Genomic DNA, 57,671 nt, shown 5'->3' on the forward strand with positions numbered 1-57,671 from the left:
CAAGTCTGGCTTGATGTGGCATTCTCTAAAGTCTTTATACTCACCTTTGAGTTTGTGGTCTTTGTATTTGGATTCTAAGGTCTCACCACTAGCAAGTTTATCAATAATACTTTCTATTAGATGTATATCCTTTTTGAATTTTTTAATAGCTCTTTTATATTCCTTTGAATAAATTATTTTGCATTTATGCATCCTCTAGTATCTCCTTGTGCATTTCTTTTGCACTATCATAAGCCTTGATTTTTCCAGCTTTGTAATCTCTAATCATCTCTTCAGATTCTTTTTTCCACTCTCTAGCTTTATTATCTTTAGATATTTTACATTTGCTATTTCCAATCTTTGCAATACCTTTGATCACTTTTGCCAAATCTTCACTCGCATTTTCAATGATAATGGTCATTCTTTATCCTTTTTGAGTTTTTGTTTATTATAGCATCTTAACATTCATTTTTATTTTATAAGGCTATGGAGAAATGTGGGGGCAGTATTTCTATAAGCACTCACTATTAGATAAAAACGATGAATGTAAGGATTGCTATAAAAGTCATTTCTTTTTTAAAATTAACATGATTTTAGGATAGCATCAAGAAATTCTATAGTCTAAATAGAGCAGTTCGCCGAAGACTTAACAAAAAAACTTATAGAATTGATACCAAAATATAAGGGCTAACAAAAGTCAAAACTCCTGTTTACGTATAAAAATTTCTACCTCATATATTACAACCCACAAAAAATGGTTATAAAAATAGTATGGTTTGATATTTTATAAATTATGCAACCACTTTAAAACAAAAACCAATACAAAGCTGCATTTAAGGATGGTCCATCTTGAGATCAAAAATACATAACCAAAAGATTAGGGGGAGAATATTTTTTATAATGGGTTTGATTTTTAAACTCAAAATGGTTTTTTATTGATTTATTTCCATTTTATTTGTCAAAAATTCCATTTTTGTAAAGTTTATAAAATTCCTTTGCACTTCTACCACTTCGATTGCCTTTTATTCCCGCGTAATTCAGAGACAATTGCATTACAGCTTTAAACTCATCTTCGTTTTCACACAAGCTTTTTACAATACTTAAGTATTCATCTGATCCAAGAGTATATATCCCCATTGATAGTCCAAAACGATCGCTCAATGAAATGATTTCATCATAGACATCTTTTTGATGAATTTCTTGCACTTCCTGTGCTTCAGCAATGAGATGGCGTCTGTTAGAAGTAGCGTACATTAGAACATTTTTTGGAATTTTTTCCAAAGAACCTTCCAAAACACTTTTTAGTGATTTATAACTACTATCTCCTGCTTCAAAAGACAAATCATCACAATAAATAATAAACAAAAACTCACTCTCTCTAAGAATATCCATCAATAATGGCAACACCCAAATATCAACTTTTTCTACTTCTATTACTCTAAGATTTGAAGCACTATGAATAAAAGAAGATAAAACACCTTTAACAATAGAACTTTTTCCACACCCTCTTGCTCCCCATATTAGAACATTTGAAGCTATTTTTCCCTCGCAAAATGCTAGAGTATTTTTTTCTAAATTGGAAATTTCCTTATCTAGTCCCAATAAATCCTTTGTATCAAGCCTATCGAAATCCTTAATAGGATGAAAATATCCACCATTGTAATTACGAAAAACACATGCCTTTACTTCATTCCAATTACATTCAAGATTTATTTTTTGCACTGTATTCATTTTTATTTCCTTGAGGCTAAATATTCTTCATAGCTGCCCTTAAAATCAATAATCTTTGCTCCATCATCAGAAGGAATCAGTTCGATAATTCTATTTGCATATGCATCAATAAGTTCTCTATCGTGACTTACGCAAATAACACATCCACTGAATTTATAAAGAGCTTCTCCTAATGCGATAATAGACTCCAAATCCAGATGATTAGTGGGTTCATCTAATATCAAAAAATTCCCTCCCTCAAGCATTATTTTAGATAACACCATCCGATGTTTCTCACCCCCACTGAGTGCATCAATGCTTTTTTCTTGCTCCTCTCCGCTAAATAACATTCTCCCTAAACTCGTACGTATTTCAGAAGAGTCCATTTTTTTATCAAAACCTCTAAGCCACTCATAAAGAGTTTCTTTGCCTTTGATCTCTTCGCTAACATTTTGCGGAAAATACCCTCGTTCGGTTGTAGCACCCCATTTAACCATTCCGCTATCTGGCTTTAATTCCTCCATCAAAATCTTGCAAAGAGTGCTTTTCCCCACTCCATTTCCGCCGATGATAGCGATTTTATCTCCTGGCAAAATTTTTAAACTTACATTTTGTAAAACTTTATGATCTCCGTAACTTTTAGATATTCCTTCACATTCTAACGCTTCATTTCCTATAGCTCTTTTAGGTTTGAAAACAATACTAGGATCGCGTCTGCTTGAAACTGCTAAACTTTCAATATTGAGCTTTTCGAGTTGTTTTTGCCTAGAGGTGGCTTGTTTTGCTTTACTTGCATTCGCAGAAAATCTAGCAATAAAGGATTCTAACTCTTCTTTTTCTTTTAGCTTTTTGTTGCGTTCAGCTTCTTGTTGTTTGCTAATGAGCGTTGAGGCAATATACCAATCATCGTAATTTCCGCTGAATTCGCGCACAGTATGAAAATCCATATCTAAGATGTTTGTACAAACAGCATTGAGAAAATGTCTATCATGGCTGATAACAACCATCGTTCCTTCGTGTCGTTTAAGATTTTCTTCTAGCCATGCAATAGAATGGAGATCGAGATTATTTGTAGGTTCATCTAACAACAAAATATCGGGCTTAGGGAAAAGCACCTGCGCTAACAAAATCTTGAATTTATCCCCACCTGTAAGCGTTTTCATCGCTTCATTATGAGTGCTAGAGGGAAATCCTAAATCTTCTAATATTTTTTCTATCACCACTTCACATTCATACATTGGATCTTCTTCTGCACAGATTATCTCAAGCTCCCCAAGTCGTTCATTGACCCTATCATCGCTAAGATCCCCATTTGCATAAAGATTCTCTTTTTCTTTGCTAGCTTCATAAAGCCTCTTGTTTCCTATAAGAACAGCATCTTTTAAACTCAGCTCCTCATAAGCGTACTGATCTTGCCCCAGCACTCCTAAACGCAACCCTTGCTCAATAATAACCTCTCCGCTACTAGCTTCATTTTGAGAACTTAAGATCTTCAAAAATGTACTTTTACCTGCTCCATTTGCCCCAATAAGACCATAACGTTTGTTTTTATCAAGTTTTATATTCACATTTTCAAAAAGCTTTTTTGTGGCATAACGCATGGTGAGATTAATTGTCTGTAGCATTTATATATCCTTTGTAATCCGTTGAAATCTAAACCAAATTCTACCAAAAACTCAACAGCTCTTTTTAACAAAAAAGAAAAAATTTAAATCAGAGTATTTTCAATCCTAAAATATTAATTTTGTGTTCCGAAAAAATATATATAACCTATACTTAGACCAATAAGATAAGAAGAAGTTTTTACAGGAATATATTGTGTGGATGAATCGATGCTTAAAACAGGAATTTGTAGAGTTTCTTTAAGTGCAAATAGAGGAATCTTGAGATTAACAAAAGATCCTAGGTGATATAGCAATGTGTGTATAATCCTGCGGCGATGCTTTATCTGCCAAAATTCCTGTATCCAAAAATACATCCATATTGCACCCCCAAAAATGTCCTCATATCTGTGCCTATTATGGATTTTTGAGTCCTATTATCTGTCTCTTGAGATGTTAGATCACGAATGTTGTATGGATAAATATTTGGATATCATGCTTGTTTTTTGGTCATATAGGTTTGACCAAAGAAAAAGTAAAATGCTCTCCATCAAACTTCGCAGTATTGACAGACCAAACACTTGTGGTAGAAAAGACAATCATACATAATATGATCATAATTTTCCTCATTCTAGCTCCTGATTGAGTTTATTATCGCCAATTCTACATATTTTCTATTTTAATTTCTATAAGTTTAATCTATAAAACATTATTTTAATTTTATAGATAACTGTATATTGTAAAAATATTTCCTTTATTACATTTGATAAAATAAATCATCATCATATATAAAATTCACTATATCAGCAAAAACTAAGCAAATAAGATTTAGGATTTTGCCCACAACAAAAACTAAACAACCATAAGGGGAAAGCTATGCAATCCTTAATAAACACTATCTTCTACAGAAAAAGACGCTATCTTGTTTATTTTATCATCACGGTTATCGCAATATCTCTACCATTTATCAGGATCAATGGCAATCATATATTTCTATTATCATTTGACCATATGGAACTACATCTTTTAGGTACTGCATTTAATGTCCAGCAACTCTATCTGATGCCTTTTTTGCTGATTATTTTGTTTGTGGGTATATTTTTTATGACCACTTTAGGAGGACGTGTATGGTGCGGATGGAGCTGTCCTCAAACTATATTTCGTGTGATCTATAGAGATTTCATAGAAACCACCTTATTAGGCTTACGCAAAAAAATCTCCAACAAACAAGAAAAACCGAAATACACCATCATTTCTAATGATGTTAAAAAAATCATTGGTATTTTGATTTTTAGTGTTATTGCTCTGATGGCTTCGGCAGTATTCTTATTTTATTTTGTACCTCCTGAAGAGTTTTTTCCTGCATTACTTGATCCGCTTAATCATATGGTTTTGATGACATTTTGGCTGTGTATTGCTGGGTTTTTGGTGTTTGATATTACATTTATTGCTGAAAACTTCTGCGTATATATCTGTCCTTATGCTAGAGTACAATCTGTGCTATATGATGATGATACGATTATGGCCATATATGATTCATCTAGGGGCGGAGCCATCTACACTCCAGAAGGAGAAAAAATCCTTCAAGCACCCAAAAAACGAGATCCAAATGCAGAATGCACCAATTGCGAGAAATGCGTTCGTGTCTGCCCTACCCATATAGATATTAGAAAAGGAATGCAATTAGAATGTATTAACTGTCTTGAATGTGTAGATGCATGTACTGAAGTGATGGGCAAACTAGGCAGACCATCTCTTGTGCAGTGGAGTTCTCCAAATTCTATAGACACAAAGACAAAGATCAAATACTTTAGAGCCAAAACGATTGCTTATATTGTAGTTCTCGCGATCGTGTTTGGAATTATGGTAGCTATGTGGGGCAAAAAAGAGCAAATGTTGCTAAACATCACAAGATCTAGCGAACTTTATGAAATCCGAAGCTCTGGAGTTGTAGATAATGAATATGTATTTTTATTCCAAAACACAGACAACAAAGACCACAATTACAGCTTCAAAATATTAGATAACAATGATCTTATTATCAAGCAACCCACTAGTGATATTCGCATTAAAGCAGGAGGCAAAAGTAAGCAAATTGTAATCATAAGAGCAAAAGCAGCTCTAGGGGATAATACCTCAAAAGATGCTATAACACCTATCACTATACAGGCATACGCGACAGATGATCCAAAAATCAATGTCGAACGCAAAAGCTTTTTTGTCTATCCTGAAAAAAATGTTCTGAAAAAATATCAAAAATGATTTGATAACTTCCAAGTAAAAACAATGAGTAAGAATTTTTATGAGTAAATTTTTCTCATTGTTTAAAAAAACTACTTTATTTAGAGAAAATTTTTAAGAAAAATATTACTAAATTTGTAGTATAATTGTTGCATAGACAACAAAAAATTGGGTTCAAACCCTGATTGCTTAAGGACTCTGGAATGAAACGAATACCTTTGAGATTTGGAACAACCTTAAAACATCTCAATAAGTCTTGTTTGATTTCTCCATATGATATTGATTTGAAAGTCTTGTCATCAAAAATCCATTTACAGGGTTTAAAATGCGATTTCAATTCCTAAATTTTAGACTTTTCAAAATCTTTACTATAAGTTTATTACCCTATTCATTGGTCTTTTCTGCTCAAAATGTGACAGGAGCATTTACAAATTTAAAATCAGGTACTTGGAACACAGATGCGGTTGTGAATGGCTGGGCAGGATGGAGCACCTATGGTTATTATCCAACTTTTGAGTTTGGTTCTCATACGCTAACCTTTCAGGGCTTCAACTCCCCATCAAATGGTGCCGGTGGAGCATATTTAGGAACACAGGTAGTAACTATCAACGCCGGAAAAGTCTATTTTAGCAATTCCACATTACAAATAGGAAATAACCCCAACACTAATTCTGCATCTGTAATATTTAATGCTCCTGTAAATATGAGTGCAGGAAGTAATATCAATGTAAAAGGAAAATCCTATCTATATATAAAAAACGGCATAACTGGAAGTGGAAATCTCAATGTTGATGGAAGTTTGCATGTTGAAAATTCTAACAAGCCCTTTGAAGTCAATAGTCTTTATTTAGGAAATAGTGCAAAAATTCAAAGCTCTACATTCTCTGCAAAAAATATCAACTTATGGGATAATGTTACCTTAGATCTTTTGGACACCAAAGGCAATATAAATGTAAACACATTCACAACGACAAAATCTGGATGGGCACAAAACCGTACAGCAACTATAGATACTCACGCAAATGTAACTGTGGGTACTATTAATGTTTCAAATTTTACTTCCGGCAGAACTGCGTTTATCAACACTCACGGATATGGTGACATCACACTCACAGGAGATCTTAAAGTCAATGGAAGCGTAGCAGGAATAGGTCTAGCTGGTTCTGTAGCAACCTTTAAACTCAATGGAAAAAATGTCACCTTAAAAAAAGATGTTTATCTTGGATACTATAGCTCTCTGGTTGTTTTAGGTGTAGGGAATTTTAATGCTCAAGGTATCAATGTAGGAAATGGTTCAACTACAGGAAACACAACATTAGATTTTTCAGGAATCAAAGGTCGCACCACTATCAAACAGCTTGATCTAAGCACTGCGAGTGTATATGGGAGCAACTTTGACATCACAACCCTTATTGCACACAAGGGTGCTTCGCATTCAAGGTTTTATAGCAACATCGGTACTTCCACCATAGGAACACTCAACCTTGCCACAGGTGGCTCAAATGTGGATAATACAAAACTAATCTTTGGAGGGGGAGGTACTTCACTTACCATAGATAAAGCTGTTTTAAACTCTTGGGCGGAGTTAGATGCCTCTAGTATCACAAATGTAACGGTGAAAAATCTAATTTCATCTTACGCTACCATCAGAGCCAAAAACCTCACGCTAGGTAATGCTTCTTTTAGTAATAATAAAACCTATCTCTATGCAGATACTATCACGCAAAAAAATGGGAAATTCACCCTTAATGACGGGGCATTATTGTATATCAAGAGTGGAAAAACATTTACCGCCGATACCTTGGATATGTACAATGCTTCTAGCCTCTATGCTTCCAACACAAATGGTGGCGGAATGAGCGGAGCTACCACTATTAATAATATCATCTTCAATAACTCTGCTATTTACGCAAATAGCCTTTTTACCAACAATATCACCGTCAAAAACAGTGCAAATGTATATCTCTCAAAAGGTAATTATACAAATACGGGCGATCTAAACATAGATGATGGAACATATCTCCAAATTCACGGTGGAAACTTCATAAATAACGGAGAGATAAATGTCAGTTTAGGAAATGATTCAAGCAAAAATGCAAAAAATCTCATCAATGTTCTTGATGGTTCTTTTACCTTCAATATGACAATGATCAAACAAACCTCAAAAGATGATAAAGGCAATACCATACAAGTAGATGTCCCTAAGGCCAAACTCAATGTAAATGTATCTATAACTGGACTTGAAGCAGGACAAACTTATAATCTACTCAAAACAAGGGATGGAATTTGGTTCTCTGATAATAGTGGCAAGATATACAAAAATGGCAATGCTGGTTATGATGACTATGTCAAGCTCCTCAAAAACAGGATGTCTTTCAATACCCCTGATGGTTCTTCACTTGCACTAAATTATTGGATCAGTGATGATAGGAAAAGCATCGGATTTAAATACGATACTGGAAAACACTACGTAGATGCAGTCCCCTATATCAATCCAGGCACTTGGGTGTTTGGAATCGGAAAAGGAGCAGCAGCTTTTGGAAATATTGGCGGAGTTCCTGCAGCAAGTGGACTCGCCAAAAACTACACCCTGACGCTACAAAAACGAACTTGGAAAAATACCGTTACCGGTAAAGAAGAAAATACGATCTATTATATGAAAGATCTAGACTATCATAACTATGGAAATGCAGGTGCTGTATTTACCGTAGATGCGAGAGGAAGTGATTTTGCACTTGGCAAAAACCAAGATATAGGTGGCTCTGAAGGTAGTGTAACTATCGGAACAAATACAATGAAATCACACATGGTGGTAAAGGCTGACAATATCTATTTGGGAGGTCAGATCACCTTAGGAGATAGTGCCCTCATCTCCGGGCATCTAGATTTACAATCAGCAGGGGAAATACTAGGAGATAACAAAGCTTCTTATATAAAAGTTAGGAATCATTCAAGCCTAAAAGCCTCTGGAACTGGCTTTAAATATGCCGGTTCCATACTTTTATGGGCAAATCAAACTATTACTGATGAGGTAGGATTAGATTTAACTGGCATTACAGGAAGTATTGAAATAGGCTCTATGGAAGCTTATGCAGCTCGTCCAAACGATCAGGATAGAAATGCGGGTATCAAGATGAAAAACTTCAAACTAGGTAGTCTGAAAGTCTATAATGGAAATGGTGGATCGATCAATAATTACTTCTCTGATTTTATGACCAATATTGGAACATCTAGTATAGGAACTCTTGAATTAACAAAAGGCACTTCTGGACTAGATCAGTCTGGACTTAAATTTGATGGCGGAGGAGATAGCCTCACTATAGGAACAGCAAAACTTGGAAGTTGGTCATTTTTAGATGCAAGTAAAGTTACCAATGTAACCATCACAAAGCTCCTTGATCTTCCCTATGCTCCTAGTATTACCTATGATGGGGGGGTTCATGGGGCACATTTCAATAACCTCACACTAGGTGAAGGGTCACAGATGAACTATGGAGGAAACAGTGATCTAACCATTGATGGTAACTTCACTCTCAATAATAATGCCTTTATTAATATCACTCCTAATGGCGGCACTATCAATACTATCAATGTAAAAGGCAATGCAACCTTTTATTTCAACGATGACAAAACAGACTCCTCAGGACATGCAACCCCTCTCATCAAAATAAGCAATATCAAAGGTCTAAAGCTCAATGAAAATTATATTTTATTCAAAGCTGGAGGGAGCATCACCTATATTTATATAAATTCAGAAGGCAAAGAACTCAAATCCACTAATAGTAAGTCAGACGCAAATACTTTGTATAATGAAGTTGCAGATAGGATAGGCTTATATGATGGTAGTGATACAAACACTCCTTCAAGAGCTGATGTAGAAGTGAAAGCCAATGACAAACAAATCTCTTTCAAAATCAATGAACTAGACAATTCTAACCCTTATGATCCCAATACTATCCAGTACTGGCTATATAAAAGAGGTGGCATGGAATGGATAGATACCATTAGTGATGTAAGCCCTGATATAATGCAATGGTTACAGGAATTGATGATAAATAAACATAATGGTTTATGGGCAAAACAAAGGGTTTATGACAATGATTTGGGCTATTTTGTGCGAATAGCAAAAGAACTCCAAAGCACTATGGGACAGCTTTCCTCAGTCAATCGTAAAAACAACTCTACCAATTCAGTTCGACTAGCTACCGATGTCAATCGCACAAGCCGACTTGTGAAACTCTCCAACACTCAGGCAAACACACCAACATTTGCAGAAGTTATCAGAAATCTTCAAAATGAACATTTTGCAGCTAGTGGCGATATCGCCTCAGTGTATAAATTTGCCAACAGAGATACTTACAAAAATAACTTATGGGCTACCGCAATTGGAACTGCAAGTTTTGTAGAAGGTGGCAATAGTGCATTATATGGAGTGAATATAGGCTATGATAGATTTATTCATAACCAAATCATCGGGGCATATGTAGCTTATGCTCAGGGAAAATATACAGGCGATATAATCCGAAATCAATCTTACAATGCAAATCTAGGTATTTATTATAGAGCCTATGCAGGAAACAACGAATTTGATGCTTCCATCAGTGGGACATATGGCTACAATAAAGAAAATCTCTATTCTCAAGACATTATCCTCTCACAACTCAATCAGAGCTACAACTACAACACTTTTGTTGGAAATGTAAACTTTAACTATGGTTATGTCTTTGGTATCTCTAATAAATCCATCGTCCTAAAACCACAAATCGGCGTAAGTGCGTATTACATTTGCTCAAGCGGAAATTGGTATTGTGGCAAAAAAGGATCGATTCAAGGAGAGGTAGATAATACAGATGATCAAGATCTGGCTATTAATGCAAATGCAGATAATAAATTCAATATCGCTGTAAATATCGCCCTAGAAACTAGACAATATTTCAGTGGAAATTCATATTGGTATTTTATCGCAGGAGTAAGCAGAGATGTGTTCCTAAAAAATAATGGAGATAATGAAGTTCGTTTTGTAGGCAATGACACTCTTAGTTACAAAAAAGGCGATCAACTCAATACTTATGGCTCACTCACAGCAGGTGGAGAACTAGAACTCTTTAGAAAACTCTATGTTAATCTAGGATTGGGCGCAAAAGCAGGATTTGCATACAAAGACATCAATATCAACGGCAGTGTCGGTATGCGTTATGTCTTCTAAGCTTTTTTAGTTATAATCCCGCTTTTATTAAAAATATTTTTAGGTGTATCTATGAAAACAACCTCTAGCCCCCGTCTCTTGAATCGCAATGATGTCAAAACTCTTTCGCTCTCATCACTTGGGGGAACACTCGAATTTTATGATTTTATTATTTTTGTTTTTTTTGCACAGACTATTGCCCATTTATTTTACCCCGAGACACTTGATCCTCTTTGGAGCGCTCTGAACACTTATGGAACATTTGCAGCAGGGTATTTTGCAAGACCACTAGGCGGAATTGTTATGGCACATTTTGGGGATAAAAATGGTCGTAAAAATATGTTTATGCTCTCTATTTTATTGATGGTGATTCCTACATTTTTGATGGGAATTTTACCTACTTATGAGAGTATAGGATATTTTGCTCCTGTTATTTTGTTGCTTATTCGTATTTTTCAAGGCATTGCTATTGGTGGTGAGTTGCCTGGTGCTTGGGTATTTGTTTGTGAGCATACACCTAAAAATCGTTTGGGATTTTCTATTGGTGTTTTGACTTCATGTGTAGTAGGTGGAATTTTGCTAGGCTCTATCGTAGCTTTTTTTATCAATGCTATTTTTGATACTGCCCAAATCATGCAATATGCTTGGAGAATCCCTTTTCTTTTAGGTGGAGTATTTGGAATTATATCAATTTTTCTGAGACGCTACTTACAAGAAACTCCTATCTTCCAAGAAATGAAAAAAAGCAAATCACTCGCAAAAATTCCTATCCAAGAGGTATTTAAAACCTCAAAAACAAGCATCATCACCTCTATGTTTAGCACTTGGGTACTGACGGGATGTATCATTGTGCTTGTACTTTTAGTACCTAATTTTATGAGCCACAAACTACAAGTACCACAAACACAAATCATACTTATTCAAATGCTAACGATATTTAGCCTCATCATTGGCTGCATTCTCTCTGGAAGTTTAGCAGATAAAATTGGGGTTTCAAGGGCATATATTGTTTTTAGTATCGCTTTTAGCATTGTAGCTTTAATCTTTTTTTATGCACTTTATGGAGATTACTCCAACCGAGTTATATTTATTTGGTATGTTATCGCAGGATTTTTTGGAGGGGTGATGAATTTTACTCCACTAACAATGGTATCAATCTTTCCACCCAACATCAGATTTAGCGGATTATCCTTTTCTTATAATCTTTCTTATGCAATTTTTGGGGGATTAGCTCCTATTCTTGTTGTGAGTTTGAACGCATATAATTCTATTCTTGTGGGTTATTATCTAGCATTTTTGGGAATTATTGGTGTGGGCGTGGGTATATTTCTACATTTTTTTAAAAAATATAAACAAACCTTATGAATTCCTCTATAAAAACATTAAACAAAAATCAAAGCAAAATAATGCTTCTCTCCTCACTTGGAGGAACACTCGAATTTTATGATTTTGTCATTTTTGTTTTTTTCGCTGAAGTAATTTCTAAGCTTTTTTATCCATCCGATATTGGATATTTTTGGAGTTCGTTTAATACTTATGCAACCTTTGCAGTGGGATATTTTATTAGACCACTAGGCGGAATTGTTATGGCACATTTTGGGGATAAAAATGGTCGTAAAAATATGTTTATGCTCTCTATTTTATTGATGGTGATTCCTACATTTTTGATGGGAATTTTACCTACTTATGAGAGTATAGGATATTTTGCTCCTGTTATTTTGTTGCTTATTCGTATTTTTCAAGGCATTGCTATTGGTGGTGAGTTGCCTGGTGCTTGGGTATTTGTTTGTGAGCATACACCTAAAAATCGTTTGGGATTTTCTATTGGTGTTTTGACTTCATCTATCACTGGGGGTATTTTACTGGGATCTATCGCCTCACTTATAGTTAATTTAAAATACGGGGATGCTGAAGTTTTGGATTATGCTTGGAGGATTCCATTTATTTTGGGAGGTATTTTTGGAATTATCTCTGTATTTTTACGTACTTTTTTGGAAGAAACTCCTATTTTTCAAGAAATGAAAACGTCTCAGAAATTACTAAAAATCCCTCTTAAAGAAGTCTTTTTAAATTCAAAAAAAGCGATTTTTATATCAGGTTTGATGACTTGGGTGCTGACAGGATGTATTGTTATTTTGGTTCTTTTAATGCCCAATTTTATCTACAATATCCTAAACAAAACTTATCGACCTATCACTCATGCTCAAATAATCCTAATTCAAATGGGGATTATCTGCACATTAGGAATAGGTTGCTTACTAAGTGGTTTTTTAAGAGATAGATTTGGAACTGTGAGTATTTTGAAATTTTTTTCACTTAGCTTTATTATTTCTTCCTTAATATTTTTTTACGTTCTTACTTCTGAATATTCTATCCAAACTATTGTTATATGGTATTTGATAAGTGGGCTTTTTGCAGGAATGGTAAATTTTACCCCACTTATAATGGTAAATATCTTTCCTGCTAATGTCCGATTCAGTGGATTGTCTTTCTCTTACAATATCGCTTATGCAATTTTTGGGGGATTAGCTCCTGTTTTGATGGCAACTATTGGGATGTATGATTTAATGTTTATCGGATATTATCTAGCATTTTTAGGATTTATTAGTTTTTCTGTCAGCATATATCTAAAATCAAAAAAATTTGAATAAGGACAATATTTTATTTCTGTGATAAAATGCGAAAACAAAAACAATTCAAGAAGGAAATATGAGGATTACAATTTTTGGTGGAGGGGCATGGGGAAGAGCCTTAGCTTTTGGATTTGCCCAAAATAACGAGGCTTTTATCGTATCCAGAAGAGATCTTAAAGGCATTTTGAATGCTGCAAATGACACTTTGAAAAAAAATAATTCCTTAGAAATTACCCAAATCGATACTAAAAAATCTTTGGATTCAGAGTACTTTGTCATTGCTATCACCACATCAGCACTCAGAGAATGGTTCAAAACCACCCCTATACCAAAAAATGCAAAAGTTCTCATCGCTTCAAAAGGTATAGAAGAAGGTACGGGAGATTTTGTAAGTGATATTGCTAAAAACTTTATAGATGAAAATAATCTGTGCTTCCTTGCTGGTCCAAGCTTTGCTAAAGAGGTTTCTATGGCACTTCCATGTGCATTGGCTATCCATTCTTATAATCCCGTCCTCGCACAAGAATTTGCAGACTTGATGCCAAGCTTTATCAAACCCTATGTCAAAGATGACGTCAGAGGCGGAGAGATAGCAGGAGCATATAAAAATGTTATCGCCATAGCAGGTGGAATTTGCGATGGATTGGTTTTAGGACAAAACGCAAAAGCCTCATTGCTTTCTCGGGGATTAGTAGAAATGTCGCGTTTTGGTGAATTTTTTGGTGGAAAGATGCAAACATTTTTAGGACTCTCTGGTGCAGGAGATTTATTTTTGAGTGCGAATTCTATCCTCTCAAGAAACTACCGTGTCGGATTAGGACTTGCACAAAATAAGGCTATCGATGAAATATTGCTTGAACTCGGAGAAGTTGCAGAGGGTGTAAAGACTGCCAAGGCTATCACTCAAATCGCCCGAAGAAAAAATATTTATGCTCCTATTGCTACAGAAGTCCAAGAAATTATCAATGGCAAAAGTCCTAAAAAAAGCATGAATGACCTGATGAAACGATAGATACTTTAGATTAGATTTTAACAAAAGGATTGTTATGCCCAAAGACTGCAATAGTTTTTCAGATATTTTACTCAAACTCCAAAATTTTTGGAAAGAAGAAGGTTGTCTTATTGTGCAACCCTATGATATTCCTGCAGGAGCGGGAACTTTTCACCCTGCCACTTTATTAAAAAGCTTAGAAAACAAATCATGGAGTGTTGCTTATGTTGCACCATCTAGGCGACCAACAGATGGTAGATATGGAGAAAATCCAAATAGACTTGGAAGCTATTATCAGTTTCAAGTTCTTATTAAACCTAGTCCTGAAAATATTCAAGAACTCTATCTAAAAAGCCTTGAAGCATTGGGCATCAATAGACTAGAACATGATATTAGATTTGTAGAGGATAACTGGGAATCTCCAACGCTTGGGGCTTGGGGGCTTGGATGGGAAATTTGGCTAGATGGGATGGAAGTCACACAATTCACCTATTTTCAACAAGTTGGTGGAATTGCTTGTGATCCTGTGGCTGTAGAGATTACTTATGGGGTAGAAAGACTAGCGATGTATATTCAAAATGTAGAATCTATTTTTGATATTGTTTGGACACATAAGATCGATGGTTCTATTGTAAAATATGCCGATGTGCATCTGGAAAATGAATATGAGTTTAGTAAATATCATTTTGAAGTTGCAGACACCCAAATGCTCTTTGAGATGTTTGAAAAATTCCAAAACGAAGCCAAAAGATGTCTTCAAGCAGGTATTCCTTTACCTGCTTATGATTTTACAATGCTTAGTTCGCATTTTTTTAATATCTTGGATTCCAGAAAAGCTATCTCTAGCACTGAACGACAAAACTATATCTTAAAAATACGAGAACTTGCCAAAGGCTGTGCTACTTTGTATAAAGATCAAGAAAATGAACGAGAAGAGAGGCTTAAGAATCATTTATGAAGGTTTTTGAAATTTATGATTGTCTCAACCTCTTATCTCCATTTCAATTACAAGAAAAATGGGATAATAGTGGTCTAAATATCGGAAGTCAAGAATCCGAAATATCTAAAATCTATGCTTGTTTAGAGGTCAATGAAGAGATAGCTAAGGAGCTGCATCCCCAAAGCTTGATTATCTCTCATCACCCCTTACTATTTAAACCAATCAAAAATTTCACATGGGATGCCTACCCTGCAAATATTGCTAAAATACTGATAGAAAAAAACTGTTCTCTCATTTGTATGCACACAAACTTTGATACAACACATCTAAATCCATACTTTGCAAAAGAAATCTTAGGTTTTGAGAATCTTTTCCCTGATGGTATTGCACTTAGAGGAAATCTCGAAGGTATTGAGTTTGTTTCCTTACTTGAACATATCAGCAAGTCTTTAAAGCTTACAAATCTTAAATATACCCAAAGCTCAGATACAATAGATTCTGTAGCCATAATTTGCGGAGCTGGTAGCTCCTATCTTTATTCTGATAGCTTAAAGCCAAATTCTTGTCTTATTACCGGGGATATAAAATATCATGATGCAATGATTGCAAAATCCCTAAAAATCAGCCTAATTGATGTAGGACATTATCCGAGTGAAAGATTTTTCCCAGAAATTCTAAAATCTATTTTGAAAACTAAGGGTTATAAGGTTATAATTAAAGATTGTAAAAATCCATTCACCTATTTAGAAGGACAAAAATATGAATAAACATCTCGAACAACTCATCGAAATATCAAATCTTGATAAAGATATTGATGCACTAGAACCAAAAATAGAACTCAAAAGAAGTGAGCTCGACAAAACTATTCGCTCTAAAGAATCTAAAAATCTTCAATCACTTCAACTTGAAGAAGAAAAAAAAGATCTCAAGCTTCAAGTTTCAAGAAATGATCAAACCCTCAAAGATATCAATGCAAAGCTTGAAAATATCCATAAAAAAATCTCTGAAGTTCGATCAGAGCGAGAGCTTAAAGCTCTAAATGTGGAAGAAGAAATCGCAAAAGAGCAATGCACACAAGCTAATATTGAGATAGAAAGATTAGATAAAGAACTAGATCACAAAACAGATCTTCAAAAATCACTGCAATCAGACATCAACGAACTTGATAAGATTATCAAAAGTCTTGAAGGTAAAGTCAATGAAGAGATTCAAATCATCAAAGACGAACAACAAAAAATCTTCTCTCAAAAACAAAAACTCATTGTAAAAATGGATCAAAAGCTTATTGGTTTTTATGAAAAAGTCCGCAAATGGGCAAAAAATTCAAGTGTTGTTCCCGTAAGAAAACAAGCCTGTGGAGGATGTTTTATTCGAATCAACGATAGAGTATATACTGAAATTATTCAAAGTAATGACATTATCACTTGTCCGCATTGTGGAAGGATTTTGTATATCGAAGAAACAAAATAAAGTATTTTTATGTTTGGAATGATATATTATTTTATCGCTTTGCTCATATATATCATCTCCATTCCTTTTTTGATATTTTCTTCATTCAAACAAAAACATAAAAACTCTATTTTTCAAAGGTTTTTTTTAAAAAATTTCGCCCTATCCTCTTGTCCCTCTTTTTGGTTTCACGCATGTTCTTATGGAGAAGTAAAATCGCTAGAACCCATCATTGAGGCAATGCCAAAACAGCCTATTTTGATAACAACCATCACTCAAACAGGTTTTAATCTAGCAAAAGACACTTACGAAAAAAAAGCTCATATTGAAGTGAAATTCCTCCCTTTTGAAATATTCATTCCTTTTTGGAAACATAAACTCAAATCACTCCAAACCCTAGTAATTACAGAAGCCGAACTTTGGTATATGGTTTTCAAAATAACTAAAACCATAGGAGCAAAAACAATGCTCATCAACTCTCGCATATCAACTCAGTCATTCCCAAAATACAAAAAATTTAGTTGGTTTTATAAAAAAGTCTTTGACCAAATAGATGAAATCTTTTCTCAAAGTATTGCCGATAACGAAAGAATTAAACAACTCGGTGGAAAAAAAGTTCAAATATTTGGGAATTTAAAACTTTTAAATACTCCAAAAATCACCATTTTTTATCCCAAAAGCTCAAAAACAACCTTCACTGCTTCAAGTACACATCCTCTAGAGGAAGAATTAATTCTAAAGGCATTTTTAGATTTCAGACGCTCTAGGGATGGGATTTGGTTGCTTTTAGCTCCCAGACATCCAGAAAGATTTGTAGAAGTAAAAGAAATAATACAAAAAATGCTAACAAATACTTCTTATAAATTTAAAATCTTCTCTGAAGTAGGGTTTGATGAAAATTGTGATATTTTGCTAATTGATACACTAGGTCAGCTCAACAATTTATATGCCATCTCTGATATAAGCATACTTGGAGGAAGCTTTGTAAAAGTAGGCGGACACAATCCTCTTGAACCAGCATTTTTTCACAACAAACTCATCACTGGTCCATATATATTCAATCAAAATAGTCTTTTTGAAGCCGTTGATGGATACAAAATCATACAAAAAGAGGAACTTTTTGAAACTATCTCTAATTATCAAACTCTTCCTAATGCATTTATAAAAAATAAAAATGATAAATTGAAAAATCTCATAAACTCTATCATACAACCTATTCAAGGATAATCTATGGAAAAAGCCTACAAACTCTTAAGTCTGCAAGAAAAAATTTCTAATGGCAAGGCAAAAGCTCTCATTGATAAAGGACTTGTAAGCTGCAATGGCAAAAAAATAACCATCGCACGTTCAGAAATGCCCTCTTGTTCTATTTTTCAAATTATCCAAATCCAAAAACCAAAAGTGATTTTTGAAGATGAAAATATTTTAGCAATCCAGAAGCCACCTTTTATTGAAAGTTATGAATTAGCTCAAATGTTTCCAGAATGGGTTTTGCTTCATCGTCTTGATAGAGAAACAAGTGGGGTTATCTTGTTAGTAAAAGATAAAACTCCTTTTCATAACCAAGCAAAAATGGCTTTTAAAAATCAAAATGTGTATAAAGAATATTTAGCACTTGTTGAAGGAATAGTAAATGAAGAAATCCAGATCGATAAACCTATCCTTACAATCAAAACTACTTACGCTAAAAGTAAAATATCAAAAGATGGTCTCCCTGCACATACAAGTATCAAACCTATCTCTATTATGGGGAAAAAAACACTACTAGAAGTAGTGATTAAAACCGGACGCACTCACCAAATCAGAGTCCATCTAAAAAGTATCAACCACCCAATCATAGGAGATAATCTCTATGGTGGATTAGATTCAAAACGTTTGATGCTCCATGCTCATAAGATCTCATTGTTGGGGTATGATTTTACCTCTGCGATTCCCAATGAATTCAACCTATAACCTCATCATCAATGCAAGTTTTACTGATGTCGATAGAGTTATTGGTGCTTTGCCTGATATTTTTAAAACCGATCAAGACATGTTAGATAATATAAGTCTAGTTTTATTTGAAATCCTTTCAAATGCTCTCGAACATGGTATCTGCAAATATTCAAAAAATGAAATTTTCTCTGGTTTGGTTAAAAAAAGCTCACAAAAAATCTATTTATATTTTTTATCCTCCCCTAACCCTATCATTTTGATAAACTATCCAAAAACCGTTTATAATGAAGAAAACCTCATCATAGGCAAAGGGAAAAAAATAATAAAATACCTCACTCAGAATTATTATTATAAAATCTTAGGAGAAGAAGTTTGGGAGAAAGTAATTTTTAAAGGACAAAAAAATGAAAATCACCGCCAATGAAGCCGAGAAAAATCAGCCATTTTTAGCCATAACGGGAAAAATTAAAACTTATGAAGATTTTTTGGAATTTAAGAATGTTATTGATTCCACTCTAGAAAAATTTAAAAACAAATCAAATTCCGAACTTTTTTTATTTTTTATAGATACCTACCCTATCAATTCCTATGCCATAGGCTACTTGATGAAACTCAAAGAAAATGATAAGGTGAATGTACAAATATACACAAATAATATGAAAACTTTGAATCTTTTTCAATATCTAGAACTTGATAAAAAGTTTCAGATCATTATCAAACAAAACTAAGGATGAAAGAATGTATAGCACATGGAATAATATTTATAATATCTTCAACCCTGTTGCATTTAATATTTTTGGACTAGAAATTCACTGGTATGGAATCGCGTATGTTCTCTCGCTTTTGATTTCTTTATATATTGCCAAAGTATTTATCAAAAAAGATGCTCAACGTTTCCCTATTTCAAATAAAAATCTGGAAAGTTTTTTTATTTGGGTAGAAATTGGGGTTATTTTAGGAGCAAGAATAGGCTATATTGCAATTTATGAACCAAATTCTATGTATTATTTTCTTCATCCATGGCAGATATTTAATCCTTTCGATATAGAAGGTCATTTTGTAGGAATACGCGGCATGAGTTACCATGGAGCATTGGTGGGATTTTTGATTGCTTCTATTGCTTTTGCTTATAAGAAAAAACAGAATTTCTTACTATACATGGATCTAGTGGCTATAAGCGTTCCGCTAGGATATGTATTTGGTCGTATTGGAAATTTTCTCAATCAAGAACTTTATGGACGAATTGTTCCTTCTACTAGCGTTTGGGGGCAAAAAATTGGTATCCTTGTAAATGGTGAGCTAAGATATCCCAGTCAGCTTATAGAGGCTTTTTTAGAAGGATTGGTCGTTTTTATAGTCGTCCTAATAGCAAAAAAACTTTTTAAAACAAGAGGATTGTTAATTGTAGTGTACGCGATTACATATGGGGTTATGCGTTTTATAGCTGAATTTTACAGAGAACCTGATCCGCAGATGGGTTATTATTTTGGAAACCTAAGCATGGGACAAATTTTAAGCCTAGTGATGATTGTTTTTGCACTAGGAATATTGGCTTATATTAAGAAAAACAAAAATGCACAAAACTAAATCTTGGATATTTTTATTCATAGCTATCATTTCAGAGGTCATAGCCACCCTTTCGCTCAAAATATCTTCGGGGGCAGTATGGGGCTATATCACAATGGGATTTTTTATTGTTATTTCTTATTATTTCATGGCACTTTGTGTTCGTATTATTCCTATAGGTACTGCATATGCAATATGGGAAGCATTTGGGCTATCCCTTATTGCTATTGTAGGTATCATCGTATTTGGAGAGAAAATCACTCTTTATCAAGAGATCGGAATTGTTCTTGGAGTTATTGGTATTGTACTTATCAACTTAGGAGAAAAAAAATAGATGTATCTTTTATTTGTTATTTTAGCAGGATTTTTAGATGTCCTAGCCAATCTCCTCTTAAAAAAATCTCAAGGATTTAAATATAAAATCTTAGGCATTGTTTCGATCTTATTGGTTTTGTGTGCTTTTATTTTTCTTTCTTTTGCACTCAAAAAAATGCCTTTGAGTATCGCTTATTCCATATGGGGAGCTGTGGGCATCATAGGAACAATTATAGGGGGATATATTTTTTTTCAAGAAAGACTAAATATAATAGGCTACATAGGGGTAGCCTTTGTGATTGCTTCTGTTATTTTGCTAAGTGCTTTTTAACTCTACCTAACCTCTTGTCTAATAATAGAAATATCCTTGAGATCTGCAGGAATACAATCCATAGAAACTATTTCTTTCAAACGCTCAAGTGTATATTTCTTGTGATTAAATACAACAATAGAGACAATATCACCTCTTTGCAAAAATCTTTGCTTTGCAAGTTCTAAATAACGCGTAGCACCGATGGCGATGATAATTTTAGAAGGATAGCAAGATTCTCTTAGCACTTCAGGTAAATCCTCTAAAACAGAATGCTCTTTTTGCGTGTTGAGTTTATCTTTTATCCAATTGATAAGCTTCTCGTAAAAATAACTATAACTTATAAGCTCACTTGATTCGCCATATTCCTGTACTTTTCCATCAAATTTCAAAAAAGAAGCGATGGAATAATTATCGCAAACCCCACCACTAGAAAATTTATCGATAGGTATTTTTAGTCCAACTGCCTTAGATCCATCAGAAAAATTTTTCTTCTGTGAAAGTTTGGTTGCATTTTCGTCATTCCTAACTGAAGCATCATTAAAAGCCATAAAAAATCTAGGTATGACTTTAGTGACTTTATTATCCAAGTATTCCAAATCACATTCAAGTCCTACTTCTGGTTCTGCTTGAACCTTGAATGATTGATTTGTCGGCAAAATAATCGCCTGATTATTGATACAATACCTGCCCAAAACTGAAGCACTATCAGGAATATAAAAAGGAAAAATCCCCTTAGGAGCATCTTTGTCTTCTCCTGTAATATCAGCAAAATCGTTAGATTCTCCTGCTTGTTCTAGATGGTTAGCAAAGTTTCCTACCACCCCAAACCCCAAATACTTTTTCATCGGTGCTCCTTTATGGAAAATTTGGTAAAAATAATACTCTAATTAAAACCAATATTTGATAAAAACTATAAACTAAGTAATCAAACCCATAAAAATAATCCTATAATAGAATTACAAAACATTTTAAGGAGAAGTTATGACAGAGAGTGAATTATACCAATGGCTCGGAAAATACGGGATTAAGACCCCTTGTTGTAAAGTTGTGGGAATGAATGAAGAAATCAGTGTTGATTTTTTTCCTGCTGTCTTAAAAATCCAATCCCCAAAAGTGATTCATAAAAGCGATGTAGGTGGCGTTATATTGAATCTAAATTCCAATGAAGAAATCAAAAATGCTAGAGAAAAAATGAAAAAAAATATTCAAGATGTGCATAAAATCCCCCTAGATAATAATGACTGTTTCATAATTACACAAATGTTACAAGGAGAAGAACTTTATATTGGCTCTGTAGAAGATAATGTATTTGGAAATGTCATTCTTTTTGGAAAAGGTGGGATTTATTTAGAACTCTATAAAGATATTTGTTACATAGATTCCAATGCACAAGAAGATGAGATACTCCGTGCATTTAAAAATACAAAAATTTCAAAACTCTTTGAGGGTTATCGTGGCAGTAATCATCAAATGATTGAAGTTATAACGCTAGTCAAAAATATACAAAAGCTTATCAATGAAAATCCTGATATTAAAGAACTCGATATCAATCCCTTAAAACTCACAAAAGATGGGTTGATTGCCGTAGATGCGAGAATAAAAAAATCCTCTAGTATTTCCAAAGAATCTTTGAGAAAATCAACTCGGCCTGATTTTTTACACAATCAACGCGTAGCTATTATTGGAGCAAGTACCGATAAAACAAAAGCAGGTTATGTAGTGGCAAAAAACTCTATTGGCTTTAAAGGGGAATTATTTTTTGTAAATCAAAAAGGAGGACAATTATTAGAAAAACCTCTATTAAAAAGCATAGAAGAAATACAAGGTAATATCGATACTGCTGTGTTAGCAATTCCCGCAAAGTTTGTTATCCCTACTATCAAAGAACTTATCCCTAGAGGGCTAAAAAATCTCATCGTTATTACCGCTGGTTTTAAAGAAAGTGGTCACCAAGAAGAAGAACTTGAAATAGGAAAACTTGCAGAGGAAAATAATTTTAATGTTTTAGGGCCAAATTGTCTAGGATACTTTAATGATAGTACAAATTTAAATCTAACATTTGGAACAGGGAATCTAAAAACAGGTCATCTAGCTTTCATTTCTCAATCTGGAGCAGTTTTGGCAGGACTTATGGATTATGCAAATGCTTTAGATATAGGATTTTCTCATATTATGAGCACAGGAAATGCTGTAGATTTAGAAAGTTCAGATCTTATTCCAATGCTTGATCGTGATCCTAACGCTAAGAGTATTTCTCTATATTTGGAAGGAATTAGTAAAGGGAAAGAGTTATTAAAAAATATTCGAAATACAAAAAAACCTATTTTTCTTTTCAAATCAGGAAAAAGTGAAGAAGCGGCAAAAGCGGCTTTTTCTCACACTGGAAATTTAAGCGGAAATTATGATATGTTTTCTGGATTAATGAAAAGTTTAAATGTTAGAGTAGTAGATAATATCGAAGCTTTGATATTAAAGCCTCTCTTCCATAATAGCAAAGAAATTGCAATTATTACAAATGCTGGAGGACCAGGAACTGTTCTAACAGATGCGATTGTTGCTAGAGGGAAAAAACTCTACTCTTTGAATGAGCAAAATATAAGAGCCTTGAATGCTATTTTGCCTGAACATTGGTCTCATAATAACCCTATCGACATCATCGGTGATGCCTTGGCAGATAGGTATAAAGCCTCTTTAGATGTCGTAGATAATTTTGATGGAGTAGATTTTATCTATATGCTCATTACCCCTCAAGACATGACCGATCCTCTAGGATCTGTAAAAATACTCAAAGAAAAAACATACAAGCACAAGGTTATCCCTATTCTTATTGGGGGGAATATGGTTGAAGAAGCAAGAATTTTTTGCAAAACAAATAAAATATTATTTTTCTCAAGCATCACCGAAGCTACATCATTTTTATAAATCTCAATGATGGATTTAAAGATATATGAAAAGTGTTTTTGAGGATACTAGAGAGGATGGACAGCTAGAAAATCGGGGTTAAAAATGTATGATTAACTTCAGAAGTCAAAGCCTGTCCAAAATCTCAAGGTTCAAGCTAATCTCAATTAATCAATTATTCTTTCTTTAAAAACTTCCTAAAAAGTTAAACATATCAAGAAATTTTTTTGCTCTTTCAGACTTTGGAGAGGTGAAAAATTCCTTTGGAGTAGCCTCTTCAATTATAATTCCTTGGTCAAAAAACACAACTTTATCTGCAACTGCTTGAGCAAATTTAAGTTCATGAGTTACGATTATCATACTCATGCCTTCTTTTGCAAGTTCTAAAATAACATCTAAAACTTCCTTTACCATTTCAGGATCTAAGGAAGCTGTAACTTCATCAAAAAGCATTATTTCAGGATTCATGCACAATGCTCTAATGATCGCAACGCGTTGTTTTTGTCCTCCTGAGAGCTCTTTTGGATACGAATCTTTTTTATCCTCAAGTCCCACCCGTTTTAATAATCTCAAAGCCTGTTCTTTGACTTCTTCTTTTTTTCTTTTTTGGGCTTTTAATGGTCCTAAAAGAATGTTTTCAAGTACATTCATATGAGGAAAAAGATCATAACTCTGAAAAACCATGCCAATTTTTTGTCTGATAAGATTCCAATTTGTAGATGGTGTATTAATGATCTTTCCATCTAATATAATTTGACCTCCCTGTATCTCTTCTAATCCATTCAAACATCGCAAAAAAGTACTTTTTCCACATCCACTAGGTCCCAAAATCACAACAACTTCACTTTTTTGTATGCTAAAGTTAATCCCCTTTAAGATTTGATGATCGTGATTATAAGATTTTACGAGATTTTTAGTCTCTAATAATGCTTGCATTTGATTCCTTACTTTGATTTTTTATGTTCTTTTGAAAAATAAATTCGCCATCTTGGGTTCTTCACAAGTTTTCCTAGTTGAAACTTTGGTATGATTACATCATCTTAAAGACAGGGAAATTTATGGCATTAGTAAGTTTATTAGGAGTTTGCAAACAATACGATTATAAGGTAATTTTAAAAGATATAAATTTTTCTATCACCAAGGGAGAGAAGATTGCTATCGTAGGTAAAAATGGGAGCGGGAAATCCACTCTTTTAAAAATCCTAACAAAAGAGATCGAACCTGATGAAGGCGAACGTATTTTTCAAAACAACATAAAAATCTTAAGTCTGCCTCAAAATCCTATTTTTGACCCTCTGATGAGCGTCAGAGATGTTTGTGAAGAAAGCTTAGCAGAACTCAGAGATGCCCATAAACGTCTTGAATTTTTAAACACTCAAGAAAGCACCAAAGATATGCTAGAAGAGCAAGGAGCAATCATAAGCTTTATAGAAGAGCATCACGGATGGGATATGGATAGCAAAGTAGATGAAATCCTGCAAAGATTTGATCTAGAAAATATCGCAGATAGATTGGCTAATACCTTAAGTGGAGGGGAACAAAAACGTCTTGCTCTATCTGTAATGCTTCTAAAAAGTGCTGATATTTTGATATTAGATGAGCCAACCAATCATCTTGATGTGCAAATGGTTGAATTTCTTGAAGAAATGATTTCTTCTCTTACTTGTTCTGTTGTATTTATAAGCCACGATAGATACTTCATAGAAAGTCTTGCTCATAGAGTCGTAGAAATTGATGATGGGAAGCTTTTAAGCTTTCAAGGGGGTTATAGCAATTATCTACAAAAAAAAGAAGAGATATTAAACACTCTTTCTAAAGAACACGAACATCTGCTTAAACTTTTAAAATCTGAGGAAGAATGGCTACATAGAGGAGTCCAGGGTAGAAGGAAACGCAATGAAGGTCGAAAAGCAAGAGTGCTAGAAATGCGAAAAAATGCCAAAGCAAATCCTTCTATTATCAAAAAAATGCGCCTTGAACTTCAAAGAGAACAAAAACATTTCAATAGAGATGAAGGAAAAAACACTAAAAAAATGCTCTTTGAATGCGAAAAAATCAATAAAAAAATTGCGGATAAAGTTCTTATTTCTGATTTAAGCTTAAGAATCTTACAGAGAGATAAAATTGCTATCGTAGGTAAAAATGGGAGCGGGAAATCCACTCTTTTAAAAATCTTTTTAAATCAAATTTCTCAAGATAGTGGCATTATTAAACGAGGGGATATTACAATCGGATATTTTGATCAACAAAGAAAAATGTTAGATGAGGATAAAAACCTCTTAGAAACTTTTTGTCCTAACGGAGGAGATCATATTGAAGTAAAAGGGAAAAATATTCACGTTTTTGGGTATTTGAAAAACTTCTTATTTCCAAAAGAATTTTTAGACAAAAAAATATCCTATTTGAGTGGAGGAGAAAAAAATCGTGTTGCACTTGCATTGTTATTTGCAAAAAAATATGATTGTCTGATATTAGATGAACCTACCAATGATTTAGATATTGCAACCATCAATGTTCTTGAAGAATATCTACAAAATTTTGATGGAGCAGTCATTTTTGTAAGCCATGATAGATATTTTGTAGATAAAATTGCTCACAAACTTTTGGTTTTCAAGGGAAATGGAATATGTGAAGAAAGCTATATGCAATACACAGAATACTTGGATATTCAAAAAGAACTTGATGAATATGATATTTTAGAACTTGATTTAAAAGACAACCAAAAAAATGAAAAAATCAAGAAAAATACGAAATTAAGCTATAAAGAAGCAATGGAATTAGAATTTTTACCTAGTGAAATAGAGAAACTAGAAAAAATTATTAAGTCTTTAGAGTTAGAATTAGAAGATCCCAATATATATGAAAAAAAGGGAATTGCAACCATCGCAAAAGAAATGCAAGAAACTCAAAAAGAACTTGAAAGTAAGCTAGAGAAATATTTCTTTTTGGAAGAAAAACATCATATCTTAACTCAAGGAAATTAGCCCAAAAAATACAAAATCATAAATATTGATTGTGTTTGTTTTATTGTTAAGGTAATTTTGATTATCATATGTTGATTTAGGTTGCAACAATAGGAATTTAAAAGGAGACAAGATGCAAAAGTTTATTATTGATTACAAACAAGCTCAAGAAAATAGAGAAAAAGAAGGTATTCCACCCCTTCCTTTAAATGCAGACGAAGTAACAAATGTGATTGAAATACTCACAAATACAGCTTCAAGCAAAGAGGAGAAACTTTTTGTAAAAGAGTTATTAATCCATAGAGTAAGTCCAGGAGTAGATGAAGGTGCAAAAGTAAAGGCAGAATTTTTAGGAAAAATTTCAAAAGGCGAATTGAAATGTGATGAATTTTCAAGTCTTGAAGCTATAAAATATCTAGGCACAATGCTAGGTGGCTATAATGTAAAATATTTAGTAGAAGGAATTTCTCATGCAAATAAAGAGATCGCTCAAGAATCTGCAAATGCCTTGAAACATACGCTACTTGTATATGACAGTTTTGATGAAGTTGCAAAACTAAGCAAAAACAATGATTTAGCAAAAGAAGTCATCCAATCTTGGGCAAATGCAGAGTGGTTTTTAAACAAACCAGCTTTAAATGAAATGATAGAAATGTGTGTGTTAAAAATTGATGGGGAAACAAATACTGATGATCTAAGCCCCGCAAGTGACGCATTTACCAGAAGCGATATTCCGCTTCACGCTAAAGCAATGTTGAAAAATCGAATAGACAATTATGAAAAACGTCTCACAGATATCAAATCCAAAGGTATTCCAGTTGCATATGTTGGAGATGTTGTAGGAACAGGAAGCTCAAGAAAATCAGCCTGTAATTCGATTATGTGGCATTTTGGCAATGAAATTCCTTATGTGCCAAATAAAAAAACAGGGGGGATTGTCATTGGCGGAGTCATCGCTCCAATATTTTTTAACACTTGTGAAGACAGCGGATCGTTACCTATTATTGCAGATGTAAAAGATCTTAAAGAAGGCGATATTATCAAAATCTATCCTTACAAAGGAATAATCGAAAAAAATGGTTCTGTTGTGAGTAAATTCACTCTCACTCCAAATACTATTGTAGATGAAATAAGAGCAGGAGGAAGGATACCGCTTATTATAGGAAGAGGTTTGACAAACAAAGCAAGAAAATTTCTAGGACTTGGCGAATCTGATATTTTTGCAAAACCAGAAATCCCCAAAGATACAGGAAAAGGTTTCACATTAGCACAAAAAATCGTGGGAAGAGCATGTGGGGTTGAGGGTGTCAGACCGGGAACTTATTGTGAACCAATCGCAACAACTGTAGGAAGTCAAGACACTACAGGAGCAATGACTAGAGACGAAGTCAAAGAATTAGCGAGTTTGAATTTCAGTGCCGATTTTGTACTCCAAAGTTTCTGCCATACAGCTGCCTATCCAAAACCTGCCGACGTAAGCTTACAGGCAACTTTACCTAGTTTTATGACAACTAGAGGAGGAGTGGCTTTACGTCCAAAAGATGGGGTCATACATTCTTGGCTCAATCGCATGTGTCTTCCTGATACACTAGGAACAGGAGGAGATAGCCATACAAGATTTCCCATAGGGGTCAGTTTTCCTGCTGGTAGCGGACTTGTTGCTTTTGCAGCGGTAACAGGCTCTATGCCGCTAAATATGCCAGAGTCCGTACTAGTCCGTTTCAAGGGCAAACTCAATCCGGGCATTACTCTTAGAGATTTGGTAAATGCGATACCCTATTACGCAATAAAACAAGGTTTGATGACGGTAGAAAAAAAGGGTAAAAAAAATATTTTCAATGGTAGAATATTGGAAATTGAAGGTCTAGAAGATATTAAAGTGGAACAAGCTTTTGAACTCAGCGATGCAAGTGCTGAAAGAAGTGCTGCTGCTTGTAGTATTTTATTAAATAAAGAGCCTATCATTGAATATCTTAAATCCAACATTGAGCTAATTGAAAAAATGATCGAAAATGGGTATGAAAATGCCACTACATTGAAACGTAGAGCTGATAAAATGCGCGAGTGGATAAAAAATCCTACCTTGCTTCAACCTGACAAAGATGCTGAATATGCAGCGATTATTGAAATTGATTTAGCAGATGTAAAAGAACCTATTTTGGCATGTCCAAACGATCCAGATGATGTTGCTACACTCACTGAAATTTTGAGCAACTCTAAAAGACCTCATCATATCGATGAAGTATTTGTCGGTAGTTGTATGACAAATATCGGTCATTTTAGAGCCTTTGGAGAGATCGTAAAAGGTGCAGGACAATCTCCAACACGCGTCTGGATTGCACCTCCTACAAAAATGGATGAAAAACAACTTAGCAAAGAGGGTTATCTCTCAGTATTTGGTGCTGCAGGAGCGAGAGTAGAAATACCCGGATGTAGCCTATGCATGGGAAATCAAGCTAGAGTAAAAGACAACGCGGTTGTATTTTCAACTTCTACGAGAAATTTTGACAATCGTATGGGTAAGGGTGCTCAAGTATATTTGGGAAGTGCAGAACTTGGGGCTGTATGTGCATTACTTGGAAGACTTCCTAGCAAAGAAGAATATATGCAATTAGTCCCAGAAAAACTAGGTGGTAAAAAAGAAAATATCTATAAGTATTTAAATTTCAATTTGATGGAAAATTTCAGCTTATAGTAGGTGTTGCCAAGAAAATAAAAAATAGGAGTATATCTTAGAAAAACATGCTTTCTAAGATATTTTTCTCCTCTTCAATTTAAAATCGTAAATCTTCTAAATAGAAGGGGGAAGATTTGATTGAAAAACTAAAATTGCTATCTTTATTTGTCGATATAGACGATAATACACTGGGGAAAATTTGCGATTTTAGCAAAATTAAAACCTATGAAAAAGATTTTGTTTTATTCTATGAGGGACAGGTTATCGATAACCTTTTATTTTTACTCAATGGATCTGTAGATATTTATAAATTTGATCGCTTTGGTAATAAAAAATACCTTTATAATATTGACTCTATGCAAGAAAATCAAGACAATCTTTTGCTCATAAATCATATCGATTTTCGAGAGATTAAGACATTTGGCAATGCTTGTATTTATGAAAAAAGCGACATTTTGAATATAGATTGCAAAAAACTCATCCACCTTGCAAGGCAAAACACAAATTTATTTTCTAATCTATGCAGACAAATCATTTTAAAAAATCAAAAACTAGATGAAGTTATCAATCGTGATATTATTTTTGATGCTATCGCTAAATTAGCATATACATTGGACAAAAATCTTTATCGCTTCAATTTGATGCAACGTCAAGAAATTGCTTATCGGCTCAATATTCAACCCGAGACGCTCTCAAGAATTTTGAAAAAACTCAAGCAAGATCGCATTATAGAATCCGATGAAAATAGCGAAATCAAGGTAATAGACAAAAAGAGTCTGCAAGAAATTTATAAAATTTGAACAGGAATACAAATGAACTTTACTTTTAAAAATCCCATATCTTCAAGGTTATCAGCAATCGTGGGAATTACCTTTGTGGTAGTTCTTATTGTGATGATTTTAAATATCTATTTAAATAAAGCCAATATTTCACTTACTAGAGTTTTGAGTAATCTTAGCCTTCAAATCAATCTAACCCAATCAATCACCAAAGATATATTTTTAGGAAACTATCAAAACACCAATGATTTTGAAACTCTCAATCAAAAATCTAGTGATTTTGAAGAAAAATTTAACACTCTTTATTACCAAGATAGAACTTACAAAATGTTTTGGTTAGACGAAAAATATATCAAAAAAATACTCGAACAAATGCAGGAGCAACTGCAAAAATTTAATAGCAATGTAAGAACTTATGAATTTGCAAGAAAAAATCTATACAAAAATAGAAATTTTTTATACTCAAACAATGAAAAGCTCTTAGATATAAGTGATGATGTTGTTAAAAAAATGATCGGGGCAAAAATAAGCCAGGAAGAGATAAACGAAGCAGGCAAACAAAGAACGCTTAGCCAAAAAATTCCCTATCAACTTACTTTATATACAATCAAAAATCAAAAAGATGCTTATGAAGAATTTTTGAAATCTTTTGAAAAATATAATTCTACTATCCTTGGTTTTTATACTAACCCTACTTATAAAGGTAACAAAGAACTCCTCAAAGCTATCAAATTTAATTATGACTTTTGGCAAAAATATGCCTTTAATGTGCGAGAAATCATAGCCAACCATAACATCTTATCTGATTCTTTATCTGAAATTAATGACAATGGGATACTCCTAACACAAAATCTAAAAAAACTTTATAGTATTTATGACAAGACGCTCAGTCAAACTGAATATCTATTCAATATCTTTCAATATATAGCTACAATGATTGTTTTATTTGTAATTTTTGGCTTGATATTCACGACGATTTGGACAAAAAAGCAAATTACAAACTTCCTAAAGTATTCAAAAAATCTAAATGAAAATAGCCTAATAAATCTTCCAATACGAGAAGATACAGAACTTGCTCAAGCAAGTAGAAATATCAATGACTTTATCAGTCGCATTCAAAAAACAAAAGAAAGCTCTATCTTGGCAAAAAAAATCGGAGAACAAATCCATAATGACATAATGGAAATCAACTCAGATATCAAAGAGTATTTAGATGAAAAAAAATTTAGCCAAGAGGATAGAGAAAAAATTCGAAAAGAAATTGGGATAAGTGAATATATAGCGATTCAATCTAGCGATGAACTCATCAATATCGCTAAAAAGCTCGACAAGCTAAGTGATTCTATCGACAAATCTATTGATATCTATACAAATTGTCTCACTTGCAAAAAAAATAGTGAATTATTTTAAATGTCAAATAAAAAGCAAAGTTCAAGGCATTTTCTAATATAATCACGAAATATAGTGTGTAATTTTGATACTCTGAATTAAAGGAAATTAATGATAAAAAAAATTTTTAATCTTATTGTCGTGCCATTAGATTTTATTACAAAATATTTCAAAGCAATGGTATTTTTATTGATTGTTGTTATTTTAATAATATCAGTAATACCTAATTCTTCAAGCATTAATTCCCCCAATCTTGCAAAAATTTATTTGCAAGGTCCCATTATTGATAGCGAAGGAATCAGGACTCAAATTGATAAAATTTTAGCTACTCCTAGCATTAAAGGAGTTCTTCTTATCATCAACTCACCTGGTGGAGCTGTGAGTGCAAGTGTAGAAATTAGCGATATGATAGCTGATCTCAAACAAAAAATGCCTGTAATAGCATACGTACAAGGAGCTATGGCAAGTGGAAGTTACTATGCAGGAATGTATGCAGATAAAATCTATGCAAACAGAGGGGCTTTGATAGGCTCTATCGGAGTGATTTTTGATGGAGCTAACATCTCAGAACTCGCCAATAAGCTAGGTATTCAAGAACAAGTTATAGCCGCTGGAGAATACAAAGAAATAGGCACTTTTATGCGAAAATGGACTCCGCAAGAAAAAGATTTTCTTCAGAAACTCATTAATGAAGAATATGAAATGTTTCTATCTGATGTAGCTGATGCTAGGGGACTTGATATAAAATCATCTAAAGAGTATGCTGAAGGAAAGGTATTTAGTGCAAAAAAAGCTCTCAAGCTAGGGCTTATTGATACTATTGGAACGCAAAATCAAGCCATAGAAATGCTTAAAACTCTCTCTGAAGTCCAACATCCCATTTGGTTAAAAAGAGATAAGTTTGATGCCTACTTAGATAAAATCATCAAAACTAGCACACGAGTGATGTTGAATGCCTTTACCTACACTCTTAGATAAAAAGGGATTGAATGAAACATACCATATTGATAACCTGTCCAGATATGCAAGGACTCGTCTTTAATATTTCTTCTATCCTTCTTAAACATGGCCTCAATATAGAACGAAATGACGAATTTGTAGATAAACCAAGCAATCAGTTTTTTATGCGTACTGTGGTAAATGGAAACACCAATGCCGCTGTATTAAAAGAAAATCTTTGTACTTGTTTGCCATCAGAGGCACAAATCAATGTAATAGAGGAAAAAAAGAAATCTATCATCATTCTTTGCACTAAAGAAAATCATTGCTTAGGAGATCTCTTATTGCGTTATGATAGCGGGGAACTTGATGTGAATATTGAAGCTGTCATTAGTAATCACTCAAACCTCCAAAATCTTGTAGGAAAATTTGGGATTGATTTTTTTCACATCAGCACTGAGGGAATTTCACGAGAAGAACACGAAAAACTTGTGTTAGAAAAATGTGATGAATTCAATGTGGATTTTTTAGCCTTAGCTAAATATATGCGAATACTATCTCCAAATTTTGTGGAAAAATACAAAAATAAAATCATCAATATTCACCACAGTTTTCTACCTGCATTTATTGGTGCAAATCCATATAAACAAGCGTATGAAAGAGGAGTAAAAATTATTGGTGCAACGGCTCATTTTGTAAATAATCATCTTGATGAAGGTCCTATTATTACTCAAGATATTACGAAAATTGACCATACCTACAGTTGGCAAGATATGCAAAAAGCAGGTAGAGATGTTGAAAAAGTCGTCTTCGCTAGAGCAATTGAGCTTGTACTGAATGACAGGGTTTTTATACACGGAAATAAAACTGTTGTTTTTTAACCCCTGTTTGATTTCTCTTTTAGATTTTTTAAGTATTTTTGATAATATAATCAACAGCACTTGAAGAGTCTAAGCCTATAGACTTCTCAACCATACCTGTATTACCGTGCGAGATATAAGAATCCTTCACTTCAAAACTATGTAATTTAATTTGTATATCGTTATCTGCAATGTATTCAAGCAATGCTGAACCAACCCCACCAATTTTATAGCTATCACTAAAAACAAAAGCATAAGAATAAGAATTTAAAATTTTCTTCAAATCTTTATCTAATGGCTTAAGAAATCTCAAATCCAATAAACCAGCCTCTATCCCACTAGTTTTTAATGATAAATACACTTCATAAGCTCTTCCAACACCATTTCCATAGCCTATCAATAAAATCTTTCCACCTTCTAGCAAAAGCTCTGATTTACCGATAATAAAATCTTTATTTTCAAAAATTCCATCATTGATTATAAATTTTCCACGCGGATATCTGAAGGCACACGGAGAAGAGGAGTGATTGGAAGCAAAAAGAATTGCGGATTTTAAAGACGCGTTATCACGGGGGGCAAAAAGAACCATATTAGGAATGGGACGTAAAAAAGAAATATCCAATAATCCCTGATGTGTTTCTCCATCTTCACCAACAATACCAGCTCTATCAATAGCAAATCTTACAGGCAAAGACATAATGCCGACATCATGCACAATCTGATCGTATGCACGTTGTAAAAAAGTTGAATAAATACTCACAAATGGCTTAAAACCCTCCTTTGCCAATGCAGCCATAGAAGTTACGGCATGTTGTTCGGCAATCGCAACATCCCAAAAGCGATTAGGATATTTATCAATTAATGCCCCTAATCCCGTACCTCCAGGCATTGCAGCAGTAGCACCTACAATTTTTTCATCCTCATTGGCTAGTTCAAGAAGGGTTTGAGAATAAATATCTGTTGGACTCTGAGCATTAGTAGCTTTCTTTGAACTTCCTGTATCAAGATCAAATGGACCCACTCCATGCCATTTTTCATACCTTCCCTCTGCAATCTCATACCCCTTACCTTTTGTAGTTTGAGCATGTATAATCACAGGACATCTCATATCTTTTGCCAAATTTAATGCATGAATAACTTCATCTAAATGATGTCCATTAATAGGACCAATATAATTAATACCCATCTCCTCAAATAAAATTCCCGGTGTAATTAACTTAAAAGACTCTTCAAAACGTTTGGCGATATAAGTTGCACTATCTGGCATTTTTTCTAATAATTTCTTGATCCTGTCTTTCACAGACTGATACATAGGCCCAGCTATCAAATGTGAAAGATATTTACTAATTGCTCCAATAGGTTTAGCAATGCTCATTTCATTGTCATTGAGAATAATAATCATTGGGTATTTTCTATCGCCTAATTCATTTAAGGCTTCATAAACCAATCCCGCGCTCATGCTTCCATCTCCAATAAGTGCTACAGGGATAGCATTTTTTTTCTGCAGTGCAAAAGCCTTAGCAACGCCCACTCCAAGAGAAATCGAAGTCGAACTATGCCCAGCAATAAAATAGTCAAAATCTGATTCTGAGGGCTTAATAAATCCACTCATACCTCCAAATTGTCTAAGAGTCTCAAATTCTTTCCATCTATTTGTGATCAATTTGTGTGCATAAGCTTGATGACTGACATCATAGATAAATGGATTCTCTCTACAATCAAAAACTCGATGCATACCCACGATAAGTTCCACAGCACCCAAAGTAGAGCTCAAATGTCCTCCATTTTTACTAACAACTTCTAAAATTCTATGGCGAATATTTTCACAAAGTTCCAACAATGAAGCCATATCCATTGTGGCGAGGTTTGGAAAACCTCCCCTAACTATCAAATCCATTCTATGCTCTCAGATTATCTAATACGCTCTGTTTAAGCGTCCTATAACGGGTCATAATATTTCCATCAATATTACCATTACTACAAGTGATAACAACTCCGCCTTTTGAAATTGCATCACTAGGCTCAAGTTTTATTTTTTGAGAATCCTTGAGATTCTCATTCAAATATGGATAGTCATTTGTATTTACCTTAATATGTATATCAGTGGCATCTACAATACTTGATAAAAGCTCTTTTGCTAGTGCAAGAGCTACTTTTTGACTGCTTGAATCTATTTCTTTAACGATAACTTCTTTAGCTATATCTACGGCAATTCCACTAAGCTCTTTTTCTAATTCTTCAAGATGAGATTGAGATCTTTTCATTTCAGTATCCAATGCAATAGCAGATTGAATCAGAGTTGTTTTCTCTTTTTCAATCATATCAAGCATTTCTTTTTTTGCTTTTTCTTCTCCCTCTTTAATTCCATCTTTATATCCATCATTGCGTGCACCAGCAACTCTTTCTTCGATTTCAAGCTGTTGTTTTTCAAATTGAATTTGAAGCTTAGCAAGAGAGCTAGAAAGTTCGTCTGTTTTTTGCAAAAGTCTTTCAATCAGATCCTTTTCCAATGAATTTGAATTTTTTTTGGCCTCTTGAATGTCTTGAGAGCTATTTGGATTTGGAGCAGATGACTGGATGATACTTACTGTCTCATCAATATCATCACTTTTATTTTTAATAATAGATTTAAATTCATATCTCTGAACATTATGCTTTGATAATTCATTTTTAGCAATCAAATTTTCTTCTTCAAAATTACTCAACAACATCTTCTTCCTCTCCTATTTGGATAAGTCCCTGTTCAGACAAGGATTGCACAACTTCCACAATTTTACGTTGAGCACTTTCAACATCTTTTACTTTTACAGCTCCTAAAAATTGCATTTCTTCCACAAATTGCTCACTTGCACGCGTACTCATATTATCTAAGAACTTCTGTTTAAGTTCATCAGGTGAGGATTTCAACGCCAAGATCAAATCCTTCTTGTCAGCAATTTTAAGAATCTCTCTAATGGCATTTTTATCAAGTTTAGAAATATCCTCAAAGGTAAACATCATTTCTTTTATTTCACTCGCAAGTTGCTCATCGATCTGTTCGATATAGGAAATAGTCGCTTTTGCTGCTTTTTGACCAAGTCTATTAAACATCTCTGCAACGGCTCTAGGACCACCAACTTCAACTTTATAACTAGTAAGAGATTCGAGTTTATTTTCCAATACAGTTGAAACTCTTTTAACAACATTAGGGGAAATATCGCCTAAATTTGCCATTCTAATTGAAATCTCTGCACGCATGTCATCTTGAAAATATCCTAAAGTCTCAGCTGCACTTGAAGAGTCCATATGGGCAAGAATAAGTGCGATAGTTTGAGGATGTTCATTCACAATAAAATCTGCAAGTTGTTGAGGTCTAACTTTCATTAAATAAGAGAAGTTTTTTGTAGATTGCATACTCTTGGCAAGTTTGTCTAAAACTTTTTTAGCTTCCTCTGGTCCTAATGTTTTATTTAAGAGTTCTCTAGCATAGTCCAATCCACCACTATTGATATATTGATTGGACTGAAATATTGCATAAAACTCTTCCAAAACTGCTCCACCAATAGCCTTATCAGTGCCATTTAGTTGCATTATCTGCTTACTGATTTCTGTAATACTATCAATATCTAAATGTCTAAAAACTTCACTTGTAGAATCTTCCCCGACCTGAATGAGTAAAATAGCAATTTTTTCTGCCATAGAAAGTTCATCGTATTGAGCTCTTTGTTTGGAACTAAGTTTTGAAGCCATTATCTACTCCTATGACCTATTTTCAGGACTAATCTCATCTTTTATCAATGTCTTGAACAAAGCGGCAATCTCTTCAGGTTTTTCTTCGATGCTGCTCTTTATTTTTTCAAGCAAAACATCATATTTTACTTCATCTTCACTAAAATCACTACTGAGTCCAAGCTGATCTTCGACACGTTTTCTAATCTCGCTAAATTTATTGAGATCTCCATCATCCTCGTCATTGATTTCAAACAATGATTCGATCTTATCTTCTTCATTTTCCTGAACTTCCAACATCCGTTCAGCAAATGGAGAAATAATTTTCTTGTAAAAAATAAATATCACCACAGCCACTAGAACATATTTCAAAAGTGGCATAAATGGCCCCAGATATTTCTCAACATCTGCAGAAAACTTTTCAAAACCAGTCAATGGAACATAATTTTCTGTTTTTGCATCAAATTCAAAATTACTTACGGCCACATCATCGCCTCTTTGTGCGGAATAACCTATAGCCTGTTTAACTAAAGAGTCAATCTTCTGCATTTCCTCTGTGCTTAAGGGAACATATTCTATGTTTTCGGTTCCATCTTTGCTAACTTTTTTATATTTACCATCTACAACTACAGCTGCACTCAAACGAGATAAGACTCCAAACTCTCCTTTGATTTCACTAACCGTTTTCCCCACTTCATAGTTCGTTGTATTTTGTGATTTTTCATATTTTTCTTTAGCGTTGTTGTCATCGAGTCCTTGAACAGGACCTATGTTACTTACAGCTCCCGGTACTCCTCCGATTTGTTTGGGCTGTGCTCCTTCTCGTTTCTCTTCTAAATTTTGCTCACTTCGCACAACATTGTTTGGATCATAAGTTTCTTTTGTACTTTTTTTCTGACTAAAATCAAAATCAGCATTTACTCTAGCAACTACCTTGTCTTTGCCGCCCACAATAGGTGAAAGAATATTGATAATTTTGTTCTCTAAAATATTTTCAAAATTTTGTTTATATTTTAGCTGTGTGGCAGCAAGCTCTTTAGATGTAGTAAAATCATCACCCTCTCCTAATGGTTCGCCATCTTCATCTACAAGTTTTACATTTTCTGGAGTAAGTTTAGTAACTGATGCAGCGACAAGGTTTTTAATACCCATAATCTGTGGTGTTGTCAAACGCATATTTGGTTTTATTTTTAACATAACTGAGGCAGTTGGAGGAACTTCTTTACTTACAAAAACAGAGTCTTTTGGAATGGCGATATGAACATTAGCTTTCTCTATAGGATTAAGACTCTCGATAGTGCGAGATAACTCTCCTTCTGTTGCACGTATAAATTTAATTTTTTGATCAAAATCTGTAGCACCAAAATCTTTGACATCAAAAATCTCAAAACCAACCTTGCTACTTTTGGGAATACCCTGTGTTGCAAGAGCTATTCTCTCTTCATAAACCTTATCTCTAGGAATAAGAATGGTATCTTCTTTGGGAACTTTATACGGAATTTGATTCTGTTGCAAATATTGTAAAATTAAGGCATTATCGCTTGGATTCATTCCTTCAAACAAAACAGCATAACTTCCATCTTTTCGCTTTTCTCCAATGGGAAAAATCAATAAAAATACCAAAAATGCGACAATCAAAACAGTCGCACCCAAAATTACTATTTTTTGTTTTTTATTAAGCTTGGTAAAAAATTTACTTATCTGTTGAAATAGAGCCTTGATATCCAATTTTATCCTCTGATATTTTTAATTTACTTTAACAAAAATTTGCTTATAGTTTGTGTTTCGATGAAAAAAATTCTTGCAACAATTCAAGCACTCTGTTATTTTGATCGGCTCGTCCAATAGTTATCCTAATAGCATTAATGCCATAAGACTTGAGATTTCTAATAATCACTCCTTTTTTCAAAAGCCAATCACACACTTGAGTGCTAGAATATTTTTCTTCCAAAACAAATGTGATGAAATTTCCCCATGAAGGAATAAACTCTATTGAATTTTCAATCGCAAAAGCTTCGTATCGAAGCATTTCCTTGAGTACAGCTGAAACACTAGATTGAACAAAAACCTGATCTTTAATAGCCTCATGTGCGGCATCCAAGCTTAAAATACCGATATTAAAAGGTGGTCGGAGCTTAGAGAGTGCTTTGATAATCTCAGGATGTGCTAGTCCATATCCAATACGCATACCTCCAAGACCATATGCCTTTGAAAAGGTGCCTAAGTAAATAACATTTTCAAATTTTTCCAAAAGCTCTTTTGGTTCAATTGCCTTGTTTTTATCTTTTGATTTTGCAAACTCTTGATAAGCACCATCTATGACTACTAGAGTTTCTTTTGATGTTTGTGAAATGAGGTTAAACACAGCATCTTTATCCAAACATTCTCCAAGCGGGTTATTTGGCACACATAAAAAAACAACTTCAGGTTTATGTTCATCATAAAGAGAACTGAATTCGTTTACATCGTGATGATTACTAGATGTTTTTATGACTTTTGCTCCGACTTGCTTAGCATAAATCTCATACATGGCAAAAGTAACTTTTGCCATCAAGACCTTCGTATTAGGTCTACATTTCGCACGGATACAAAACTCTATGACTTGATCGCTACCTGCACCTATGATGATATTATTTGATTTGATATTATATTTATGGGCAATAGCATCTTTAAGCTCAAACATCGAATCATCAGGATAAAAACTAGCCTTTTTTGCACCCGAGATGATGGCATCATTTACTTTTGGAGAATAACCAAAAGGATTTTCATTACTGCCTAATTTAATAACATCTTCTGGTTTGATTCCAAACTCTCGAACAAGAAGCTCAACAGGCTTTCCTGCTTCATAATTTACAATATCATCTAACTCTTGGTTGAAATTCATTTAAACCTTCTTGATAGCTTTTGTGATTATAGATTGTATCTAAAAATCACATAAAAATTGGAATATTTTAAGGATAATTGGATGTCTATTTTGTTTTCTTTATAATTTCAAATTTTTTGAAATACTCATCAATCTCTTCTCGCATTTCTCTGCCTACTTCCTCAAAAGCATCTAAAAGTACTTCATAGCTACCAATCCCGCCAATAAAATCCCAAAATTCGGCAGCAACTTTGAGTTCGTATTCCAAATCAAGCATTCCTGCCATAGTCCATCTTTCATAAGGTTTTGGTTCATAGGGATTATAGGGAATGGCTATGAGTGTATGAATATTCATATTTGGATTATTGTATGCAAAACTAGCTATCCAAGTAAGAAGACGTACCATTTTTGAATATTTTTTCACTTTCAAGCACAGCAGAGAGATTTTTAACAATACTAATTCTATGATCATCAAAATTGTTCAATAAACTATGAACATCACTATGTGTCTGAATAAGAAAGGATTTTTGTGATTTTTTTATTTTTATTGCTTGTTGCAATTTTTGATAAGCGTCATAAAGACTTTCATTTTCCTTTTGAATTTTGATAAGAATGGGAGCATTATTAAATTGTTGTTTTAATATAGCATCAATACCGTTATTTCTCTGCACGGGGATAAATTCAACACCAAATAAATATTTTTCTAAATCTATTTGTTGATTTAAAAAATAATCCCTACCTTTATGTAAAACTACAGAATGAGTTTTAATAGGGTTTTCTAGTCTCTCTTTAGTGATTTTTACTGCCTCTTGAGAGATGTCAATACCTATAAAGTTCCTATTGTTAAGTTTTGCAGCCAAAAGGGTTGTACCACTACCGCAAAAAGGATCTAAAATTAAGTCGCCATGACTACTTGCAATTTTAATGATTCTTTCCAAAAGAGCAATGGGTTTTTGCGTCGGATATTGAATTCTTTCCTTTGCTTTAGGATTAAGATAAGGGATATCCCATACATCGCTCAATGGAACACCCTTTTTACACTCGCTAATTATAACTTCTCCCTTAGAATCTTTTGCGTAAATACTTTTGCCAAACTCATCTCTTTTTCTTTGTTGCAAGATTTGATCAATATTTGTAGCAGGCGAATAATCTTGATAAATAAAATTAAATTTAAAATTTTTACTTTTAGAATAAAAATAGATATTTTGATGATTTCTTAAAAGTCCCTTTTTGGAATTTGACCAACGCTTATAAGTCCATATAATTTCAGATTGAAAATTTTGAAATCCAAAAACAGAATCAAGCAATAAACGCACAATGTGATTTGCATTTATATCACAATGCACAAAAATTGAACCCGTATTTTTTAAAATTCTTTGAAATTCGACAAATCTTAAAAAAAGAAAATCGGCATATTCATCACAGTTTTTCCAATTATCATTAAAACTTAAGATTTTACTCCTATCTTTTGTTGTTTGTTTTTGAATTTTGTTAGTGAAAAATGGCGGATCAAGATAAATCAAATCTATGATACCCGAATCAATATTCTTTGTTATATCTAAACAGTCGCCAAAAATTACAGAATTCTTATTCATCACTCTTCTCTTTTGCTATTTTTTCCAAAATCTCTTTTAAATTAATATTGGTCTGTAATTCTATATACTCCCAAGCTTCATCACAACAATAATAATACCCACCAATTCCCAAATAGAGCGTTTTTAATGCCTGTTGAATTTTCATAGCCTGTTGCCTATTAGGGTAATAAAACATAATTCTAACAGGTATAAATCCTGCATTTTTAATAACCTGAATTCTTGTATGTTCTTTTGTAATATGATCACCATCTGTTGTGGCATCTCTCCATTTAATTTCTATAGCATTCGTGCCACAAAGACAATCAATCTCAAAAGTTTTAGGTCGATTACCTAAAGTATTCGGGATTTTCAATGAACCTGAATCATTAAAAGCATATTTAAAACATAATTTTGTGGCAGATTCCAAAAAACTTCCCGCGTATTTATATAAAAATCGTCCTTTGTTTTGATATTGATCAATTAATAATCCTTCGTTATCACTAATTCCTAGCACTTGGTAAATTAAAAAATGTGACAAATCATCATTTTCCATCTCTAATTTTCTTAATTGAAGTTGTTCGGTAAGTTTAAGTGAATATTTATTTGCAAGTTGCCTTATTTCAACTTCTATATCTTGCATACTTTTTTATACTCCTTTTTACCAATCGTAATTTTATAATATTACTCCCACTCGATAGTCCCAGGTGGTTTGGAAGTAATATCATATACTACGCGATTGATTCCTTCTACTTCATTAATAATACGATTAGAAATATTTTCTAAAAGCTGGTGTGGCAAATGTGCAAAAGTCGCACTCATTCCATCAATAGCCTCTACAGCTCGAACACAAATTGTATTATCATAAGTTCGATTATCTCCCATCACACCTACTGATCTGACATTCAGGAGTACGCAAAAAGCTTGCCATACTTTATCATAATACCCACTCCTATTAAGTTCATCCAAAAAAATCACATCAGCCTTGCGTAAAAGATCTAAATCTACCTTATTCACTTCTCCCATTATTCGTATGGCTAGACCAGGTCCGGGAAATGGATGTCTCATCAGCATTTCTTCAGGCATTCCAAGTTCTCTTCCTAATGCCCTCACCTCATCTTTAAAAAGTTCTCTTAATGGCTCAATCAATTCAAATTTCATCCATTCAGGAAGCCCTCCTACATTATGGTGAGATTTGATGGTTTTACTTGGTCCTTTTACACTCACAGACTCAATAACATCTGGATAAAGCGTACCTTGTGCAAGATATTTAATCTCTCCATTTGTATTGTATTTTTTAGCCTCTCTTTCAAAAACCTCAATAAAAGTCTCTCCGATAATCTTGCGCTTTGTTTCTGGATCGCATACCCCTGCTAATCTATCTAAAAACAACTCACTTGCATCAACTACCACAAGAGGAACTCCTAGATTTTGGGCAAACATCTTTTCTACGGCTTCACGTTCACCCGCTCTTAAAAGCCCATGATCTACAAAAACAGGAACAAGCCTATCGCCAATAGCACGATAAAGAAGCGTAGCAACCACACTAGAATCCACACCTCCGCTGACACCACAGAGAACCTTCCCGTCCGCAGCTATCTGGGCAAGTTTTTTGATCTCATTTTGGGCAAAATTTTTCATATTCCACTCTGGGTTTGCTCCACAAATATTATGTGCAAAATTAAATAGATACTTCCCGCCTTCTTTAGAGTGAGCTACTTCTGGATGAAACTGCACAGCATAAATCTTTTTTTCCTTATTCTGCACAGCCGCATAAGGAGAATTCAAGCTTTTTGCAACTGCTTGAAATCCTTTTCCTAGCACCTCAACCCTGTCACCATGGCTCATCCATACGATCTCACCATCTTTGCAGTCCTTAAACAACTCACACTCACTCACAATGTCTAAATTTGCCTTTCCATATTCGTGTGCAAGTGCTTTTTCTACCTTGCCATCAAAATAATCCATCAAATACTGCATTCCATAGCAAATTCCAAGTATTGGCAATCCAAGATTAAAAATTTCAGTATTGGGTTTATAGGCATCTTCTTCATACACACTTGCAGGACCACCGCTCAAAATAATTCCTTTTGGTTTTCTTGATCTAATTGCCTCTATCTTTTCAAAATACGGAACAATCTCTGCATAAATACCAAATTCGCGCAACCTTCTTGCAATGAGCTGGGTAAATTGACTCCCAAAATCCAAAACCAAAATATCTACATTGCCCAAATCTCACTCCTTAAAAAATAATTACAATTATATAATCTTTGCACCCAGATTCAAATAACTATCTTATGCAATATTTGAAAATCTTTTAATGCCATAATATAGTCCGATAAGAATTTTTACCCCTAACAACCCTTCCAATACAACTAATACTAACCCTATAAAGATTTGCTATTTTTTTAGTGTGCAAATAGTCTTTTGGAGAAATACAAAAAAGCATTTCATATTCTTCTCCGCTTTGATATATCTTATCATGAGGATTTTTTAGTTTGAAAAAAAGTTTATTTATTTTAGAAAGTCTGTTAAGTTCAGCATTGATGCCATCTGAAATATCTATTCCCAAATGTGCAAATCTGGCAATAGCATAAATAAAATCAAGTCTCAAAATAGGTTCATAAAATCTGGATTTTTTATCCCATCTTGCCCCTGTGCTCAATAATTTCTTAAGCTCTGCATAGCTTCCTCCAACCCTACCTGTATGAATAATAAGATCCCCTATCTTCGCCCCCACTCTAAAAAGAGGTTTTGAACGTATTTGACCGATCATACTAATAGATATTCCAAACTCTCTCCCACAAATAGTGTCCCCACCAATAATCTTGATACAAAACTCGTTGCAAACTTTCTTAATGCCGAAAATAAAATCATCTATAAAATCCTTAGTTGCATCTTTGGGAATACACACTCCTAAAAGAGCATATTTTGGGATTGCATTCATTGCTAAAATATCTGATATATTTATCAAAAATGCCTTTTGGGCAATCTCCCTAGCAGAGAACCATTCCTTTTTAAAATGCACCCCCTCCCAAAACATATCCATCGCATACACAGGAGATGCGATATCATTAGGAAGGCACAACCCTCTCCCTTTATGCAAACTAATGGGGTTATTTGAAAATACTACAGCATCATCTCCAATTCCCTTTGTGATACCTGTATCAATCAATTTTTGAAGAAAGTAAGATTCTTTGTCCATTATGCCATTTTCATACTCATATCAACCCAGACCGCTTGATGAATAAGAGAGCCTATGCTAATTGCATCTACTCCGCTTTTGGCATATTCAATAATCGTATCTTTTGTAATTCTTCCGCTTCCTTCTAGCAATACATAAGGATAATTCGCATTCCTAAAATTAACCACCTCTTTGATATCTTCAGGTCGCATATTATCGCACATGACAATATCGACTCCTGATTGCATAGCAATTTTTGCAAATTCAATGCTTTCACTCTCTATTTCAATCTTTGCTGTCCAAGGAATATATTTTCTTGCATTATCTATAAACGATTTAAGATCTTGATTTTTAATATATTTTAAATGAGTGTCCTTTAACATAAGTGTATCATCTAACCCCATTCTATGATTTTTTGCTCCACCGTTTCTAACAGAATATTTTTCAAACTCTCTTAAAAGGGGTCGAGTTTTCCTAGTATCCAAAATCGTTATACTAACACCATCAAGCATTTTCATATATCCAAATGTATTACTAGCTATACCGCTAGAGTGTTGCAAAATATTCAAAATAGTACGTTCAAGTTTTAGTAATATCTTATAGTGTCCATGGAGCTCAATCAAGGTTTGTCCGGAAAAAAATTCTTGAGTATCTGTTACATTCCATTTACAAGCAATATCATAAATTCTACATATTTCTTGAATATAAACTCCTCCTGAAAAAACTCCATTTTCTTTCGCGATGATTTTAGCAGTTACTAAAAAATCATCTCCTATCAAACGCTCAAACAAATCTCCCCTACCTAAATCTTCATGTAAAACATCTTTTACAAATTTTTCAATATTCCCAATCATTATGATAACTCCAACATTTTATCTAAAGCTTTTTTTGCAAATTTAGAAATTTCATCATCAATAGAAATTTCGTTATAAGCACTCTGATTTTTATACGCTTGCAATACATCTACAATATCTTTTAAGGTTGTCTCATTCATTGTTGGGCACTCTGGAATAGTACTAGAGAGAACAAAAGTATTCTGTTTGCCATCAATAGGAGATCGAAGTCGATTAACCAAGTTAAACTCCGTACCAACTGCAACTTTTTGATCTAATGGTAAAGAATTCACATAGGCAATGATTTGGCTAGTAGAGCCTACAAAATCAGCTTTTTCAACCACATCTGGGCGACATTCAGGATGCACAACAATAAGAATATCAGGATATTTTTCCCTAAAAAAATCCACATCAGAAGGAGTAAAGAGCTGATGAACAGAGCAAAATCCATTATAACAAACGACATCTGCATTTAATACTTTTTCTCTACTATCTTGACCTAAAATAGCTGAGTTGAGATCATTTACCTTAGCAAGATTTTCGCCCAAACATTTATCAGGTAAAAAGAATATTTTCTTACCCTTGTTTCTAGCAAAATCAAATATCTTTTTTGCATTACTACTTGTGCAGACCAAACCATCCATCTTGCCAACCTTTGCCTTAACCTCAGCGTTAGAGTTTATATAAGTAATAGGCAAGAGAGTTTCTTTTTTTATGCCATAGTCTTCAAAAAGCTCAATACTCTTATCATAATATTCACTACTTATCATCCTGGCCATCGAACAACAAGCGATTTTAGGCATAATTACATCTTTTTGTGGTGCCAAAATCTTTACGCTCTGCCCCATAAACCCTACTCCGCAAAAAATAATCAATTTTTTTTTGCTTTCACTTGCTCGTTTTGCTAATTCCAAGCTATCTCCAGTGATATCTGCAATTTCAACAATATCATCTTTTTGATAAAAATGAGCAACCAACAACCCATCTAACTCGCCTAAAAGCTGCTTAATCTTTTTTTTAGTTTCTTGCATATCTATATCCTTTTGGGGATTTTCGCATATTTATTCAAACAAACTGACCAACACTATCTCCAAATCTTACCTTTGTATCGCATAAAGGAGGATTTTTGATATTTTTGATAAACATCACAACCGTTGAACCCATTTTAAACATTCCCAACTCATCCCCCTTTTTGATAGTTTTTGGAATCTCATAGTGATAGACAATGTTTTGATTTGCGGTTGTATTTGTTTCTACTCTACTTTCAAAATGAAGCACCATTTTTCCGACATTCAAAGCCCCCACTGCTACAAAATACATAATCTCACCTTTAATATCTCTGCATACTAGTACAACGCGTTCATTTTTGATAAATAAATTAGAATTTTTTTTCAATGAAGGTTTATTTACAGGCAAAAGTTCGCCCCCAAAATAACGAACTTGAAGCACTTCCATATCACATGGTGCGTGATACCTATGATAATCTTTTGGTGAGAGATAAAAATTTATATACAAATATTCTTCTTGCAACCCATCCCTCTCTCCTAATAATTCACTCACACGATAAGACATTCCCTTAATCTGCAATGCTGTATCGTTTTGAATTTTTGAACATTCTGTGATAAGTGAATCACAAGGAGAAATCAAAACATCCTTTGAAAAATCAATTGCTCTATTTCTACACAAAGAACGTGTAAAAAGTGCATTCAAGCTACCATAAGATGAAATATCTCCGAATTCACTCATATCGATCTTGAAAATTCTAACATATATAGAGTTGATGATTTTTTGAATAATACTAGGGAAGCTGTGATTAGCAAATTTCCCAAACAATCTTGAAACCTTATTGTTAAATGCCATTGTTTTCCTTTTGATAGATTTTCCAACAAGGTTCATCAAATAAATCAGGGGCGTTTTTTAAAAACTCAAAAGGTTTAAAACGTTCTTTATAACCCATACAATAGTGATCTTTAATCCAATATCCTGGATAAAAATATTTCAATCCCCTCTCCTTTGCTATCTTAATTTGAGTTAAAATATTCAATGTTCCAAGACTCAAGTCCAAAAAGTCATGGTCATAAAAAAAATAAATCGAAGACATGCTATCTAAAAGTATATCCAAAAGCCCTACTCCTATGAGTCTATCATCAAAATAATAAGAAAGCTCAAAGCCAAAATCCATCTCTCCTTCCACAAACATATCTGCGTAACTATCTAAATCAATTCCTCTGTAATCCCAACCTTTTTTTTCCATCATTTTTCTGTGATATTTATCATATAAAGCGAGTTTTAGATTATCTACACTCGGGCGAGAAAGTAAAATTTTTAGAGATTGATTTTTTTTAAAAACCCGCTTATGATTTTTAGTAAATTCAAATTCATTTACAAGCTGACGAATAGAAATACAATCTGTGCAACCTTGACATACTGGGACAAAAAAATATTTTCCAAATCTTCTCCAGCCTCTCTGAAGAAGACCTTTATAAAAATATGTGCGACACTCTTCGATGTACATATACTGGAATTGACTTTTTTTTGTTTCTATGTAACTGCAAGTTTTTTGATCTGAATAAAACTCTACAATACGCATCTATTGAAAATCTTCTACTTAATATCAGCGAGTTTTAAAATAAATTCCACTTCACCCTTGCCAACTCTAAGTTCTTTAGCAATAGAATCTATACTCCAGCCATCTTGAAACATTTTAATGATACGATTCTCATCAACATCTGTGCTGCTAGGAGAAAAATGTCCAAATTCCCTGATTTTGTTTTCAAGTGCGATGATTTTTTCTTCAAAATAATCCCTATCTTTTTCTAAAACTTCTTGAATTCCGTGAATTTGCGAAGAAAGATTTGTAAGACCAGAATTAAGATTGTTTTTGACCTCATTTTTTATATTCGCACCCAATGTAGAGTTTGCGAACTCGCTTTGGGTTTCATTTTCTTGTATCCATTTTTTTGTCTTATAAATCTCTTTACTTAGAGCTTCAATGGCTTTTTCTAAACGTTGAGTTTTTTTTGCAACATCTTTATCTTTGATATAAATATACAAAATCAAAAATACCAATATTAACAACAATGCTCCAGATACCATTAACAAAAACTCTGAGTCAAAAACCATTATCTATCCTTTGTGTTATGTTTTAATCTAAGATTTTCCATTTCTTTATTTGCGATATACATATCAAAATCCTCTATATTTTTTTGGTGCATTTTTGTGATTTTGACAACACGTCTGTCAATAGCTTTTCCAAAAATAGCAACAATTCGTTTTGGAAAAACTGGCAACTCAAATCGCAAATAATAATCTACGTCAACTTCAAAATCTGCAATTTCTGTGCAGATCACTCCATGCCCTAATGCAGAAATAAAACCTTTTTTTTCTAATGGATACAATTTGATCTCATTTTTATTAATAAGATTTTCTATAGAAATAAGCTTACGATAAATTTGATCTAAAACTTCCAATATTATTTCATTATCTCCATCAAGTTTGTTTTTCGATTTTAAACGTTCTAACCATTGTTCAAAACCATCGGTATTTATATTTGTAATTTGATTATATTCTTGATTATAAATACCTGAATCTTTAGCATATAAAAGCTCAAGCGCACAAGGAACAATGCGTGTAAAAATACCATTATTCTTACAAATTTCTATAAATTCAGATTCCATAAAACATCCTAGCAAAACCATCAATCAAAATAAAAATAAAAAAAATAAAACCTAAATATCCATTTGTTACGAAAAAAGCTTTTGGAATATTTCTAAAATCTAAACTCACTAGATATTGCTCATAAATAAGCATGGTCATAGAAATCAAAAGACCTATATAGGAAAAAAACCATCCTTGAGAAAAATAAACAAACAATGCCCAAAAAATCACAGCAATAAAGTGAAAAATTCTGGAAATAATTAAGGTTTTTCTCTCTCCAAAAGCAGAAGGGATTGAATACAATTTTTCTTCTCTATCAAACTCAATGTCTTGAAGGGAGTATAATAAATCAAACCCAGCGACCCAAAAAATAACACCAACACACAAGAATACACTCCATAAAGGAATCCACCCTTCCACAGCTATCACACCAGCAATTGGAGCTAACCCTAAAGAAATACCCAAAATCAAATGTGCCAAATAGCTGAATCTCTTCATATATGAATACCCCCCAAGCACAATCAAAAATGGGACAGAAAGATAAAAAGCTAGATTGTTGATAAAATAGCTTGTCAAAACAAAAATAATTGCATTTATAATACAAAACAACAACATAGCCAATGGAGAAATTCTTCCATCCACACTAGGTCTTTTATTTGTTCGAGAGTTTTTAATATCAATATCACGGTCACAATATCGATTAAAACCCATTGCAAAATTTCTAGCACTCACCAATGCCAAAGCACACAAAACTAAGGTATCAAAACCAAACCAAACGCTTTTATTGATCTCCATAGAGGCTACAACCATGGCAATCAAAATAAATGCTCCAGAAAAAACGGTATGCTCAAATGCCACTAATTCGCTAAAATTTTTGATTTTTTTAAACACTTTCAATCTTCCTTAATCACTTGATGCCCAATGAGACGACTTTTTTAAGTCCCTCTGAAACACTCATATCTATCCTTTGCACCTTAGAAGAATGTGCTCGAAGCAAGATACCTGAGGTAGGATTTGGGGTTGTGGGAACAAATATCCAATAAAAACCTTCTTCTTCTTTTGTAATAAATCCTATTACACTGTTTCCAGCTAAATCAATATAAGCAACACCTAGATAATTATCTCCTCCTTTTCCAGAAAACATTTTTACAATGTCTTTAAGCACTGTATAAATAGTTGCAACACCCGGAATTTTGCTTATAAGGAGTTCAGAAACCCTCACCAATAAAAACTCTTTATTTTTTTCAAATAAATATCCCGAATAAATAAGCAAAATCACCATAATAAGAAGAATACCAATCGTAGCACTCACGCTATTAGCAGTGGTATCAAAAAGTATTTCCACAAACCCCTTTATAAAACCAAATATAAAAGATAAAAACCACAACAAAATAATAATAGGTAACAATACTATTACACCCTTACCCAACAACCTAAAAATTACACTCATTTATTTCCTTGATTTTTTCTATTGCAATTGTACAATCTTTTGACTATAAAAAATATAAATATTTTAAAACTAGAAATACAAAAAAAGCAAGACTAAAAAGGTTTAAAATCCAATATGTCTTCTGGGATTTTATTGACCAAAGAGATAATACCACATAGCTACAAGTTAGCCACCAAGGTGCATAATATTCAATAAAAGGTGGTTTGATGGGTAAAACTCTCCAAAAAAAATCATCCAAAAAATAACCCCAATGAAAAAAATGTAGTACCAAGCTCAATGGAAAAAATACCACAAAAACAATACCCACAGGAATTGAAATTAGTTGATAAGGGGAAAAGTAAGGAAAAAAATAATGTACAATAGGAGCAATATTCCAAAAAATAGCAAAATTAAAACATATCCAATAAGGGATTTTTGAAATCTTGGGAAAATGACGCATGAATAAAAAAATATAAAATACCCCCGCGACCGATAAAATAAACCCTATATTAAATATAATACTAGGAGAAAATGCGATACAAAACAAACAAACAAAAAATAACAATGGAAAACTTACCAGTCTAACTCCACTAAAATAAACTAAAAACCCCATTGCAGCCATAACAAAAGAGCGAAAAAAAGATGGTTGATAATCTAACAACAAAAGATAAGCAAACATAAAGGCTAATATAATGGATCCAAGATCATAGGCTTCATTTCGATAAGGAAAATATCGTTTTTGAAAATATCTATAAAATGGACAAAATAAAGCATATAAGAATGCACTCAAAATTCCTAAATGAAAACCACTTATGGCAATAATATGGGCAAGTCCAAGCGTATTTGAAAGATCACGCCAACTTTTATGCAAAGGATCTGCTATAAACAATGCACGATAAAGATTACCAACTAAATTTTCTTGATATTTTTGGTTTGTTGGTTTATCAAGCCCTACAGATTCTATAGATTTAATAGGATGTTGAAAATCAATAAAATCTCTTATTTTGTCCCTATAATCTCTTTGATGCAAAAGCGATATACTATAGACATTCAAATAACAGCTTTTAAGGAATTGTATAAAATTGCATTTGCTCAATTGCCCGTAAAATCTACCATAGCGATTAATAATGTTTTTAATATCTTCTTTTGTTGTAGCGTAAAATATATTCCCATTAAAATCAGATATTTTAAGAACAAAATAATGATTGATTTTTTTGAGACCACTTTTAAGCTCTTTTTCCTTTGTTTTTGGATACTGAAGTATTATCTGTCCAAAAATCTCTTGAGGAGAGGTAAAATTAAGGTTTGAAAATTGATAATATTTAATACCTAAATTAATAATGCAGATCAACACTAAAATAATAATGACACAAAACCACTCTTTTTTGCCATCAATAAGCTCAATACCGTATGGCGATACTTTAGACTTTTTCACACTTAGATATGACTGATATCAATTTTTGTAGGACTATAAGAACTCTCAACTTCTTGAGCAATATCTTCAAAACGAGTATAAATTCCACGATATTGAATTTTTATACTCCTAACTTCTCCATTTCTATTTTTTGCCAAAATAAGTTCTGCTGATTCTCCAAGTCCGCTATTTTTATGTTCCTCTTCCCTATTTCTTTTTAACTCATCTTGATATTCTTTATATTTTTTTTCATCTTCTTTTTTAAGTTTGGCAAGTTTATTTTCTTCATCTCTTCTTCTATAAACACCATCACGATACAAAAACAAAATTACATCAGCATCTTGCTCTATTGATCCAGATTCTCTTAGATCTGAAAGCATAGGTTTTTTGTCATCTCGAGATTCAAGAGAACGGTTTAATTGAGAAAGTGCTATGATTGGAATATCCAACTCTCTAGCGAGTGTTTTAAGACCACGACTGATTTCAGATATTTCCTCGTGTCTTGCCATCTCATTCCTTCGACTGCTTCCTTTCATTAGTTGCAAATAATCTATAATGGCTATCTCTATATTTTGATTTTGACTTTTGAGTTTTCTAAGCTTAGAACGAAGCTGATTAACCGTTAAAGAACTTCCATCATCAATATAAAAATCTTTTGAGCTTATCAAATCTGAACAACGTGTCAATTCAGCCCATTGAGAGTCATCTAAATTTCCAACCTTGAGATCTTGAAGAGGGATATTCCCCATTGAAGAAAGCAACCTGAGCATCAGTTGTTCAGCAGGCATTTCCAAACTAAATGCCGCTACCCCCTTTCCTTGTCTGAGTAGAATTTTTTCAGCCATACTCAAAAATAAAGCTGTCTTACCCATAGATGGTCTTGCACCAATAATAATAAGCTCACCCTTGTTAAACCCTGTAGTGAGACGATTAAGTTCTCTAAAACCTGTATCCAATCCTCTTAAAACATTATTTCCTCTAGACTTGAGTTCTTCGATCATGCCAATGGTACTTTTGACAATTTCTTGACTTTCTCTAAAATCGCTCTGTGTGTTTTTTATTGAAATGTTGTAAATTTGTTTCTCTACATCATCTAAAATCTCTTCACTGCTAGTTCCAATATCAAGAGACTTTTCTCTTAAAAAATTTGCCAAAGAATGAAAATCCCTCTTAATGGAGGCATTTTTGAGTTCTTTAATATAACCTTCAATATTAGCAATAGGGTTAGAAGAAATAATATACAAAAACTCCTCATCGCTTATCTTCTTGTTTCCAGAAAGTTTAGAACGTATCAAATCTTCATCTAGTGGAAGATCTTGTGCAAAAAGCTCCAAACAAGCTTCAAAAATATTTCTGTGTGGCTTGTGAAAAAAATCCTTTGGTTCGAGCAAATCTTTAATTTCATCAAACTTGGCAGGATCAAAAATGATTGAGGAGATGACAACTCTCTCAATATTGATATTATGACTATTTGGTATTTCTAGCATTTTTTACCTATCAAAATTTTTTAGAATATTCTACTTAATTTTTAATTCTAAGATAATTAAACCAGCAAAAATCTAGATACTAGATAATATTTTTGATGTTTTCTATGAGCTTCAAAGGCGTAAGTGCATAAGTAGTTTTTTCTTTTCTTCCACCAAATGAATGTGCTAAAGAAGCTGTTATGGTTGCTCTTATTCTATCATATCCCTGCACAATCAATGATCCAATCATTCCGCTAAGCACATCTCCACTCCCACCTTTAGCCAAAGCAGGTGTTCCAAAGGTGTTAATATAAATTCTATCATCTTGTGCAATAAGCGTATTACTTCCTTTTAGCAAACATACAACATTTGGAAATTTTATGGCAAACTCCCTAAGGATTTCTATTTTATTTTTAGATAATTCTTCCACGCCAATATCCGCAATTTTACAAATCTTCAATAATGACACAAATTCTTTTGGATGAGGGGTCAAAACTAGTTCTTTATGGGAGTGTATAATATCAACAATACATTCTTGATAAAACATATCTGCATCTAAAACACAAGGAATATGATACGGAATTTTTTCTATGTCAAATGGTAACTCTCCCATTCCCATTCCAATAACAAATGCCCCTGCATTATGTGGTATTTCTGTAGTGCTCATCAACTCGATAGGCTTTTCAAACCCTTTTCCCATAACACTCACAAGACCAGCACCAAAAGCAAATCCTGCTAAAGCACTTAAAAGTCCTGCACCACTTTTATCACCCACATACACACATAAATGACCAAAATCCCCTTTATGTACGTTGTTTGACTTTCGGCAAGGAAGCTCCATATCATTTTTTTCCAGTAGTTGCATATTGGAATCAACTTCATATAGCCTTCTGCTAACCCCCAGATCACCTATAGTTACCTCTCCAATATAATCTTTTGCAATATCACTAAATAGACAGCTCTTCAACGCTCCCATACTCACTGTGTAATCAGCTATAAAAGCAACATTTTCTATATTTCCCTCTGTGTTGATACCACTTGGAATATCACAAGCAATTCTTATCCTAGCACTTTTATTCATCTCAGAAATTAGTTTTTGTATGTCTGCAGAGATATCCCCAACAAAACCACTTCCAAACAAACAATCTACTATCACATCGCAAGGCAAAATTTTCTTAATTCTTTCTATACCTGCTTCCACTGCCCTATTATATTGAAGTTGGCACATTTTTGTTTTTGGTTCTTTAAAAACAAATACCCTTACAATATAGTCCCCCAAAAGCTTTCTAGCCAAAGCATACCCATCAGCACCATTATTGCCACTGCCACAGACAATAGTAATAACGCTCATTTTATGCGTTATTTTTAAAATAAGGCTATAGAGTGAATTTGCGGCATTTTCTATTAATATTTCTTCATTTAAAATATACTTATCAATGCTTCTTTTGTCTAAGACCTCTAGGTTTTTGTAAATATTTTGCATTTTATGATACCCATCAGGTTTTGGGAATAAAACGAATAGAAAGGGAGTTTACACAATGTCTAGTATTTTTATCTGTATAGCCTTCCCCTATAAAAACGTGACCCAAATGTCCTCCGCATTTTGCACATACAATCTCAGTCCTACGACCATCAGCATCTAGGTGCCTTCTCACAGCATTTGGAATCTCATCGTCAAAACTTGGCCAACCACATCCAGATTTGAATTTTGCCTCCGAGGTATAAAGCTCTGAATTACATTGTCTGCAAACATACACTCCTTCTTTATAAAAGTCATTATACTCACCAGTAAACGGAGCTTCTGTAGATTTTTCAACAATAATAGAATATTCTTGTGGGGTTAATTTATTCATTGTATTGACCTTGTTTGATTTTAGATAAATATATCACAAAAGTAAAAACAAGGAGAATAAAAAAGAAAGATAATTTTTAAATAGATATAAAAAGATTCAGGGAACCCTGAATCAAACAAATTCTATAATTGCCATTGTAGAGGCATCACCTCTTCTTATGCGAGTTCTTTGAATTCTCGTATAACCACCTTTTCTATCTACGTACTTAGGTGCAATTTCAGCAATCAATTTCTTTGTTGCTTCTTTGTGTTGTAAATAGGCAAATACAAAGCGATGAGAATTAAAATCAGCAACTCTAGCAACGGTTACTAATTTTTCTATATAAGACTGAAGCTCTTTTGCCTTAAAAACTCCTGTCTCTATCTTGTTGTTTTGGATAAGTGCTATAGCTAGATTTTTCAGTAAAGCTTTTCTATGAGAAGAAGTTCTACCAAGCTTTCTATATCCGTGATTATGTCTCATTTTTTCTCCTTAGCTTTTCATTTTTGTAATTTTTTTACTCAAGGATGATTTTACTTCTTCAGGAAGCTCACTTCCTACAGGATATCCCAACTCTTGAAGTTTTTCAGCAATTTCATCATAAGATTTCTTGCCCATATTTTTAATATTTTTAAGTTCATTTTCGCTCATTAAAACCATTTCACCAATATATCTAATACCTGTCCTATCTAGACAATTAAAACATCTAGCACTCAAATTAAGTGTATCAATTTTAATCATCAAATCCTTGAGCTCAACTGTTTCCTCCAAAGAATTTTTCGATGCTAAAGGGACTGAGCTTATATCAGCACCAAAAATACTCATTTGAGAATGCATAATAGCAATAGCTTCTTTAAAGGCAACATAAGGTTCAATTTGTCCATCTGTCTCAATATCAAAAACGATTTTTTCATAAGTTGGATTATCCTCAACTAATACATTTTCAATTTCATAAACTGCTCTCTTTACGGGAGTAAAATAAGCATCTAATGGAATATAATTCTCAGGAATAATCCCTCTAATATCCTCACTAGGAACATATCCTATACCTTTTTGAACAATAATAGAAAAGTTAAGAACAGCATCTTCGTTGATAGTAGCCAAATAAGAATCCTTATTTGCGACATCCAAAATATCATTTTCAAGATCAGCTCCAGTCAAACTCATAGGACCCTTAAAAGAGTAATCAACTATAACCTGACCATCATTTTCTAGTGCTTTATTAATAAACCGAATATTTTTTAAATTTACAATAAAAGGTGATACATCTTCAGAAATACCCCTCACAGAATCAAACTCGTGAGCCACTCCTTCAATTTTTAATGCTATAGGAGCATAACCTACAGAACTTGAAAGCAATAGTCTTCTGACAGGATGTGCCAATGTGATTGCATAGCCAGATTCAAATGGATATGCCGATATTCTAATTCTGTTCTTACCGATCTCTTCTATATTAATATCCGTAGGAATATAGGGAGCTATTTTAATAGTTTTCATTCTTTCACCACCTAATTATTTAGAATACAACTCGACAATGAGCCTTTCCTCTATGGGAATCACAACTTCTTCTCGCTCGGGATAACGTGTAAAGATGCCAAATTTTTTATCTTTATCAACGTCTACCCAAGGAGATATGCCTGTTTGAGATGTTAATTCTATTGCCCGAATTACTTGGGCATTATTCTTTGTTCTTTCCATTACTTCAATCTTTTGTCCTGATTTTACAAAATAAGAAGGAATATCTACTTTTTTACCATCTACCAAAATATGTCCATGCGTAACCAATTGACGTGCAAATCTCCTTGTGGTTGCAAACCCCATTCTATAGACAACATTATCAAGTCTTCTTTCTATTAAACGAATAAGATTTTCACCTGTATTTCCATCAAGTCTATTTGCTTCCACAAATATAGATCTGAATTGTTTTTCTGAAATTCCATACATTGCCTTAGCTTTTTGTTTTTCTCGAAGCTGTAAGCCATATTCAGATATCTTACCTCTTCTTTGGCCATGCTGACCGGGTCCATAAGGTCTTTTATCTAAAGCACTCTTACCCGCCAATCTTCTCTCGCCTTTTAGAGCTAAAGAAACTCCAAATCTTCTTTCTAACTTTTCAACTGGTCCTCTATATCTAGCCATTATTATCTCCCTTATACTCTTCTTCTTTTAGGAGGTCTACAACCATTGTGTGGCAATGGGGTTACATCCTTTATCCAAAGAACCTTAATACCCTCTATTGTTCCGACACTTTTTACAGCTGTCTCTCTGCCACTACCAGGTCCTTGAACCTTAATACCCACTTCTTTAATACCGTGTTCTTTTGCCTTTGCCATAGCACTCTCTACTGC

The 57,671-nt window shown here is 33.5% G+C and carries 56 protein-coding genes (1 of these 56 running past the window's edge); 23 read left to right on the forward strand and 33 right to left on the reverse strand.

The genetic code is table 11. The features are described from left to right. The 5 genes from Q5I06_RS06250 to Q5I06_RS06270 all read right to left on the reverse strand — a co-directional run. On the reverse strand, positions 1 to 192 hold a 192-nt coding region (locus Q5I06_RS06250), incomplete at its 3' end, for a type II toxin-antitoxin system RelE/ParE family toxin (RefSeq protein ID WP_305517290.1). Next, positions 185 to 400 (reverse strand): hypothetical protein, encoded by a 216-nt coding sequence (locus Q5I06_RS06255; protein ID WP_305517291.1) that lies wholly within the window; start codon positions 398 to 400, stop codon positions 185 to 187. The genes Q5I06_RS06255 and Q5I06_RS06250, both read right to left, overlap by 8 nt. 530 nt (positions 401 to 930) lie before the next feature. Then, positions 931 to 1,710, reverse strand: a complete 780-nt coding sequence (locus tag Q5I06_RS06260; protein WP_305517292.1) for a DUF815 domain-containing protein — start codon at positions 1,708 to 1,710, stop codon at positions 931 to 933. Between the two features lie 2 nt (positions 1,711 to 1,712). Further along, the gene (locus Q5I06_RS06265) at positions 1,713 to 3,314 is read right to left on the reverse strand and encodes an ABC-F family ATP-binding cassette domain-containing protein (RefSeq protein WP_305517293.1); all 1,602 of its coding nucleotides are present in this window, start codon (positions 3,312 to 3,314) and stop codon (positions 1,713 to 1,715) included. A 113-nt stretch (positions 3,315 to 3,427) separates the two neighbouring features. Further along, positions 3,428 to 3,667 (reverse strand): hypothetical protein, encoded by a 240-nt coding sequence (locus Q5I06_RS06270; protein WP_305517294.1) that lies wholly within the window; start codon positions 3,665 to 3,667, stop codon positions 3,428 to 3,430. 499 nt (positions 3,668 to 4,166) lie between these two features. Between Q5I06_RS06270 and ccoG the strand changes: the two genes are divergently transcribed. The 16 genes from ccoG (at position 4,167) to Q5I06_RS06350 (ending at position 20,876) form a co-directional block, all read left to right on the forward strand. Continuing rightward, positions 4,167 to 5,552 carry a cytochrome c oxidase accessory protein CcoG gene (ccoG, locus tag Q5I06_RS06275; RefSeq protein ID WP_305517295.1) on the forward strand — a complete coding sequence of 462 codons (1,386 nt, stop codon included), beginning with the start codon at positions 4,167 to 4,169 and terminating at the stop codon, positions 5,550 to 5,552. Between the two features lie 182 nt (positions 5,553 to 5,734). Further along, positions 5,735 to 5,875 (forward strand): hypothetical protein, encoded by a 141-nt coding sequence (locus Q5I06_RS06280; RefSeq protein ID WP_305517296.1) that lies wholly within the window; start codon positions 5,735 to 5,737, stop codon positions 5,873 to 5,875. Next, complete coding sequence (locus tag Q5I06_RS06285; RefSeq protein WP_305517297.1) at positions 5,857 to 10,737, forward strand: vacuolating cyotoxin family protein; 4,881 nt, start codon at positions 5,857 to 5,859, stop codon at positions 10,735 to 10,737. Before Q5I06_RS06280 ends, Q5I06_RS06285 begins: the two co-directional genes overlap by 19 nt. A 51-nt stretch (positions 10,738 to 10,788) precedes the next feature. Next, on the forward strand, positions 10,789 to 12,081 hold the full coding sequence (locus Q5I06_RS06290) for an MFS transporter (protein WP_305517298.1): 1,293 nt from the start codon (positions 10,789 to 10,791) through the stop codon (positions 12,079 to 12,081). A gap of 41 nt (positions 12,082 to 12,122) precedes the next feature. Continuing rightward, complete coding sequence (locus Q5I06_RS06295; RefSeq protein WP_305517299.1) at positions 12,123 to 13,367, forward strand: MFS transporter; 1,245 nt, start codon at positions 12,123 to 12,125, stop codon at positions 13,365 to 13,367. A 58-nt stretch (positions 13,368 to 13,425) separates the two neighbouring features. Beyond that, positions 13,426 to 14,361 carry an NAD(P)H-dependent glycerol-3-phosphate dehydrogenase gene (locus tag Q5I06_RS06300; protein ID WP_305517300.1) on the forward strand — a complete coding sequence of 312 codons (936 nt, stop codon included), beginning with the start codon at positions 13,426 to 13,428 and terminating at the stop codon, positions 14,359 to 14,361. A gap of 34 nt (positions 14,362 to 14,395) precedes the next feature. Further along, entirely contained in the window at positions 14,396 to 15,298 is a 903-nt protein-coding gene (glyQ, locus tag Q5I06_RS06305; protein WP_305517301.1) for a glycine--tRNA ligase subunit alpha, read from the forward strand. Next, positions 15,295 to 16,047: a Nif3-like dinuclear metal center hexameric protein gene (locus tag Q5I06_RS06310; RefSeq protein WP_305517302.1), complete on the forward strand. Its 753-nt coding sequence runs from the start codon at positions 15,295 to 15,297 to the stop codon at positions 16,045 to 16,047. The genes glyQ and Q5I06_RS06310 overlap by 4 nt, the downstream gene beginning before the upstream one ends. Beyond that, positions 16,040 to 16,750: a zinc ribbon domain-containing protein gene (locus tag Q5I06_RS06315; RefSeq protein WP_305517303.1), complete on the forward strand. Its 711-nt coding sequence runs from the start codon at positions 16,040 to 16,042 to the stop codon at positions 16,748 to 16,750. Before Q5I06_RS06310 ends, Q5I06_RS06315 begins: the two co-directional genes overlap by 8 nt. A 9-nt stretch (positions 16,751 to 16,759) precedes the next feature. Beyond that, the gene (gene waaA, locus Q5I06_RS06320; protein ID WP_305517304.1) at positions 16,760 to 17,956 is read left to right on the forward strand and encodes a lipid IV(A) 3-deoxy-D-manno-octulosonic acid transferase; all 1,197 of its coding nucleotides are present in this window, start codon (positions 16,760 to 16,762) and stop codon (positions 17,954 to 17,956) included. A gap of 3 nt (positions 17,957 to 17,959) precedes the next feature. Further along, positions 17,960 to 18,682, forward strand: a complete 723-nt coding sequence (locus tag Q5I06_RS06325; RefSeq protein ID WP_305517305.1) for an RluA family pseudouridine synthase — start codon at positions 17,960 to 17,962, stop codon at positions 18,680 to 18,682. After that, entirely contained in the window at positions 18,666 to 19,088 is a 423-nt protein-coding gene (locus Q5I06_RS06330) for a hypothetical protein (RefSeq protein WP_305517306.1), read from the forward strand. Before Q5I06_RS06325 ends, Q5I06_RS06330 begins: the two co-directional genes overlap by 17 nt. Continuing rightward, positions 19,069 to 19,392 carry a hypothetical protein gene (locus tag Q5I06_RS06335; protein WP_305517307.1) on the forward strand — a complete coding sequence of 108 codons (324 nt, stop codon included), beginning with the start codon at positions 19,069 to 19,071 and terminating at the stop codon, positions 19,390 to 19,392. The genes Q5I06_RS06330 and Q5I06_RS06335 overlap by 20 nt, the downstream gene beginning before the upstream one ends. A 10-nt stretch (positions 19,393 to 19,402) precedes the next feature. Next, positions 19,403 to 20,251 carry a prolipoprotein diacylglyceryl transferase gene (gene lgt, locus Q5I06_RS06340; RefSeq protein ID WP_305517308.1) on the forward strand — a complete coding sequence of 283 codons (849 nt, stop codon included), beginning with the start codon at positions 19,403 to 19,405 and terminating at the stop codon, positions 20,249 to 20,251. Beyond that, positions 20,238 to 20,564, forward strand: coding sequence for a DMT family transporter (locus Q5I06_RS06345; protein WP_305517309.1), 327 nt, complete (start codon positions 20,238 to 20,240; stop codon positions 20,562 to 20,564). Before lgt ends, Q5I06_RS06345 begins: the two co-directional genes overlap by 14 nt. Next, positions 20,565 to 20,876, forward strand: coding sequence for a DMT family transporter (locus Q5I06_RS06350; RefSeq protein WP_305517310.1), 312 nt, complete (start codon positions 20,565 to 20,567; stop codon positions 20,874 to 20,876). A gap of 2 nt (positions 20,877 to 20,878) precedes the next feature. Here the strand turns inward: Q5I06_RS06350 and Q5I06_RS06355 are convergent, their stop codons facing one another. Further along, positions 20,879 to 21,703: a DUF5718 family protein gene (locus tag Q5I06_RS06355; protein ID WP_305517311.1), complete on the reverse strand. Its 825-nt coding sequence runs from the start codon at positions 21,701 to 21,703 to the stop codon at positions 20,879 to 20,881. 136 nt (positions 21,704 to 21,839) lie between these two features. Between Q5I06_RS06355 and Q5I06_RS06360 the strand changes: the two genes are divergently transcribed. Then, on the forward strand, positions 21,840 to 23,780 hold the full coding sequence (locus Q5I06_RS06360) for an acetate--CoA ligase family protein (protein ID WP_305517312.1): 1,941 nt from the start codon (positions 21,840 to 21,842) through the stop codon (positions 23,778 to 23,780). Positions 23,781 to 23,945: 165 nt separating this feature from the next. Here Q5I06_RS06360 and Q5I06_RS06365 read toward each other — a convergent pair whose 3' ends face one another. Beyond that, positions 23,946 to 24,695, reverse strand: a complete 750-nt coding sequence (locus Q5I06_RS06365) for an amino acid ABC transporter ATP-binding protein (RefSeq protein ID WP_305517313.1) — start codon at positions 24,693 to 24,695, stop codon at positions 23,946 to 23,948. Between the two features lie 122 nt (positions 24,696 to 24,817). Here Q5I06_RS06365 and abc-f point away from each other — a divergent pair, with 122 nt between their 5' ends. The 6 genes from abc-f to purU all read left to right on the forward strand — a co-directional run bounded on the left by abc-f (position 24,818) and on the right by purU (position 33,387). Further along, positions 24,818 to 26,743, forward strand: coding sequence for a ribosomal protection-like ABC-F family protein (abc-f, locus tag Q5I06_RS06370; protein WP_305517314.1), 1,926 nt, complete (start codon positions 24,818 to 24,820; stop codon positions 26,741 to 26,743). Between the two features lie 112 nt (positions 26,744 to 26,855). Continuing rightward, positions 26,856 to 29,417 (forward strand): bifunctional aconitate hydratase 2/2-methylisocitrate dehydratase, encoded by a 2,562-nt coding sequence (gene acnB / locus Q5I06_RS06375; protein ID WP_305517315.1) that lies wholly within the window; start codon positions 26,856 to 26,858, stop codon positions 29,415 to 29,417. A gap of 116 nt (positions 29,418 to 29,533) precedes the next feature. After that, positions 29,534 to 30,199: a Crp/Fnr family transcriptional regulator gene (locus tag Q5I06_RS06380; RefSeq protein ID WP_305517316.1), complete on the forward strand. Its 666-nt coding sequence runs from the start codon at positions 29,534 to 29,536 to the stop codon at positions 30,197 to 30,199. Positions 30,200 to 30,211: 12 nt separating this feature from the next. Continuing rightward, positions 30,212 to 31,588: a hypothetical protein gene (locus Q5I06_RS06385; protein ID WP_305517317.1), complete on the forward strand. Its 1,377-nt coding sequence runs from the start codon at positions 30,212 to 30,214 to the stop codon at positions 31,586 to 31,588. Positions 31,589 to 31,678: 90 nt separating this feature from the next. After that, the gene (gene sppA / locus Q5I06_RS06390) at positions 31,679 to 32,545 is read left to right on the forward strand and encodes a signal peptide peptidase SppA (protein WP_305517318.1); all 867 of its coding nucleotides are present in this window, start codon (positions 31,679 to 31,681) and stop codon (positions 32,543 to 32,545) included. Between the two features lie 11 nt (positions 32,546 to 32,556). Next, positions 32,557 to 33,387, forward strand: coding sequence for a formyltetrahydrofolate deformylase (gene purU / locus Q5I06_RS06395; RefSeq protein ID WP_305517319.1), 831 nt, complete (start codon positions 32,557 to 32,559; stop codon positions 33,385 to 33,387). A gap of 28 nt (positions 33,388 to 33,415) precedes the next feature. Here the strand turns inward: purU and dxs are convergent, their stop codons facing one another. From dxs to rpsK, 26 genes are all read right to left on the reverse strand, one after another. Then, positions 33,416 to 35,263: a 1-deoxy-D-xylulose-5-phosphate synthase gene (gene dxs / locus Q5I06_RS06400; RefSeq protein WP_370690939.1), complete on the reverse strand. Its 1,848-nt coding sequence runs from the start codon at positions 35,261 to 35,263 to the stop codon at positions 33,416 to 33,418. Between the two features lies 1 nt (position 35,264). Next, entirely contained in the window at positions 35,265 to 36,077 is an 813-nt protein-coding gene (gene fliH, locus Q5I06_RS06405; RefSeq protein WP_305517320.1) for a flagellar assembly protein FliH, read from the reverse strand. After that, the gene (fliG, locus tag Q5I06_RS06410; RefSeq protein WP_305517321.1) at positions 36,064 to 37,095 is read right to left on the reverse strand and encodes a flagellar motor switch protein FliG; all 1,032 of its coding nucleotides are present in this window, start codon (positions 37,093 to 37,095) and stop codon (positions 36,064 to 36,066) included. The genes fliH and fliG overlap by 14 nt, the downstream gene beginning before the upstream one ends. 9 nt (positions 37,096 to 37,104) lie before the next feature. Then, entirely contained in the window at positions 37,105 to 38,802 is a 1,698-nt protein-coding gene (gene fliF / locus Q5I06_RS06415; RefSeq protein WP_305517322.1) for a flagellar basal-body MS-ring/collar protein FliF, read from the reverse strand. Positions 38,803 to 38,845: 43 nt separating this feature from the next. After that, entirely contained in the window at positions 38,846 to 39,958 is a 1,113-nt protein-coding gene (gene hisC, locus Q5I06_RS06420) for a histidinol-phosphate transaminase (protein ID WP_305517323.1), read from the reverse strand. Positions 39,959 to 40,043: 85 nt separating this feature from the next. Further along, positions 40,044 to 40,361, reverse strand: coding sequence for a TdeIII family type II restriction endonuclease (locus tag Q5I06_RS06425; RefSeq protein WP_305520925.1), 318 nt, complete (start codon positions 40,359 to 40,361; stop codon positions 40,044 to 40,046). Then, on the reverse strand, positions 40,315 to 41,532 hold the full coding sequence (locus Q5I06_RS06430; protein WP_305517325.1) for a DNA methyltransferase: 1,218 nt from the start codon (positions 41,530 to 41,532) through the stop codon (positions 40,315 to 40,317). The genes Q5I06_RS06425 and Q5I06_RS06430 overlap by 47 nt, the downstream gene beginning before the upstream one ends. Continuing rightward, complete coding sequence (locus Q5I06_RS06435) at positions 41,525 to 42,151, reverse strand: ApaLI family restriction endonuclease (RefSeq protein ID WP_305517326.1); 627 nt, start codon at positions 42,149 to 42,151, stop codon at positions 41,525 to 41,527. Before Q5I06_RS06435 ends, Q5I06_RS06430 begins: the two co-directional genes overlap by 8 nt. 41 nt (positions 42,152 to 42,192) lie before the next feature. Beyond that, positions 42,193 to 43,740 carry a glutamine-hydrolyzing GMP synthase gene (gene guaA, locus Q5I06_RS06440; protein ID WP_305517327.1) on the reverse strand — a complete coding sequence of 516 codons (1,548 nt, stop codon included), beginning with the start codon at positions 43,738 to 43,740 and terminating at the stop codon, positions 42,193 to 42,195. Between the two features lie 85 nt (positions 43,741 to 43,825). Then, a complete protein-coding gene (locus Q5I06_RS06445) occupies positions 43,826 to 44,713 on the reverse strand; it encodes a thiamine-phosphate kinase (protein WP_305517328.1) in 888 nt (295 codons plus the stop codon). Next, on the reverse strand, positions 44,713 to 45,546 hold the full coding sequence (gene nadC / locus Q5I06_RS06450; protein WP_305517329.1) for a carboxylating nicotinate-nucleotide diphosphorylase: 834 nt from the start codon (positions 45,544 to 45,546) through the stop codon (positions 44,713 to 44,715). The genes Q5I06_RS06445 and nadC overlap by 1 nt, the downstream gene beginning before the upstream one ends. Beyond that, positions 45,546 to 46,556, reverse strand: coding sequence for a quinolinate synthase NadA (gene nadA, locus Q5I06_RS06455; protein WP_305517330.1), 1,011 nt, complete (start codon positions 46,554 to 46,556; stop codon positions 45,546 to 45,548). The genes nadC and nadA overlap by 1 nt, the downstream gene beginning before the upstream one ends. Before the next feature lie 34 nt (positions 46,557 to 46,590). Next, complete coding sequence (locus Q5I06_RS06460) at positions 46,591 to 47,385, reverse strand: phosphatidylserine decarboxylase (protein WP_305517331.1); 795 nt, start codon at positions 47,383 to 47,385, stop codon at positions 46,591 to 46,593. Next, positions 47,375 to 48,115: an arginyltransferase gene (locus Q5I06_RS06465; protein ID WP_305517332.1), complete on the reverse strand. Its 741-nt coding sequence runs from the start codon at positions 48,113 to 48,115 to the stop codon at positions 47,375 to 47,377. The genes Q5I06_RS06460 and Q5I06_RS06465 overlap by 11 nt, the downstream gene beginning before the upstream one ends. A gap of 14 nt (positions 48,116 to 48,129) precedes the next feature. Beyond that, positions 48,130 to 48,648 (reverse strand): DUF6115 domain-containing protein, encoded by a 519-nt coding sequence (locus Q5I06_RS06470; RefSeq protein ID WP_305517333.1) that lies wholly within the window; start codon positions 48,646 to 48,648, stop codon positions 48,130 to 48,132. Beyond that, positions 48,648 to 49,202, reverse strand: coding sequence for a hypothetical protein (locus Q5I06_RS06475; RefSeq protein WP_305517334.1), 555 nt, complete (start codon positions 49,200 to 49,202; stop codon positions 48,648 to 48,650). Before Q5I06_RS06475 ends, Q5I06_RS06470 begins: the two co-directional genes overlap by 1 nt. Then, positions 49,192 to 50,079, reverse strand: coding sequence for a menaquinone biosynthesis prenyltransferase MqnP (gene mqnP / locus Q5I06_RS06480; RefSeq protein ID WP_305517335.1), 888 nt, complete (start codon positions 50,077 to 50,079; stop codon positions 49,192 to 49,194). Before mqnP ends, Q5I06_RS06475 begins: the two co-directional genes overlap by 11 nt. A 10-nt stretch (positions 50,080 to 50,089) precedes the next feature. Then, the gene (locus Q5I06_RS06485) at positions 50,090 to 50,632 is read right to left on the reverse strand and encodes a DUF502 domain-containing protein (protein ID WP_305517336.1); all 543 of its coding nucleotides are present in this window, start codon (positions 50,630 to 50,632) and stop codon (positions 50,090 to 50,092) included. Positions 50,633 to 50,675: 43 nt separating this feature from the next. After that, the gene (locus Q5I06_RS06490; protein ID WP_305517337.1) at positions 50,676 to 52,046 is read right to left on the reverse strand and encodes a ComEC/Rec2 family competence protein; all 1,371 of its coding nucleotides are present in this window, start codon (positions 52,044 to 52,046) and stop codon (positions 50,676 to 50,678) included. Positions 52,047 to 52,048: 2 nt separating this feature from the next. Further along, positions 52,049 to 53,512, reverse strand: a complete 1,464-nt coding sequence (locus Q5I06_RS06495) for a replicative DNA helicase (protein ID WP_305517338.1) — start codon at positions 53,510 to 53,512, stop codon at positions 52,049 to 52,051. A 79-nt stretch (positions 53,513 to 53,591) separates the two neighbouring features. Further along, a complete protein-coding gene (locus Q5I06_RS06500) occupies positions 53,592 to 54,974 on the reverse strand; it encodes an NAD(P)H-hydrate dehydratase (protein ID WP_305517339.1) in 1,383 nt (460 codons plus the stop codon). 13 nt (positions 54,975 to 54,987) lie between these two features. After that, positions 54,988 to 55,344 (reverse strand): methionine-R-sulfoxide reductase, encoded by a 357-nt coding sequence (locus tag Q5I06_RS06505; protein WP_305517340.1) that lies wholly within the window; start codon positions 55,342 to 55,344, stop codon positions 54,988 to 54,990. A 111-nt stretch (positions 55,345 to 55,455) separates the two neighbouring features. Then, positions 55,456 to 55,806, reverse strand: coding sequence for a 50S ribosomal protein L17 (gene rplQ / locus Q5I06_RS06510; protein ID WP_305517341.1), 351 nt, complete (start codon positions 55,804 to 55,806; stop codon positions 55,456 to 55,458). Positions 55,807 to 55,815: 9 nt separating this feature from the next. Further along, positions 55,816 to 56,820 (reverse strand): DNA-directed RNA polymerase subunit alpha, encoded by a 1,005-nt coding sequence (locus Q5I06_RS06515; RefSeq protein WP_305517342.1) that lies wholly within the window; start codon positions 56,818 to 56,820, stop codon positions 55,816 to 55,818. Between the two features lie 15 nt (positions 56,821 to 56,835). After that, positions 56,836 to 57,462 carry a 30S ribosomal protein S4 gene (gene rpsD, locus Q5I06_RS06520; protein ID WP_305517343.1) on the reverse strand — a complete coding sequence of 209 codons (627 nt, stop codon included), beginning with the start codon at positions 57,460 to 57,462 and terminating at the stop codon, positions 56,836 to 56,838. Between the two features lie 11 nt (positions 57,463 to 57,473). Next, positions 57,474 to 57,671, reverse strand: the end of a protein-coding gene (rpsK, locus tag Q5I06_RS06525; RefSeq protein ID WP_305517344.1) for a 30S ribosomal protein S11. The gene runs 198 nt beyond the window's last position; 198 of the gene's 396 nt are visible here — the last part of the coding sequence; its start codon lies beyond the right edge, outside the window; its stop codon occupies positions 57,474 to 57,476.

Source organism: Helicobacter cappadocius, from assembly GCF_030688855.1.
Taxonomy (GTDB): domain Bacteria; phylum Campylobacterota; class Campylobacteria; order Campylobacterales; family Helicobacteraceae; genus Helicobacter_J; species Helicobacter_J cappadocius.

Coding starts and splice junctions, on each gene's coding strand:
- Q5I06_RS06500 (WP_305517339.1), bottom strand. CDS start 54,974: ATGCAAAATATTTACAAAAACCTAGAGGTCTTAGACAAAAGAAGCATT.
- hisC (WP_305517323.1), bottom strand. CDS start 39,958: ATGAATTTCAACCAAGAGTTAGATGATATTGTAAATTATGAAGCAGGA.
- dxs (WP_370690939.1), bottom strand. CDS start 35,263: ATGGATTTGATAGTTAGGGGAGGTTTTCCAAACCTCGCCACAATGGAT.
- fliH (WP_305517320.1), bottom strand. CDS start 36,077: ATGTTGTTGAGTAATTTTGAAGAAGAAAATTTGATTGCTAAAAATGAA.
- rplQ (WP_305517341.1), bottom strand. CDS start 55,806: ATGAGACATAATCACGGATATAGAAAGCTTGGTAGAACTTCTTCTCAT.
- Q5I06_RS06290 (WP_305517298.1), top strand. CDS start 10,789: ATGAAAACAACCTCTAGCCCCCGTCTCTTGAATCGCAATGATGTCAAA.
- Q5I06_RS06300 (WP_305517300.1), top strand. CDS start 13,426: ATGAGGATTACAATTTTTGGTGGAGGGGCATGGGGAAGAGCCTTAGCT.
- Q5I06_RS06460 (WP_305517331.1), bottom strand. CDS start 47,385: ATGGCATTTAACAATAAGGTTTCAAGATTGTTTGGGAAATTTGCTAAT.
- Q5I06_RS06315 (WP_305517303.1), top strand. CDS start 16,040: ATGAATAAACATCTCGAACAACTCATCGAAATATCAAATCTTGATAAA.
- waaA (WP_305517304.1), top strand. CDS start 16,760: ATGTTTGGAATGATATATTATTTTATCGCTTTGCTCATATATATCATC.
- Q5I06_RS06365 (WP_305517313.1), bottom strand. CDS start 24,695: ATGCAAGCATTATTAGAGACTAAAAATCTCGTAAAATCTTATAATCAC.
- Q5I06_RS06475 (WP_305517334.1), bottom strand. CDS start 49,202: ATGGAATCTGAATTTATAGAAATTTGTAAGAATAATGGTATTTTTACA.
- Q5I06_RS06295 (WP_305517299.1), top strand. CDS start 12,123: ATGCTTCTCTCCTCACTTGGAGGAACACTCGAATTTTATGATTTTGTC.
- nadA (WP_305517330.1), bottom strand. CDS start 46,556: ATGCAAGAAACTAAAAAAAAGATTAAGCAGCTTTTAGGCGAGTTAGAT.
- Q5I06_RS06485 (WP_305517336.1), bottom strand. CDS start 50,632: ATGAGTGTAATTTTTAGGTTGTTGGGTAAGGGTGTAATAGTATTGTTA.
- Q5I06_RS06445 (WP_305517328.1), bottom strand. CDS start 44,713: ATGGACAAAGAATCTTACTTTCTTCAAAAATTGATTGATACAGGTATC.
- fliG (WP_305517321.1), bottom strand. CDS start 37,095: ATGGCTTCAAAACTTAGTTCCAAACAAAGAGCTCAATACGATGAACTT.
- purU (WP_305517319.1), top strand. CDS start 32,557: ATGAAACATACCATATTGATAACCTGTCCAGATATGCAAGGACTCGTC.
- Q5I06_RS06310 (WP_305517302.1), top strand. CDS start 15,295: ATGAAGGTTTTTGAAATTTATGATTGTCTCAACCTCTTATCTCCATTT.
- Q5I06_RS06385 (WP_305517317.1), top strand. CDS start 30,212: ATGAACTTTACTTTTAAAAATCCCATATCTTCAAGGTTATCAGCAATC.
- Q5I06_RS06285 (WP_305517297.1), top strand. CDS start 5,857: ATGCGATTTCAATTCCTAAATTTTAGACTTTTCAAAATCTTTACTATA.
- Q5I06_RS06265 (WP_305517293.1), bottom strand. CDS start 3,314: ATGCTACAGACAATTAATCTCACCATGCGTTATGCCACAAAAAAGCTT.
- Q5I06_RS06435 (WP_305517326.1), bottom strand. CDS start 42,151: ATGCAAGATATAGAAGTTGAAATAAGGCAACTTGCAAATAAATATTCA.
- Q5I06_RS06325 (WP_305517305.1), top strand. CDS start 17,960: ATGGAAAAAGCCTACAAACTCTTAAGTCTGCAAGAAAAAATTTCTAAT.
- Q5I06_RS06330 (WP_305517306.1), top strand. CDS start 18,666: ATGAATTCAACCTATAACCTCATCATCAATGCAAGTTTTACTGATGTC.
- nadC (WP_305517329.1), bottom strand. CDS start 45,546: ATGATTGGGAATATTGAAAAATTTGTAAAAGATGTTTTACATGAAGAT.
- lgt (WP_305517308.1), top strand. CDS start 19,403: ATGTATAGCACATGGAATAATATTTATAATATCTTCAACCCTGTTGCA.
- ccoG (WP_305517295.1), top strand. CDS start 4,167: ATGCAATCCTTAATAAACACTATCTTCTACAGAAAAAGACGCTATCTT.
- Q5I06_RS06505 (WP_305517340.1), bottom strand. CDS start 55,344: ATGAATAAATTAACCCCACAAGAATATTCTATTATTGTTGAAAAATCT.
- Q5I06_RS06270 (WP_305517294.1), bottom strand. CDS start 3,667: ATGTATTTTTGGATACAGGAATTTTGGCAGATAAAGCATCGCCGCAGG.
- Q5I06_RS06470 (WP_305517333.1), bottom strand. CDS start 48,648: ATGGTTTTTGACTCAGAGTTTTTGTTAATGGTATCTGGAGCATTGTTG.
- rpsD (WP_305517343.1), bottom strand. CDS start 57,462: ATGGCTAGATATAGAGGACCAGTTGAAAAGTTAGAAAGAAGATTTGGA.
- Q5I06_RS06255 (WP_305517291.1), bottom strand. CDS start 400: ATGACCATTATCATTGAAAATGCGAGTGAAGATTTGGCAAAAGTGATC.
- sppA (WP_305517318.1), top strand. CDS start 31,679: ATGATAAAAAAAATTTTTAATCTTATTGTCGTGCCATTAGATTTTATT.
- Q5I06_RS06335 (WP_305517307.1), top strand. CDS start 19,069: ATGAAAATCACCGCCAATGAAGCCGAGAAAAATCAGCCATTTTTAGCC.
- Q5I06_RS06495 (WP_305517338.1), bottom strand. CDS start 53,512: ATGCTAGAAATACCAAATAGTCATAATATCAATATTGAGAGAGTTGTC.
- acnB (WP_305517315.1), top strand. CDS start 26,856: ATGCAAAAGTTTATTATTGATTACAAACAAGCTCAAGAAAATAGAGAA.
- abc-f (WP_305517314.1), top strand. CDS start 24,818: ATGGCATTAGTAAGTTTATTAGGAGTTTGCAAACAATACGATTATAAG.
- Q5I06_RS06360 (WP_305517312.1), top strand. CDS start 21,840: ATGACAGAGAGTGAATTATACCAATGGCTCGGAAAATACGGGATTAAG.
- Q5I06_RS06345 (WP_305517309.1), top strand. CDS start 20,238: ATGCACAAAACTAAATCTTGGATATTTTTATTCATAGCTATCATTTCA.
- Q5I06_RS06280 (WP_305517296.1), top strand. CDS start 5,735: ATGAAACGAATACCTTTGAGATTTGGAACAACCTTAAAACATCTCAAT.
- Q5I06_RS06515 (WP_305517342.1), bottom strand. CDS start 56,820: ATGAAAACTATTAAAATAGCTCCCTATATTCCTACGGATATTAATATA.
- Q5I06_RS06260 (WP_305517292.1), bottom strand. CDS start 1,710: ATGAATACAGTGCAAAAAATAAATCTTGAATGTAATTGGAATGAAGTA.
- glyQ (WP_305517301.1), top strand. CDS start 14,396: ATGCCCAAAGACTGCAATAGTTTTTCAGATATTTTACTCAAACTCCAA.
- Q5I06_RS06350 (WP_305517310.1), top strand. CDS start 20,565: ATGTATCTTTTATTTGTTATTTTAGCAGGATTTTTAGATGTCCTAGCC.
- Q5I06_RS06355 (WP_305517311.1), bottom strand. CDS start 21,703: ATGAAAAAGTATTTGGGGTTTGGGGTGGTAGGAAACTTTGCTAACCAT.
- Q5I06_RS06430 (WP_305517325.1), bottom strand. CDS start 41,532: ATGAATAAGAATTCTGTAATTTTTGGCGACTGTTTAGATATAACAAAG.
- Q5I06_RS06465 (WP_305517332.1), bottom strand. CDS start 48,115: ATGCGTATTGTAGAGTTTTATTCAGATCAAAAAACTTGCAGTTACATA.